50 protein-coding genes (1 of these 50 running past the window's edge) are annotated in these 56,795 nt (G+C 65.2%); 20 read left to right on the top strand and 30 right to left on the bottom strand.

What is annotated here, in order from left to right:
- The first annotated feature begins 1,490 nt into the window (after window positions 1–1,490).
- Window positions 1,491–2,876: an HlyD family type I secretion periplasmic adaptor subunit gene (locus QTI66_RS25445; RefSeq protein ID WP_353506220.1), complete on the top strand. Its 1,386-nt coding sequence runs from the start codon at window positions 1,491–1,493 to the stop codon at window positions 2,874–2,876.
- A gap of 2 nt (window positions 2,877–2,878) precedes the next feature.
- Window positions 2,879–5,482 carry a TolC family protein gene (locus tag QTI66_RS25440; RefSeq protein WP_286562854.1) on the top strand — a complete coding sequence of 868 codons (2,604 nt, stop codon included), beginning with the start codon at window positions 2,879–2,881 and terminating at the stop codon, window positions 5,480–5,482.
- Window positions 5,483–5,548: 66 nt separating this feature from the next.
- Here QTI66_RS25440 and fur read toward each other — a convergent pair whose 3' ends face one another.
- Entirely contained in the window at window positions 5,549–5,968 is a 420-nt protein-coding gene (gene fur, locus QTI66_RS25435) for a ferric iron uptake transcriptional regulator (protein WP_286562852.1), read from the bottom strand.
- Between the two features lie 79 nt (window positions 5,969–6,047).
- Between fur and QTI66_RS25430 the strand changes: the two genes are divergently transcribed.
- Genes QTI66_RS25430 through QTI66_RS25415 form a run of 4 tightly spaced genes read left to right on the top strand, consistent with a single transcriptional unit; the run spans window position 6,048 to window position 8,647 of the window.
- Window positions 6,048–6,599, top strand: coding sequence for an outer membrane protein assembly factor BamE (locus QTI66_RS25430; RefSeq protein WP_286562851.1), 552 nt, complete (start codon window positions 6,048–6,050; stop codon window positions 6,597–6,599).
- Between the two features lie 49 nt (window positions 6,600–6,648).
- Complete coding sequence (gene dapB, locus QTI66_RS25425) at window positions 6,649–7,482, top strand: 4-hydroxy-tetrahydrodipicolinate reductase (protein WP_286562849.1); 834 nt, start codon at window positions 6,649–6,651, stop codon at window positions 7,480–7,482.
- A 5-nt stretch (window positions 7,483–7,487) separates the two neighbouring features.
- Window positions 7,488–8,180 carry a MotA/TolQ/ExbB proton channel family protein gene (locus QTI66_RS25420; RefSeq protein WP_286562848.1) on the top strand — a complete coding sequence of 231 codons (693 nt, stop codon included), beginning with the start codon at window positions 7,488–7,490 and terminating at the stop codon, window positions 8,178–8,180.
- A gap of 11 nt (window positions 8,181–8,191) precedes the next feature.
- Complete coding sequence (locus tag QTI66_RS25415) at window positions 8,192–8,647, top strand: ExbD/TolR family protein (protein ID WP_286562847.1); 456 nt, start codon at window positions 8,192–8,194, stop codon at window positions 8,645–8,647.
- A 131-nt stretch (window positions 8,648–8,778) separates the two neighbouring features.
- Here the strand turns inward: QTI66_RS25415 and QTI66_RS25410 are convergent, their stop codons facing one another.
- From QTI66_RS25410 to QTI66_RS25385, 6 genes are all read right to left on the bottom strand, one after another.
- Entirely contained in the window at window positions 8,779–9,744 is a 966-nt protein-coding gene (locus QTI66_RS25410; protein ID WP_286562846.1) for an OmpA family protein, read from the bottom strand.
- 115 nt (window positions 9,745–9,859) lie between these two features.
- Window positions 9,860–12,427, bottom strand: coding sequence for an Ig-like domain-containing protein (locus QTI66_RS25405; protein ID WP_286562845.1), 2,568 nt, complete (start codon window positions 12,425–12,427; stop codon window positions 9,860–9,862).
- Between the two features lie 919 nt (window positions 12,428–13,346).
- On the bottom strand, window positions 13,347–14,306 hold the full coding sequence (gene hprK, locus QTI66_RS25400; protein WP_286562844.1) for an HPr(Ser) kinase/phosphatase: 960 nt from the start codon (window positions 14,304–14,306) through the stop codon (window positions 13,347–13,349).
- Window positions 14,307–14,408: 102 nt separating this feature from the next.
- Window positions 14,409–14,876, bottom strand: coding sequence for a PTS sugar transporter subunit IIA (locus tag QTI66_RS25395; protein ID WP_286562843.1), 468 nt, complete (start codon window positions 14,874–14,876; stop codon window positions 14,409–14,411).
- A 103-nt stretch (window positions 14,877–14,979) separates the two neighbouring features.
- Window positions 14,980–15,309, bottom strand: coding sequence for a ribosome hibernation-promoting factor, HPF/YfiA family (gene hpf, locus QTI66_RS25390; RefSeq protein ID WP_286562842.1), 330 nt, complete (start codon window positions 15,307–15,309; stop codon window positions 14,980–14,982).
- 369 nt (window positions 15,310–15,678) lie between these two features.
- Window positions 15,679–17,766 carry an ATP-dependent helicase gene (locus QTI66_RS25385; RefSeq protein WP_286562841.1) on the bottom strand — a complete coding sequence of 696 codons (2,088 nt, stop codon included), beginning with the start codon at window positions 17,764–17,766 and terminating at the stop codon, window positions 15,679–15,681.
- A 256-nt stretch (window positions 17,767–18,022) separates the two neighbouring features.
- Here QTI66_RS25385 and corA point away from each other — a divergent pair, with 256 nt between their 5' ends.
- Window positions 18,023–19,015, top strand: a complete 993-nt coding sequence (corA, locus tag QTI66_RS25380; RefSeq protein ID WP_286562840.1) for a magnesium/cobalt transporter CorA — start codon at window positions 18,023–18,025, stop codon at window positions 19,013–19,015.
- Here corA and QTI66_RS25375 read toward each other — a convergent pair whose 3' ends face one another.
- The 13 genes from QTI66_RS25375 to QTI66_RS25315 form a co-directional block, all read right to left on the bottom strand.
- Window positions 19,016–21,355, bottom strand: coding sequence for a xanthine dehydrogenase family protein molybdopterin-binding subunit (locus QTI66_RS25375; RefSeq protein WP_286562839.1), 2,340 nt, complete (start codon window positions 21,353–21,355; stop codon window positions 19,016–19,018).
- A 41-nt stretch (window positions 21,356–21,396) separates the two neighbouring features.
- The gene (locus tag QTI66_RS25370) at window positions 21,397–22,794 is read right to left on the bottom strand and encodes a DUF1254 domain-containing protein (RefSeq protein WP_286562838.1); all 1,398 of its coding nucleotides are present in this window, start codon (window positions 22,792–22,794) and stop codon (window positions 21,397–21,399) included.
- Between the two features lie 113 nt (window positions 22,795–22,907).
- Window positions 22,908–23,429, bottom strand: a complete 522-nt coding sequence (locus tag QTI66_RS25365) for an MOSC domain-containing protein (protein WP_286562837.1) — start codon at window positions 23,427–23,429, stop codon at window positions 22,908–22,910.
- On the bottom strand, window positions 23,426–24,181 hold the full coding sequence (locus QTI66_RS25360) for a 5'-methylthioadenosine/adenosylhomocysteine nucleosidase (protein ID WP_286562836.1): 756 nt from the start codon (window positions 24,179–24,181) through the stop codon (window positions 23,426–23,428). Before QTI66_RS25360 ends, QTI66_RS25365 begins: the two co-directional genes overlap by 4 nt.
- A gap of 129 nt (window positions 24,182–24,310) precedes the next feature.
- Window positions 24,311–25,933: an ABC transporter substrate-binding protein gene (locus QTI66_RS25355; protein ID WP_286562835.1), complete on the bottom strand. Its 1,623-nt coding sequence runs from the start codon at window positions 25,931–25,933 to the stop codon at window positions 24,311–24,313.
- 60 nt (window positions 25,934–25,993) lie between these two features.
- On the bottom strand, window positions 25,994–27,013 hold the full coding sequence (locus tag QTI66_RS25350) for a peptide ABC transporter ATP-binding protein (protein WP_286562834.1): 1,020 nt from the start codon (window positions 27,011–27,013) through the stop codon (window positions 25,994–25,996).
- Entirely contained in the window at window positions 27,010–28,038 is a 1,029-nt protein-coding gene (locus QTI66_RS25345; RefSeq protein WP_286562833.1) for an ABC transporter ATP-binding protein, read from the bottom strand. The genes QTI66_RS25350 and QTI66_RS25345 overlap by 4 nt, the downstream gene beginning before the upstream one ends.
- A 1-nt stretch (window position 28,039) precedes the next feature.
- Window positions 28,040–28,948, bottom strand: coding sequence for an ABC transporter permease subunit (locus tag QTI66_RS25340; RefSeq protein WP_286562832.1), 909 nt, complete (start codon window positions 28,946–28,948; stop codon window positions 28,040–28,042).
- Window positions 28,945–29,949: an ABC transporter permease subunit gene (locus QTI66_RS25335; protein WP_286562831.1), complete on the bottom strand. Its 1,005-nt coding sequence runs from the start codon at window positions 29,947–29,949 to the stop codon at window positions 28,945–28,947. Before QTI66_RS25335 ends, QTI66_RS25340 begins: the two co-directional genes overlap by 4 nt.
- Window positions 29,950–30,048: 99 nt before the next feature.
- Complete coding sequence (locus tag QTI66_RS25330; RefSeq protein ID WP_286562830.1) at window positions 30,049–31,725, bottom strand: long-chain-fatty-acid--CoA ligase; 1,677 nt, start codon at window positions 31,723–31,725, stop codon at window positions 30,049–30,051.
- A 57-nt stretch (window positions 31,726–31,782) separates the two neighbouring features.
- A complete protein-coding gene (locus tag QTI66_RS25325) occupies window positions 31,783–33,270 on the bottom strand; it encodes an NAD(P)(+) transhydrogenase (Re/Si-specific) subunit beta (RefSeq protein ID WP_286562829.1) in 1,488 nt (495 codons plus the stop codon).
- A complete protein-coding gene (locus QTI66_RS25320) occupies window positions 33,267–33,590 on the bottom strand; it encodes an NAD(P) transhydrogenase subunit alpha part 2 (RefSeq protein WP_286562828.1) in 324 nt (107 codons plus the stop codon). The genes QTI66_RS25325 and QTI66_RS25320 overlap by 4 nt, the downstream gene beginning before the upstream one ends.
- A 22-nt stretch (window positions 33,591–33,612) precedes the next feature.
- Window positions 33,613–34,743, bottom strand: a complete 1,131-nt coding sequence (locus QTI66_RS25315) for a Re/Si-specific NAD(P)(+) transhydrogenase subunit alpha (protein WP_286562826.1) — start codon at window positions 34,741–34,743, stop codon at window positions 33,613–33,615.
- 274 nt (window positions 34,744–35,017) lie between these two features.
- Here QTI66_RS25315 and QTI66_RS25310 point away from each other — a divergent pair, with 274 nt between their 5' ends.
- The 5 genes from QTI66_RS25310 to mnmA all read left to right on the top strand — a co-directional run bounded on the left by QTI66_RS25310 (window position 35,018) and on the right by mnmA (window position 40,182).
- On the top strand, window positions 35,018–35,749 hold the full coding sequence (locus tag QTI66_RS25310; protein ID WP_286562825.1) for a response regulator transcription factor: 732 nt from the start codon (window positions 35,018–35,020) through the stop codon (window positions 35,747–35,749).
- Window positions 35,746–36,054: a hypothetical protein gene (locus QTI66_RS25305; RefSeq protein WP_286562824.1), complete on the top strand. Its 309-nt coding sequence runs from the start codon at window positions 35,746–35,748 to the stop codon at window positions 36,052–36,054. The genes QTI66_RS25310 and QTI66_RS25305 overlap by 4 nt, the downstream gene beginning before the upstream one ends.
- A gap of 68 nt (window positions 36,055–36,122) precedes the next feature.
- Entirely contained in the window at window positions 36,123–38,528 is a 2,406-nt protein-coding gene (locus QTI66_RS25300) for a CHASE2 domain-containing protein (protein ID WP_286562822.1), read from the top strand.
- A gap of 5 nt (window positions 38,529–38,533) precedes the next feature.
- Window positions 38,534–39,028, top strand: coding sequence for an NUDIX hydrolase (locus QTI66_RS25295; protein WP_286562820.1), 495 nt, complete (start codon window positions 38,534–38,536; stop codon window positions 39,026–39,028).
- 44 nt (window positions 39,029–39,072) lie between these two features.
- A complete protein-coding gene (gene mnmA, locus QTI66_RS25290; protein WP_286562819.1) occupies window positions 39,073–40,182 on the top strand; it encodes a tRNA 2-thiouridine(34) synthase MnmA in 1,110 nt (369 codons plus the stop codon).
- A 3-nt stretch (window positions 40,183–40,185) separates the two neighbouring features.
- On the opposite strand, the gene QTI66_RS25285 is transcribed toward mnmA, so the two are convergent.
- Window positions 40,186–41,184, bottom strand: a complete 999-nt coding sequence (locus QTI66_RS25285; protein ID WP_286562817.1) for an LLM class flavin-dependent oxidoreductase — start codon at window positions 41,182–41,184, stop codon at window positions 40,186–40,188.
- Between QTI66_RS25285 and QTI66_RS25280 the strand changes: the two genes are divergently transcribed.
- Complete coding sequence (locus QTI66_RS25280; RefSeq protein ID WP_286562816.1) at window positions 41,183–41,305, top strand: hypothetical protein; 123 nt, start codon at window positions 41,183–41,185, stop codon at window positions 41,303–41,305. The genes QTI66_RS25285 and QTI66_RS25280 overlap by 2 nt on opposite strands.
- 7 nt (window positions 41,306–41,312) lie before the next feature.
- Window positions 41,313–42,698 carry an L-serine ammonia-lyase gene (locus QTI66_RS25275; protein WP_286562814.1) on the top strand — a complete coding sequence of 462 codons (1,386 nt, stop codon included), beginning with the start codon at window positions 41,313–41,315 and terminating at the stop codon, window positions 42,696–42,698.
- A 6-nt stretch (window positions 42,699–42,704) separates the two neighbouring features.
- Here QTI66_RS25275 and QTI66_RS25270 read toward each other — a convergent pair whose 3' ends face one another.
- The 8 genes from QTI66_RS25270 to QTI66_RS25235 all read right to left on the bottom strand — a co-directional run bounded on the left by QTI66_RS25270 (window position 42,705) and on the right by QTI66_RS25235 (window position 50,981).
- Window positions 42,705–43,679 carry a 2-hydroxyacid dehydrogenase gene (locus tag QTI66_RS25270; RefSeq protein ID WP_286562813.1) on the bottom strand — a complete coding sequence of 325 codons (975 nt, stop codon included), beginning with the start codon at window positions 43,677–43,679 and terminating at the stop codon, window positions 42,705–42,707.
- Window positions 43,676–44,644, bottom strand: a complete 969-nt coding sequence (locus tag QTI66_RS25265) for a tripartite tricarboxylate transporter substrate binding protein (RefSeq protein WP_353506219.1) — start codon at window positions 44,642–44,644, stop codon at window positions 43,676–43,678. The genes QTI66_RS25270 and QTI66_RS25265 overlap by 4 nt, the downstream gene beginning before the upstream one ends.
- Before the next feature lie 5 nt (window positions 44,645–44,649).
- Window positions 44,650–45,378, bottom strand: a complete 729-nt coding sequence (locus QTI66_RS25260; RefSeq protein ID WP_286562810.1) for a ribonuclease activity regulator RraA — start codon at window positions 45,376–45,378, stop codon at window positions 44,650–44,652.
- A gap of 141 nt (window positions 45,379–45,519) precedes the next feature.
- Complete coding sequence (locus QTI66_RS25255; RefSeq protein ID WP_444815045.1) at window positions 45,520–46,521, bottom strand: Bug family tripartite tricarboxylate transporter substrate binding protein; 1,002 nt, start codon at window positions 46,519–46,521, stop codon at window positions 45,520–45,522.
- Window positions 46,522–46,529: 8 nt separating this feature from the next.
- On the bottom strand, window positions 46,530–47,537 hold the full coding sequence (locus QTI66_RS25250) for a Bug family tripartite tricarboxylate transporter substrate binding protein (protein WP_286562808.1): 1,008 nt from the start codon (window positions 47,535–47,537) through the stop codon (window positions 46,530–46,532).
- A 27-nt stretch (window positions 47,538–47,564) separates the two neighbouring features.
- Window positions 47,565–49,304, bottom strand: a complete 1,740-nt coding sequence (araD, locus tag QTI66_RS25245) for an L-arabinonate dehydratase (protein ID WP_286562806.1) — start codon at window positions 49,302–49,304, stop codon at window positions 47,565–47,567.
- A gap of 130 nt (window positions 49,305–49,434) precedes the next feature.
- A complete protein-coding gene (locus QTI66_RS25240; protein WP_286562804.1) occupies window positions 49,435–50,466 on the bottom strand; it encodes a LacI family DNA-binding transcriptional regulator in 1,032 nt (343 codons plus the stop codon).
- A 47-nt stretch (window positions 50,467–50,513) separates the two neighbouring features.
- Entirely contained in the window at window positions 50,514–50,981 is a 468-nt protein-coding gene (locus tag QTI66_RS25235) for a MarR family winged helix-turn-helix transcriptional regulator (protein ID WP_286562803.1), read from the bottom strand.
- Window positions 50,982–51,018: 37 nt separating this feature from the next.
- Here QTI66_RS25235 and QTI66_RS25230 point away from each other — a divergent pair, with 37 nt between their 5' ends.
- The gene (locus tag QTI66_RS25230; RefSeq protein WP_286562801.1) at window positions 51,019–51,759 is read left to right on the top strand and encodes a siderophore-interacting protein; all 741 of its coding nucleotides are present in this window, start codon (window positions 51,019–51,021) and stop codon (window positions 51,757–51,759) included.
- 5 nt (window positions 51,760–51,764) lie between these two features.
- On the opposite strand, the gene QTI66_RS25225 is transcribed toward QTI66_RS25230, so the two are convergent.
- Window positions 51,765–53,045, bottom strand: coding sequence for a LysR family transcriptional regulator (locus QTI66_RS25225; protein WP_286562799.1), 1,281 nt, complete (start codon window positions 53,043–53,045; stop codon window positions 51,765–51,767).
- A gap of 92 nt (window positions 53,046–53,137) precedes the next feature.
- Here QTI66_RS25225 and QTI66_RS25220 point away from each other — a divergent pair, with 92 nt between their 5' ends.
- The 5 genes in view from QTI66_RS25220 to QTI66_RS25200 are tightly spaced (at most 58 nt apart) and all read left to right on the top strand, a layout consistent with a single transcriptional unit that may run on beyond the window.
- Window positions 53,138–53,665 (top strand): 2,4'-dihydroxyacetophenone dioxygenase family protein, encoded by a 528-nt coding sequence (locus QTI66_RS25220; protein WP_286562798.1) that lies wholly within the window; start codon window positions 53,138–53,140, stop codon window positions 53,663–53,665.
- Window positions 53,662–54,399 carry an SDR family NAD(P)-dependent oxidoreductase gene (locus QTI66_RS25215; protein WP_286562797.1) on the top strand — a complete coding sequence of 246 codons (738 nt, stop codon included), beginning with the start codon at window positions 53,662–53,664 and terminating at the stop codon, window positions 54,397–54,399. Before QTI66_RS25220 ends, QTI66_RS25215 begins: the two co-directional genes overlap by 4 nt.
- Window positions 54,400–54,457: 58 nt before the next feature.
- Window positions 54,458–55,441, top strand: coding sequence for a tripartite tricarboxylate transporter substrate binding protein (locus QTI66_RS25210; RefSeq protein ID WP_286562796.1), 984 nt, complete (start codon window positions 54,458–54,460; stop codon window positions 55,439–55,441).
- Between the two features lie 11 nt (window positions 55,442–55,452).
- Window positions 55,453–56,172: an SDR family NAD(P)-dependent oxidoreductase gene (locus QTI66_RS25205; protein WP_286562794.1), complete on the top strand. Its 720-nt coding sequence runs from the start codon at window positions 55,453–55,455 to the stop codon at window positions 56,170–56,172.
- A 56-nt stretch (window positions 56,173–56,228) separates the two neighbouring features.
- Window positions 56,229–56,795, top strand: the 5' portion of a protein-coding gene (locus QTI66_RS25200) for an IclR family transcriptional regulator (RefSeq protein ID WP_286562793.1). Its footprint extends 273 nt past the window's final position; 567 of the gene's 840 nt are visible here — the first part of the coding sequence; it begins with the start codon at window positions 56,229–56,231; its stop codon lies off the right edge, out of view.

Here is a 56,795-nt window from a genome sequence, read left to right as displayed (position 1 = left end):
CCGGTTAAGTCACCGACGTGGCCCTCTTTGCGGATCCGCCGCCTCGCCCGAGTTTCCATTCAATCGGAAGCGCTCGCCCACTGCGTGAATGCCAACTGGGCACCACTGAGCCGCGCTCGTGGCGCTTGGGCACCTTGAAGAACAGGCCTGCTTTCTCTGCTGAACACAGGTCGCCGAATTCGTCGATGACTACCCGCTTCGGCCCGCGCACTGCCGACGAGGTACTCACTCCGATCACGACCGCCCTGGCGCGGTCGAAGAACACAAGCCCGGGGATGCGGCCAAATCAATCGAAGGCCTCGCGAAGACCGGAGCGGCGTTGCGTCTTCGTCGGAGCGTCGGAGACGCTCGACAAAGCTCTCGCCGCCACAGCCCATCGTCGCCACCAGCGCCAACGCAAGCGGAGGATCGCGGCGCCCGCCAGACAAGGGTGAAGTGGGCCCGCATCCGCTGCCACGACGCGTCTCGAATCGCTCCAACGGCTGGCACTCCTCAGCCGGCCACGCACGCACCGGCCGGAACGAGCCGCCACTGCTGCTTTCTCGAATCTCGCGAAAGAGCAAGGCGCTGGAATTTATCAGGCGGCGTACTCAATGCTTCATGCAAATAACTTTTCCCTTTTATGGAATCGACAAAGCCGCACCTTCACTTGTAAGTCGCAGAACGCAAATTGAAAAATCATCAATTAATCGACTCGTCCAATTCGCCAAATTCCGGAATGCGCCCAAAAATTTGCGCGTCATGTCAAAAGAGGAAATAGCAAAATCGCACAGATGACGATAAAACATGCAACACCAATGGCGAATATTTTCACGATTCGAGGCGATCAGTGTTCCTGTCGTCTGATTTGAAAGCGACAAAATTCATGAGTCGATTTGAGCGACGCTGGGTGCATCCTGGCGACTGAAAAAGACAGATTCAAGGCTTTTGCCCCTCACAACTTCGCTGCTGGCCATGGATCAATCCTCACCAAGCACGCCCTATTGCCTGCGGCAAGCGCCCCCCAAATCGACAAAAGCCGAGCGTGGTGCCCCGCATCGAATCCGGGCACGGGCCGACCCGCGAACCGCGCAATATTTCACGCCCATTTCCCACCACCCGCCAACTCGGACCGGAATGCACCCCAACTCAGAAATTTCCGAGCCCCGCGCAGTACTCCGCCTGCATTCGGATGTCGCCTGAAAGTTTCCAATTGACATTCTGGAAATGAATGTTGCTGCTGCTGGGGAGCGCACAACCTTTGTTTCGCACATCGGATGGTTCGCGCAAGCGTCAACAGGAGTTTTTATGGCGGCAGAAATGGTTAAAGGTCGGGGCGTGCAGTCAATGCATGCGCCCGTAGCGCATGACAGGCAGGACACCTTGATGGGGGCAGTTCGCCGGTTGTGTGCTCGTCATGGCGTGCTCGGCGCAGCCGGGTGCCATGGCGTGAATGCCGCGCAAGTTTCGCTTGTTGCCTGGGGCGCGAGCGAAGCCAACGGGGTATCCGCATGAGCCGCAAGTCAAAGAACGACGTCAACGCCACCACGGCGCCCTCCGCGAACTCGCAGACGGAGTCGTCCCTCGGTGAAGACCACACCAACAACAGCGCGGCAAACGAGCCGAAGCTTGAAGCGGGCACCGCGCCTTTCAGCAAGAAAGAACTGAGCCGCAGGGGAGCGTCCAATGGCCAGGCACGCACGGAAGATCTCGCCTTCATGCAGGACCTTCGCGAAGCCATGCTGGTTCAAAAGACGCCCGGCAGCATGCTGGTGCTGTACCTGATTGCGGGCATCGTGACGGTGGGGCTGGGATGGGCGCATTTCGCCAAGGTGGAAGAAATCACCCAAGGCGAAGCCCGCATCATTCCGGCGAGCCGCGAGCAAGTCATCCAGAGCCTGGAGGGCGGCATCCTGGCGTCGATGAACGTCCGCGAGGGCGACATCGTCGAGCGGGGGCAAGTGCTGCTCGAGATCGACCCGACGCGCGCCGGTGCGTCTTATCGCGAAGGCTTGTCCAAGGTGCTGGGGCTCAAGGCCTCGGTGGTCCGCCTGCGCGCAGAGGCCTATCAACAGCCGCTGACCTTCCCGCCGGAAGTCCTGGCGGTGCCTTCGATCGTGCGTGACGAGACGCAGGCTTTCAACGCACGTCGCCAGACGCTGCAAGAGAGCGTGCAGGCGCTGCAACGCAGCCTGCAACTGGCCGAGCGCGAGATCTCGCTGTCGGAGCCCCTGTCGCAGCGCGGCCTGATGTCGGAAGTGGAAATCCTGCGCATGAAGCGACAGGCCAACGAGTTCCGCCTGCAAATCGCGGAGCGCCAGAACAAGTTCCGTGCAGACGCCAACGCCGAGCTGACCCGCCTTGAAAGCGAACTGGCCCAGTCCAAGGAAAACGTCGGCGCGCGCGAAGACATCATGAAGCGCACGACCATCAAGGCGCCTGTCAGGGGCACCGTGAAGAACATCCGCGTGACCACGATTGGCGGCGTGATCCAGCAAGGCGCCGACATCATGGAAATCGTGCCGCTCGAAGGCCAGCTCCTGGTCGAGGCAAAGATCCGCCCGTCGGACGTTGCCTTCGTTCGGCCGCAATTGCCTGCGACCGTCAAGATCTCGGCGTACGACTACTCCATCTATGGCGGCCTGCATGGCACGGTGGAGCATCTGAGCCCGGACACGCTGAAGGACGAGGACAAGTCGCGCCAAGGCAAGGGCGACAGCTCCTACTACCGCCTGTTGGTGCGCACCGACAAGGCATCGCTGAGCGCCGGCGGCAAGGAGTTCCCCATCATGCCCGGCATGACCGCGACGGTCGAAGTGCGCACGGGCGAAAAAACGGTCCTGAGCTACCTGCTCAAGCCCGTGATGAAGGCGCGCGAAGCGTTCCGGGAGAGATAAGAATGAAACAAGATCAGACGATCAAACGACGATCGAGCGCCATGCGCCGATTCGTCGTCGGGGCCAGCATGGCGCTCATGGCTTTCACGAGCGTTGGCGCCTTGGCGCAGCAAGCCCCCAAGCGCAACGCATCGCAGGATGCGTTCGGCATGGCCGCCGATTTGATTCCCATGGATGACAACGGCAAGCGGGTATTGGGAATCCTCGGCGTACTGCATGGACGTGCGGTAGCCGACGGCGTGCCCATGCTCGAAGCAGAGTTGACGACCGCAGAAGCGGCCAACGCAGCCACCCAGGCGTTTGAAGCCGAATTCGCCGGCGCGGACGAAGACGAGACCGCACCGGCAGCCCCCAGGACCGTTCAGGCCCTCGAACGCCAGTCCGCAGCCATTGATGCAGCCAAGATCGCGCAAGTAGCCCCCAGCACGGCCCAAGCGATCGAAACCAGCGTCAACTACATGGACGAAGGCGAGAAGGCGTGGTCGGCCCCCAGCACGACCCAGGCCATCAAAGCCAAGCCCACCCCCATCGACGCAGGCAAGATCGCCCAAGCAGCCCCCAGCACGGCCCAGGCGATTGAAACCAGGCAGCGCAATGACATGGACGAAGCCGAAAAAACCTGGTCGGCGCCCAGCACGACTCAGGCCGTCAAAGCCAAGCCCATCACCATCGACGCAGGCAAATTCGCCCAGGCAGGCCCCAGCACGGCCCAGGCGATTGAAACCAGGCGCAATGACATGGACGAAGCCGAGAAAGCTTGGTCGGCCCCCAGCCCGACCCAAGCCGTAAAAGCCAAGCCCATCGCCATTGATGCAAGCAAGATCGCCCCGGCAGCCCCCAGCACAGCCCAAGCGATCGAAGCCAGGCGCAATGACATGGACGAAGCCGAGAAAACCTGGTCAGCCCCCAGCACGACCCAGGCCGCCAAAGCCAAGCCCACCGCCATTGATGCAAGCAAGATCGCCCAGGCAGCCCCCAGCACGGCCCAGGCGATTGAAACCTGGCGCAATGACAAGGACGAAGGCGAGAAAGCTTGGTCGGCCCCCAGCACGACCCAGGCCATCAAAGCCAAGCCCACCACCATCGACGCAGGCAAGATCGCCCAGGCAGCCCCCAGCACGGCCCAGGCGATTGAAACCCGGCTCACAAGTGTGGCGTCAGGCAAAGACGCCCGGACGGCCCCCAGCACCGTCCAGACCGCGGACGCTCAGCAGCGCACCAGCGTGAGTGCACGCGAAAGCGCTTGGGCGGCCCCGGGCGTCGACGCGGAAGCGCCTTCGCCTGGTGATACGACTGTTGCTGCAGCCAGGGAAGGCCCGGAAGGCGGCTCCACGCCGTCGGACGGCTCCGAAAGCTCGCGCTTCGTCGAGGAGTTGGTGCAGAAGGCACTGGCCACAAGCCCTGCGATCCGTGAAGCCCGCGCCAACTGGCAGGCTTCGGCGGAAGACATCAACCAGACCAAAGGGCAGCGTTGGCCGCAGGTCCAGGTGGGCGTGGCGTCGCCGACGGCGAATTTCGGAAGTGGATCCGCCAATTCACCCACCAGCGCCGGCGCCAACATCAGCGTGACGACGCCAGTGTTCGACTGGGGCCGGCTGTCGAGCACCATCGCCAGCCAAACGGAGAAATCCAAAGCCGTGCGGGAGGGCCTGGAGCAAGTGCGCCAGGGTGTTGCCTACGAAACCACCGCCGCATTGATCGAGCTGCGGCGCTATCGAAAGGAACTGGAACTGAGCCAGGCCTACGTGAAGCGCATGGACCAATTGGTCACGATGCTGAGCCAGATCACCGAGAGCGACCGCGGCCGCGCGAGCGAGTTGACGCAGGCCCGTGCACGGCGCCTGCAGGCGATTGCAAGTCGCGACCAGATCGCTGCAAAAATGCGGGAAACGCAGGTCACCCTGGCCAAGCTCGTCGGCGAAGAGGTGCAACTGCCCGCCAACATGAAGTGGGGCACGGGCGTCACCGATTTGCAGATGGCTCTTTCTTCGGCTACGGAGCACCCCGCCGTGCGGCAAGCACGCGCCGAAGCGAAATCCGCCGGCCTGTATGCGGACGCCGTGAAGGCCTCGCGCTTGCCGCAGGTGAACTGGGTTGTCTCCAAGACAACGCAGACCGATGGCTACGGAAACCGCCAGCCATGGTCGACCAACCTGGCGCTGCAATGGAATGTGTTCCAGGGCGGCTCGAGCGTGGCGGCACAGCGGGCGGCCTACGAGCGCGCCAACGCCGGTGAAGAGAAGGCGAATGCTGCGTCACGCGACCTGGAGTACCGCTTGCGCACTGCGGCCGAACAGCGCGATGCAGCAGCGAGCCGGGCGTCGGAGTACACGTCGCTGATCAAGGAGACGGATCGTGTGCGAGGCATCTTCTTCGAGCAGTGGTACCACCTTGGCAAGCGCACTTTGCTGGACGTGCTCATTGCCGAGAATGACCACTACAACAACCAGATTGCCCAGGTGAACAACCGCTTTGACGCACAGGCGGCCGACCTTCGCATCCGCGCCGACTCGGCCATGCTGCTGCCCTCGCTACCGGCGGAGCCCGCACCCGGGAAGGCTTTTGACCTCAGGGCGATGGCCTCCGGAATCCTGGGTCCCAAGTAAACGGCCAAGTACAGCCAAAGCCGCGGCGCAACCAATGCGCCGCGGCTTTTTTTGGTTTGGAGCCTGTTAGCGCTTCTTGACGCAATCGCCGCAAAGACCGTACAGCGACATGGCGTGGTCCTGGAGAGTCCACCCCTTGTCCTTGGCGATCATTTGCTGGCGGCGCTCGATCTCGGCGTCGTAGAACTCCTCGACCTTGCCGCAGGAGGTGCACACCAGGTGATCGTGGTGCGTGCCTTCGTTCAGTTCGTAGACGGCCTTGCCGCTTTCGAAGTGGCTGCGCTCGAGGATGCCCGCCTGCTCGAATTGCGTGAGCACGCGGTACACGGTGGCCAGGCCGATGTCGGAATGGTCATTGAGCAGAACCCGAAAGACGTCTTCTGCCGTCATGTGGCGTTTTCCGCCAGTCTGGAAGATTTCCAGAATCTTCAGCCGGGGCAGAGTTGCCTTCAGCCCGGTGCTCTTGAGTTCGTCGATCTTGTCCATGGAGGTTCCTGCGCCTGCAGGCGGCCGGCAAGTGGCCAGCCGCTACAATGGTCCGATCATATCGCTACCACTTTCTCCGATGGCTGCCCTTCACTTTCGCCGCATCTGGCCACTCCTTCTGGCAGTGGTCGGCAGCGCCTGCCTCAGTGCTTGCAGCAGCGTTGGCGACAGCACGCGAAATGCGCTCTATGCCATCACGCCCTACAAGGTCGAGATCGTGCAAGGCAACTTCGTCTCCAAGCAGCAAGTCGAGGCGCTCAAGACGGGCATGACGCGCCAGCAGTGCCGCGAAGTGCTCGGCACGCCACTGCTCAATGACGTCTTCCATTCCAACCGCTGGGACTACGTTTTCACGATCCGGCGCCAGGGCGTCGAGCCACAGCAGCGTCGCCTGACGCTCTTCTTCAACGGCGAGGTGCTCGACCGTTTCGAGGGCGATCCAATGCCGAGCGAAGAAGAGTTCGTCGCCACACTGGACACGCGCAGCCGCAAGGGAAGTGTTCCGAAGCTCGAGGCGTCAGAGGACGAACTCAAGAAGTACGACCCGTCCAAGGATGCCAAGGCGCAAGAGCCGGCGCAGCCTCTTCCCCCAATCCCGCCTGTTTATCCGCCTCTCGAATCCGGGCGCTGAGCGCCGATCGGCGGAGTTGCGGCGCCCTTCTTCTTCAAGGCCGAATCGCTTGACCGACTCCAACTCTTCCTCTTCACCCGCACACCGTCGGGTCGCCATTGCCGGCGCGTCCGGCCGCATGGGCCGCATGCTGGTCGAGGCGGTGCAGGCCACCGATGACTGCCGCCTCGTCGGCGCCCTCGACGTCGCCGGCAGCAGCGCGCTTGGCAGCGACGCCGCGGCCGCCCTGGGCGTTGCCAGCGGCGTGCCCATCGTTTCCGACCTGCGCGAAGGGCTGAAGAACGCGCAAGTGCTGATCGATTTCACGCGCCCGGAAGGCACGCTGGCCCACCTGGCCGTTTGCCGCGAGTTGGGCGTTCAGGCCGTGATCGGAACCACCGGTTTCAGCGATGCCGAAAAGGCGCAGATCGCCGGGTTCGCCAAAGACATTGCCATTGTCATGGCGCCCAACATGAGCGTGGGCGTGAACGTCACGCTCAAGCTGCTGGAAATGGCCGCCAAGGCGCTTTCGACCGGCTACGACATCGAGATCATCGAGTCGCACCACCGCCACAAGATCGACGCGCCCTCTGGCACGGCGCTGAAGATGGGCGAGGTCATCGCCGACGCGCTGGGCCGCAACCTCAAGGACTGCGCCGTCTATGCACGCGAAGGCGTCACCGGCGAGCGCGACCCTTCGTCGATCGGTTTTGCCACCATTCGCGGCGGCGACATCGTGGGCGACCACACGGTGCTCTTTGCCGGCACGGGAGAGCGCATCGAGATCACGCACAAGTCCGCCAGCCGGGTGACCTATGCCCAAGGCAGCCTGCGTGCCGTGCGCTTCCTGGCCAGCCAGAAGACCGGCTTGTTCGACATGTTCGACGTCCTCGGGCTGCGCTGAGCTCAATGGGCGCGCTGGCGTTGCTCACCCAGGGGGACGGCGTGAGCCGCTCGGTGGCGGCGCTGCTCCTTGCCATGTCCATCGCAAGCTGGGTCACGATCCTGTGGAAGGGGTGGCTCTTGCGCGGCGGCACGCGCGCCGTGCTTCGCAGCATTGCAGCGTTCTGGCAGGCGCCATCGGTCGACGAGGCAGAGCAGCGGCTCGCATCCTTCGACCGCGCTGCGCTGGTTCTCCCCGCGATCCGGGCCTTGCGCGAACACGACGCACAAACCCACGCCCCACCCCGAACACTTGCTGCCGGCGGTGACGCGATTCAACGCCTCACGCGCGCGCTGCGCGACGCCCTGCATGCGGCCTTGCGACGGCTGCAAGGCGGACAGATCCTGTTGGCCACCGTGGGCGCCACCGCGCCCTTTGTGGGCCTTCTGGGAACTGTATGGGGCATCCACCACGCATTGGCGAGCATTGCAGTGCAAACGGGCGGCTTCACCATCGAGAAGGTTGCAGGCCCGGTGGGCGAGGCGCTGGTGATGACGGCCTTCGGCCTCGTCGTCGCCATTCCCGCCGTGCTCGCCTACAACGTTTTCGGCCGGATGATCGGCCGCATCGAGGCGGAGCTGGAAGGCTTTGCGCACGACTTGCTGACACGCTTTGCATCACCCGCAGCGTTGCCGCCTGCGCGGCCCGCAGCGAACTGAGAGGCTCGACGATGGCTTTCGGTCGCACCGCGCCGGGCACCACCTCCTCCGGCGGGCGGGCGCTCGGGGGCGGGGGCCAACGCCCCCTGTCGGACATCAACGTCACGCCGCTGGTCGATGTGATGCTGGTGCTGCTGGTGATCTTCATCATCACTGCGCCGCTCATGGCGAGCTCGATACGCCTCGATCTGCCGAAAACGGACGCCGGCCAGCCCAACGACACGTCGAAGTTCGTCAGCGTCGTCGTCGATGCCAAGGGCGCCGTTTTTCTCAACGATCAACCCGTGACGGCGGAGGAACTTGCCGCCGGCTTGTCAAAGGCGGCTGCCGCGAGTCGTGACACGGAAGTGCAGTTGAGGGCAGACGCCACGGTGCCTTACGGCAAGGTGGTCGAACTCATGGGCATTGCGAACAAGGCTGGGCTCAGTCGAATCGGCTTTGTGACCCAGGCTGAAGCGCGTAAGTGATGCACTGAGGCGCTGAGACAGGGACGCCTGCAGGTCCACAACAAAAAAAGGGCCGCGAAGCGCTGAACGGCACATGCCGCCCAGTCGCATCGCGACCCTGATCAAGCCCGCTTGCGCGGGCGTTGTTTTTCTTACTTCTTCATCCCCTCCACCGTCACCTCGACACGTCGGTTCGGCGCATTGCAGGCGATCTTCTCGGCCTTGGCGCCCTTGGGGCAGTTGACCACCGGCATGGTGCTGCCGACGCCGTCTGCATGGATGCGATCGCTTGCAATGCCTTGCTCCTTCAGCACGCGGGCAATCGACTGCGCGCGTTGCTCGGACAGCTTCTGGTTGTGCGCAGCGCCACCCATCGGATCGGCGTGACCGCGCACACCCACACGGGTGGCCGCGCCAGCAGACTGCTCGTTGATGAAGCCCACGACCTTCTGCAGTTCGGTGCGCCCGGCCGACGTGATGGAGCCGTAGTCGCCGCGGTCGAATTCAAACAGCACGTCGCCATTCAGCGTGAACTTGGCGGGTTGCGCCGGCGCGGCCACTTCGTTGCACGCCACGCGCTCAGGCACGCGGCTGATGACGTGGTGCGGCTCGCGCGCGCTTGCCAGCAGGCGTTCCGCGTCAGCGCGGTCGACCAGCACGGCTTCGCCCTTGCCATCTTCGGACACGGCGGCGAAGTAGGTCTTGCCGCCTTCCAGGCTCACCAGACGCTTGGGATCCGGGTTGGCCTTGCTCGCATACACGGGCGCATCGCCGATGGGGGCCTGGATCGTGTAGATGCCCTGGTTCAGGCAAAAGCGCGTGTAGCCGTTGGGCAGCAGCGCGGTATGGAAGTGGCTGTTGATGTAGACGTGCGCCGGCTCTGCTGCTGCAGCGGCCGGCATCGTCGCGGCTGCCGCTTTTCTGAAGATGATGATTTGCGCCTGGCTGGAAGCGATCCCGGGAACCGGGCTGTAGACCGGTCCTTCGCGAAGGACTTGCCCTGGCGTTGCCGCGAATGCAGCGGGAGCCGTCAGGCACAGTGCCGTCAGGATGGAAGCAATGATGCCGTGGCGCTTTGACGCGCGCTGGCCATTGGAAACAAGACTTGTCGATTTCATGGTGAAGCTCCGGATGCCCAAGGGGCATCGCTTGAATATTGGGGATGTGGTGGGTGTTGGAAAGCAGATCCAGGCGCGTGGCAACCCTGCGGTTGCCACGCCCCGGACGGTTCGCTTACAGGATCGTGGTGTGCACCTTGTCGTCGACCAGCAACTGGCTCGTGCTGCTCACGGTGGTGTGGGCCTCATACGTCGGGCAATCCACTGCCACCGGCGCAACCGGTTCCTGCTGCCCGGCTTGCGCCGGCTTTGCGGTCGCCGAGTGATCCTGCAGGAAGAACACGTCTTCGCTCATGATCAACATGCCATCGTCGCGAGTAGCGGTCGATTGCAGATGCTGCTTGCCATGCTCGTCTTCGACGAGGTGTGCGTTCGTGCCGATGGCCGCGACGCCGTGTTGTGCCAGTGTCTGGATTTCGCCTGCCTGGACCACCGCATCGCCGTTGTCGACCCACAGTTCGATGCCGTCCAGTTCGCTGCCGGCCAGTTGGCCGTCGCCGTTGACGTCAAGCAGGCTCAGCTTGGCATAGCCGTCGCTGTAGTTGCCGCCCTGGTCACCGAACAGGCGTGAACCGTCCATGTGCTCCGCTGCGTGGCCGTCGCGGTTGTCGATCAGGATGCCGTCGCCGGAACCGTCGAACCACTCGATGGTGTCCTTCTGGCCGTCGGCGTCGATGTCGAACTGTACCGTGTGGCCCATCGCTGCACCGGCATCCTTCTGGGAGGACGACGTGGCACCCGTGACGCCGATTTGGCCATCGTCGTTGAGGTCCAGCCCGATGGGGGTGGCTGGCCTGTCTTCGATCGTGACCACCTGAGTGTCATGATCGCCGGTCACACCGGGGCGCACATTCGCAACCCGCACCTCATAGACGTGCTCGCCCACTTCCAGCGATCGCGTGTCCACATAGCTCCAAGTGGTCGCACCGGCCGGTACGTCGACCACCGTCCATGTATTGCTGCCTTCGAGGGAGATTTGCACCCGCTCGTCGTCAGCAAGCGGAGCACTGATCGTTCCACTGATCGTGATCGACTTGTCAGCGGTCACGAAATCACCCGGCGTACCGGTGTCATTGGTGATCGCGTCGATGGTGATGGTGGTCGTCGGCGGCGTCGTGTCAATGATGACTTCCTGGCTGGTCGCCGGGCCAACGACGGTACCTGCCGTGTCAACGACACGCGCCTGGTACTCGTAGCTGCCGTCGGTGAGCGTGCGTGGATCCACATAGGACCACTCGGTCGCACCTGCTGCAGCGTTGACATTGCTCCAGGTCTTGCCGCCGTCGATCGAGATCTGCACCTTCTGATCGGCATTCAGGGCCTTGGTCAGGTCGCCATTGATGGTCAGCGACGTGTCATGGGTGTTGAAGTCCCCCTTCACGCCATAGTCAGTGCTGATGCTCTTGATGGTGGCAACTTCCTTGGTGTCCACCGTCAGCGTGTACGGCGCCGAGGCCGGGCTGTCGTGGCCCACCGAGTCCGTGGCCGTGACCGTGAAGTCGTGCTCGCCCTGCTTGAGCGGCGTGGTGGGCGTATAGCTCCACTGGCCGTCAGGACCGGCGGTCACAGTGCCCAGCGGCTTGCCGTCGTCATAGATGGTGACCGTGCTACCCGGCTCGGCTGTGCCGACGAGCGCTGGCGTCGTGTCGTCTGTCGTCGCGCCATTGGCCAGGTTGCCCGTGACGAATCCTTCGTTGTCGATGCCCTTGGTGATGGCGGGCGCCACGGGTGCAGCCGTGTCCACAGTCACATTCAGCGGCGCGGTCGCCGGGCTGGTGTTGCCAGCCGGATCCGTCGCCGTTGCCGTGAAGGCGTGCGGGCCATCGGCCAGCGGCGTGGTCGGCGTGAGCGTCCAGTTGCCATTGGCGTCCACCGGTGCAGTGCCCAGCTTGGTGCCGTTGTCGTACACCGTGACGGTCGAACCCGGTTCGGCCTTGCCCGAGAGGGCGGGCTTGTTGTCGTCGGTCACGTCGCCATTGGCGAGCTGGCCGGTCTTGGCGCCCACGTCGTCGGTTGCCACCAGGGTGGTGGGTGCGGCGGGTGCCGCAGTGTCGATCACGACGTTCAGCGGCGCGCTCACCGGGCTGGTGTTGCCAGCCGGGTCCTTCGTCGTCGTCGTGAAGGCGTGCGGGCCATCGGCCAGCGGCGTGGTCGGCGTGAGGCTCCAGTTGCCCTTCAAGTCCACCGGTGCATCGCCCAGCTTGACGCCGTTGTCGTACACGGTGACGGTCGAACCAGGCTCGCCCTTGCCCGAGAAGGTGGGCTTGTTGTCATCCGTCGTGTCGCCGTCGGCCACCGGACCGGTCTTGGCGCCGACGTCGTCGGTTGCCACCAGGGAGGTAGGTGCTTCAGGTGCGGTCGTGTCCACGACGATGTCCAGCGGCGGGCTCACCGGGCCGGGGTTGCCAGCGGGATCCTTCTCCTGCGTGGTGATGGCGTGCGGGCCCTCGGGCAGCGGCGTCGTGGGGGTGAAGGTCCAATCGCCGTTGTCGTCGACGGGCGCTTCGCCAATGCCTTCCAGCGTCAACTGCAAGTCATCGCCCACGCGGGTGATCGTCACATTTTCCGGAGCGACGTCGCCCTCGGAATTGAGGATGTATTTGAAACCCGGCGACGCCTTGAGCTTGACAACGGAATTTCCGTCCAACTCAACGGCCTTGGCGGCCTTGCCGTTATTGATCACAACCGACGTTTTTTTCGAGACCACAGAAATTCCAGTACTTAGTTTAAACAAATAAAACTCAAATATTTCTTCTGCGAGGATTTTGGAAATCAGAACATCCGATTCAAAACACCGCTACGCAATTCAGCTGCGCAAGAAACAATGACCAACCCCCGCTGCCTTGTGTGCGAAGGCCTCTTGGACCCACGCAGACACCAAAACTTTGAGGAGATGAAGAACTGTAAAACGCAGGACACGAAAGGAAAATTCGAAAACACCATTGATCCACTGGGAAATTTCCGAAAGTGATTCTCTGTCACTCAATTGAATTGAGACGTTTTTTGCATTTATGGAATTTCCGCGCTTCAATGCGACGAAATTCGACGATCACGCGGAAAAGTTCACACTCGATTTAGAGTCGATGCCCGCTCGTCAAGCCTGAAGTTCGCGCACGAGTGGTCATCGCGCTGGCGGGCTCATGAAGCAGCCGCGGTTTGGGTGGACGCGGTGAGAGCGCCGAGGCAAGGGGGACTTGCTCAGCGAAGAGATAGCGTCTTGGGAGCAACCTGGACAGCGCGGAAGTGCAAGATCAAGCCTGAATGCACTTGTTCGAATGAGGTTCGCTGGGATCGCGAGCATCGTCACGAGCGAACGCCCTGCCAGTGATCAAGGCGCACGCGGCGCGCACGTCACTTGCGCTTCAGCAGAGGGGAAGAGAGGGTCAATGGATGGCGCAGGCTGCATCAGCGCCGCCAGCCTTGAAAACTCGCTTGCTGGCGCCGGTCTGCTGCAGATGCTGCAGAGTCAGAGACAAGACTGAAACGTGCGATCTGGATTCCGGGGCGCGATCGCCCCTGCAAGTGCGCAGAAGACATGCGCCTCCGCCGCTCAAGCCTTGCGAGCGCGCCGTCGTCGAAGGGATCCCCTTGCAACCCCCAACCTAGTCTTGGTCGCGCGCGCTTTCCATCGCCTTGTGGTGCCGCGCCACGAAATCGGCATAGGTGTCGATGCCGCGCAGCTGCAGGATCGAATTGCGCACCGCCGCCTCCACCAGCACGGCGATGTTGCGGCCGGCGACGACCTGGATGATCACCTTGCGAACCGGAATGCCCAGCACATCCTGCGTGAGCGGTGCGGACGGCATCCGCTCGTAGTCGCGCTCGAAGCTGTCACGCCGCACCAAGTGCACGATCAGCTTGAGGCGCATCTTTCGGCGCACCGCCGTCTCGCCAAAGATCGCGCGGATGTCCAGCAGGCCGATGCCGCGCACCTCCAGCAGGTTTTGCAGCAGGTCGGGGCAGCGCCCTTCGATGGTGGTCTGGTTGATGCGGTAGAGGTCAACCGCATCGTCGGCGACCAAGCCATTGCCACGCGAAATCAACTCGAGGCCCAATTCGCTTTTGCCCAGTCCCGATTCCCCGGTAATCATCACGCCCAAGCCCAGGATGTCCATGAAAACGCCGTGCATCGAAGTGCGTTCGGCGAAATGCTTGGACAAATAGGCGCGCAGGACATCGATCACGAAGGCGGAGGATTCCCGGGTCGCAAACAGCGGCAATTGCGCGCGCTCGCAAATCGAGAGCAGGGCGTCCGGTGCGGTCTGGCCGTCCGCCAGCACGAGCATCGGCGGCTCCAGCGTGACGATGCGGGCGATACGCCGCGCACAGTCTTCGGGCGTCCCCATCGTCAAGTACGCGACTTCACGCGCGCCCAGGATCTGCACGCGATAAGGATGGATGTAATTCAGATAGCCGACCAGATCGGCGGCGGACTGGGCGCGGCTGATCACTTCAGCGTCGAACTGGCGTTCGGAGGCGCCCAGGCCTGCCAGCCACTCCCAGCGCAGGGAGCCGCGAAACTCCTCGAACATCGCGTCCGCGCTGACAACGGTGGGCTTCATGCGTTCAAGTGGCGGCGCTCAGCGCCCAAGAAGTTTGGAGCAGTCCAGAATACCGCGAAACAACCCCGCATCGTCGGCCACACCCGACGTATGGGCCCAAGGTCAAGCGATTTGCGCCGACTGCCATCCCGCGATCAGCGAGTGCAGCGCCGCGGCATCCGTGCTCGACTTGATCCGCTCGCGCAAGCCGGCATCGCTCAGCAATTCGGCAATCTCGGAGAGGATTTCCAGGTGTTTTTGGGTGGCGGCTTCCGGCACCAGCAGAAAGATCAGCAGGACAACCGGCTGCTCGTCCGGCGCATCGAAGCCGATGGGGTTCGCGAGCTGGAACACGGCGGCCATCGGCGACTTCAGGCCCTTGATGCGGCCGTGCGGGATGGCGACGCCGTGACCGAGGCCGGTGGAGCCGAGCCGTTCGCGGGCGAACAGGCTGTCCGTGATCAGGGCGCGGCCCAGACCATGGAGATTTTCAAACAGGAGGCCGGCCTCTTCGAAGGCGCGCTTCTTGCTGGTTGCATCAACGCTCACAAGGACTTGAGCGGGCGGCAGGATGGACGCGAGGCGATTCATGGTGGAGGGACGGGGGCGATTATGCACCTTCACCGCCAAAAGCAAAAAGCCGCCCGAAGGCGGCACGCAAGAGTATTTGCCCGGAGGCGATAACTACATCACGTTACATGACCCGCTTGGGGGCTTCGTGGTGGTGGTCTTGCAGTCGGTCCTTGTGGCGCACGACCTGGCGATCCAGCTTGTCGACCAGTTCATCGACGGCTGCGTAGAGATCAGCATGGCTCGACTCGGCGAACATGTCATTGCCCTTGACGTGAATGTTGCATTCGGCTCGTTGGCGCTTTTCCTTTTCCTTCTGCTTTTCCACGGTGAGGATGACCTTCACATCGACCACCTGGTCGAAGTGCCGTGTGATCCGGTCTAGCTTGCCAGTGACATAGCTGCGCAGGGCGGGAGTGACGTCGAGGTGATGACCGCTGATCGTCAAATTCATGAATGACCTCCTGGGATTGACGGTGGGGAAATGACCTCGCCCAAGGGATCGGGCGGGGCCGACGGGAAAAAAGGGGGGTGAGGAAGGAAGGAAGAAAAGCGGGAGAAGGAAGAGAGAGTCGATTCACTATGCCCGCCGGGGCGTGGAATTGCAATCCCCGGGAACTCCGGGTGGAAACCGAATCTTTCAGCGGAAAATCCGCTTCTATTTTGATAGCAAGCATTGCAAGCGCTGCCTTGCGTTACGGCGTTTTTCCTTCAGACATGTAGGTTGCCAGACCGTTACCCAACCCTCCAGCAAGAAGGGAGTTCGGCGCCATTCCCCGACTTGGACCGCGGGGTCAGAAACGGCTGCGCCCTGCCCGCACGGCTACCGCCAGGCCGCTCGCAACCGGTTGCGAAGGTCGATCGTGGCAGCCGGCGGCGGGACGGCGGCCGGACGTTCTGGCGGCGGAGGCCAAACCACTTCTTCAAAGGCCTTGGCATCGGCCTGCGTGATGAAGCGCGTGCGCCCGGCGTACAGGTGGCGGTCACCTCGCGCGGCCTGTTGCGTGACGTAGAAGCGCTGCGGCACCAGCAGGTGCAGATGGTCACGCGCCCGCGTCATCGCCACGTAGAGAAGCCTGCGTTCTTCTTCGATGTCTTCCGGGTCGCCGGTCGCCATGTCGGACGGGATGCAGCCGTCGACCACGTTGAGGACATGCACCGAAGTCCATTCCTGGCCTTTGGCCGAATGGATGGTGGAAAGGATCAGGTAGTCCTCGTCGAGCAAGGGCGGGCCGGCGCGATCGCTCGTCGCCTCAGGTGGATCGAGGGTGAGTTCGGTGAGGAAGCTTTCGCGCGAGCCGTAGCCTGCGGCAAGGCGCACCAACTGCTCGATGTCGGCGCGGCGGACGGACGCGTCTTCATGAAGACGCTCCAGATGCGGAAGGTACCAGCGCATCGCCAGCTCTACGTCCGCGGGCCACGCGCCTGCACCGCCTCGAAGCTCGGCGTAGACAGCGGCGAACTCGGCCCATTGCACCTTCGCAGCGCCAGGAACCGCAAAGCCTTGCAAGGCGGCGCCGGGGTCAGCGGCTTCGTCCATGGCATCCAGCAGCCGCGCAGCGGTCACCGGGCCGATGCCCGGAATGAGTTGCGTGACCCGGAACCCTGCCATGCGGCCTTTCGGGTTCTGGGCGAATCGCAGGACGGCGAGCAGGTCCTTCACATGCGACGCCTCGAGAAACTTGAGGCCGCCGAATTTCACGAAGGGAATGTTGCGGCGTGCGAGTTCCAGCTCCAGCCCCGCGCTGTGGGACGAAGCGCGGAACAGCACGGCTTGTGACTTGAGGGCGAGTCCGCCTTCGCGGTGCGCCAGCACGCGGTCGGCGACCCACCGCGCCTGCTGGGCTTCGTCTGGCACCAGCACCAGTTGGGCCTTGCCCGCAGAAGGCTTGTCGGTCCACAGCCTCTTCGCGTGGCGTTCGCTGGCGGCGGCAATGACGGCATTGGAGACGTCCAGAATGGGCTGCGTCGAACGGTAGTTGCGCTCCAGCGTGACGATGCGCGCCGGCGCGCCGAACTGCGCAGGGAAATCCAGGATGTTGCGCACCGTCGCGCCACGGAATGAATAGATGGACTGCGCGTCGTCGCCCACCGCCGTGATGCCGCGTCCGTCGGGCTTGAGCCTTTGCAGGATTTCGGCCTGCAGGCGATTCGTGTCCTGGTATTCGTCGACCAGCACATGGTCGAAGCGTCCGCCCACCTGCACGGCCAGTGAAGGCTCGCCCATCATTTCCGACCAGCACAGGAGCAGGTCGTCGTAGTCGAGCACGTTCTGCTCTTGCTTGGCTTCCACGTAGGCGCCGAACAGGCGCTTGAGTTCGCCTTCCCATTCGGCGCACCAGGGAAAGGCCTTGGCGAGCACGTCGTGCAGGCCGTCGCGCGTGTTGACGACGCGCGAGTAGACCGACAGGCAGGTTCCCTTCTGTGGAAATCGCCGCTCCGTCGATGAGAAGCCGAGGTCGTGGCGCACCATGCCCATCAGGTCTTCCGCGTCGCCCCGGTCGTGGATCGTGAAGTTCTCGGCCAGGCCGATTTGTGCGGCGTATTCGCGCAACAGGCGCGCGCCCACGCTGTGAAAGGTGCCGGCCCAGGGGAGCGAGGGTGGCGTCTGCGAACCCAGCCCCAACACCTTCGTCAGGACTTGGCCGGCGCGACGGTCCATTTCCATCGCGGCGCGCCGCGAAAAGGTCAAGAGCAGCACGCGTTGCGGATCGACGCCCTTGGCGATCAGGCAGGCCACACGATGCGCGAGCGTACTGGTCTTGCCCGAGCCCGCACCAGCCACGACCAGCAGCGGACGTTGATCGTCACCTGCGCCATCCATGCCGTGGAGAACGGCTTCGCGCTGCGCTTCGTTGAGCGTGGCGAGCGCGCTTTGCAGGCGGTCCGTGGGTCGTTCGATCGTGAGCATGGCGAGGCCATCACTGTACATCCATCCAGATCACTGCAGCGAGCTTCGCCATCCGAAACCGGTTTGCGCACAGCGAATTGCCGGGCGCCGATGACATAATCGCGCCCGTTGAACCGACAGGAGCAATCGCCTTGGAAATCTGCCCGACTCGGCAGCTTTCAACTCCCTGCTGACGCCCATCGCCGGATGGCGTGCCCAGGGGTTTGAAAGCGCCCCCTACTTCGCCCCCCATCCGTCGTTTCTCCGGGAGTGAGCCATGCTCAATATCTTCACGCTCGCCAACGGCCGCCTCGTCCAGGAAGAGATCGAGGCGCTCGAAGAGCTTTCCAAATTCCAGCCGATCTGGGTTGACCTCGAATCGCCCACGGTCGATGAAAAGCGCTGGATCAAGCAGTACTACGGCCTGTCCATTCCCGAAGACGCGATGGACGAGGACATCGAGGAATCCGCGCGTTTCTACGAAGAAGACAACGGCGAGCTGCATATTCGCAGCGACTTCCTGATCGATGACGACGAAGACCCGCGCTCGGTGCGCGTCGCGTTCATCCTCAACCAGCACAACGCCGAGTTGCGCAGCCGCGGCGTGCTGTTCTCCATTCACGACGAAGACGTGCCGGTGTTTCGCCTGCTGCGCATGCGCGCGCGCCGGGCACCGGGGCTGATCGAGGACGCCAAGGAAGTGCTGCTCAAGCTCTTTGACGCCGACGCGGAATACTCGGCCGATTCGCTCGAGAACATCTATGTCGAGCTTGAGCAAATGAGCAAGAAGGTGCTCAAAGGCAATGTGAGCGACGAGCTCGCCGGTGAAGTGCTGGGCGCCATTGCCCGCCAGGAAGACTTGAACGGGCGCATTCGCCGCAACGTGATGGACACCCGCCGCGCCGTGAGCTTCATGATGCGCAGCCGCATGCTCAATGCCGACCAGTTCGAGGAGGCGCGGCAAATCCTGCGCGACATCGAATCGCTGGACAACCACACAGCCTTTCTCTTCGACAAGATCAACTTCCTGATGGATGCGACGGTCGGTTTCATCAACATCAACCAGAACAAGATCATCAAGATCTTCTCGGTGGCCAGCGTCGCGCTGCTGCCGCCAACGCTGGTGGCGAGCATCTACGGCATGAACATGAAGTTCCCCGAGCTGGAGTGGCTCGGGCCGCTGCTGAGTTATCCGTACGTCGTGGTGCTGATGATTGCCACCGCCGTGGTGCCGATGTGGTACTTCGGCCGCAAGGGTTGGCTGTCCTGATCAAGCCTGGAGCACAGACCACAGGCGCGTGGGCGTCAGCGGCATCTGCAGCTTCGTCGTCTTGTCCTTGTGACCCGCGCGCGTCAGCGCATCGGCCACGGCGTTGACGACCGACGGCGTCGCGCCGATGGTGCCCAGTTCGCCCACTCCCTTCACACCCAGCGGATTGGTCAGGCAGGGCGTGGACTGGTCCATGTCGGTCTTGAAGTCCGGTGAGCCGAAGGCGATGGGCATCGCGTAGTCCATGAAGCTGCCGGTCACGAGCTGGCCGGTCTCCTGGTCGTAGACGATTTCCTCGAGCAAGGCCTGGCCGATGCCCTGCACGGCCCCGCCGTCGAGCTGGCCGCGCACGATCATCGGGTTCACCACACGGCCCACGTCGTTCATCGACGCATAGGCGACCACTTCGACGTCGCCGGTCTGCATGTCGACCTCGACCTCGCTGACGTGGCAGCCGTTGGGCCAGCTCGGCGCGGACACGGAACTCACCGACTCCAGGAAGATCCGGCGATCGGGCTGGCGGCCGGCAAGGTCGAACAAGCCGATGGAAAGGTCGGTGCCGGCCACGGTGAACTGGCCGGTCGCGTAGGTCACGTCCTCAGCGGCCACCTCCAGCTCTTTGGCAGCAAGACCGCGGGCGTGCTCGATGGCGCGATCCGATCCGACGCGAACCGCCGAGCCGCCAACGAACAGCGAGCGCGAGCCCGCGCTGCCGAAGCCATCGCCGCGATCGGTGTCGCCGAGGATTACACGCACCTTGTCGAAGGGCACGCCAAAGGCGTCGACGATCAACTGCGTGAGCGAAGTCTGGATGCCTTGGCCCATCGCGTTGACGGCCGAGAAGACTTCGATCATGCCGTCCGCCAGCACAGTGACGGTGACGCGCTCTTCCAGCACCATGGCGCCGGTCCATTCGAGGAAGGTCGCGATGCCGAGGCCCCGCTGCTTGCCGCGGCTGGCGGATTCGGCGGCACGCGCGTCGAAGCCCGACCAGTCCGCCAGCGCAAGCGCACCGTCCATCACCTTCTCGAACTGGCCGCTGTCGTAGACCTGGCCCATCGGGTTCGTGTACGGCATCTGCTGCGGCTTGACGAAATTGCGGCGACGCAGTTCGATGCGGTCGATGCCCGTCTGGCGCGCCGCCTCGTCCATGAGGCGTTCCATGTTGAAGATGGCTTCCGGCCGGCCCGCGCCCCGGTACGCACCGGTGGGCGTCGTGTTCGTCATCACGGCCTTGAAATGGAAGTCGATGGTCTGGATGTCATAGATGCTGGTCTGCACCCACGGGCCGATCAGGATCTGGATGGCCACGCCCGCGCCGGTCGGGTACGCGCCGACGTTGGCGTGCGACAGCAGGCGCAGCGCGAGGATCTTGCCGTTGGCATCCAGCGCCAGCTCGGCCTGCACGAGCACGTCGCGGCCATGCGTGGCGGAGACGAACTCCTCGCTGCGATCGGCAATCCATTTCACCGAGCGCTTCAGCGAGCGGGCGCTGATGGCCACCAGCGCTTCTTCCGGATAGACGCCGGTCTTCATGCCGAAGCCGCCGCCCACGTCGCCCACGACGACGCGGAAGTCCTCTTTTGCGACACCGAGCATGTCGCTGGAGATGTTGTCGCGCACGCCCGAGGGGCACTGCGTGCTCATGCGGATCGTGGTGCGGCCGGTGTCCTTGTCGAAGTCGGCGCGCGCGGAACGCGGCTCGATGGTGACGGCCGCCAGGCGCTGGTTGTTGATCTCGAGCTTGACCACATGCGCGGCCCTTGCAAAGGCGTCGGCCGTGGCCTGCGCGTTGCCGTGGCGCATCTCGGCCGAGACGTTGTCCGGCGCCTCGTCGCAAATCACGGGTGCGCCGGGTTCGATCGCCTTCATGGGGTCGACGACCATCGGCAACTCTTCGTACTCGACGAACACCGCCTCGGCCGCATCGCGCGCCTGCTGCACGGTGTCGGCCAGCACAGCCACCACGGTTTCCCCGACGAAACGCACACGCTCGTGCGCCAGCGCCCGCCGCGGCGGGCCGGCGGCAGGCGTGCCATCCGCGCGCACGAATCCCGCCACACCCGGGATCGCCTTGACGCCATCGGCCACGAGATCGGCGCCGGTGATGACCTTCGCCACGCCCGGCATCGATGCCGCCGTCGATGTGTCCACCGACACGATGCGCGCATGCGGATAGGGCGAGCGCACAAAGGCCACGTGCAGGGTGCCCTCGACGCGCACGTCGTCGGTGTACCGGCCCTTGCCGGCGAGCAGCGCTTCGTCTTCGAGACGACGCACGGATTGGCCGCTGCCGAAGCGGCCCGCTTCGGTCGGCGGGGTCAGGGTTGCAGTGTTCACGGGATTCGCCTGTTCGTGGGTGGTCGAAATGGTTGTTGGTCTTACTTCGTCGGGCTGTCCATGGGCGTCAGTGGCGGCAGTTTCCAGGTTCCGTCCATCGCCGCCTTGCTCGGTCCGTAGACACGGGCGACGGCGCTGTAAGGGCCCGGCGGCGCCGGCAGCCAGTTCGATTCCTTGTCCGGCCCCGGCGACGCATTGCCAATGTATAGCGTCAGGCCGCCGTCTGCATCGCGCTTCAGTCCGCGCGTGCGGTCGCCAACGGAATAGCGCTTGATGGGGTTCGCGTAAAGAAAGCGGTCAGGCAGGGTGTAGAGCGTCATCGACCAGAAGAACTTCGCCGGGGGCAGTTGCCCCTTGGCAAAGTGAACGGTCGACAGCTTGTTGCCATCGCCCGCGTAGCCGCCGTACCACGCCTCTTCCAGCGAGTTGCCGTACAGACCCTTTTCAGCGGCGATGGCCCGCGTCATGTAGTTGTTCTTTAGCGCCTCGCGGGTCCCGAACAGGCCGTTGGACGACAGCGTGGTCCGGGCCACCTGCGCCTGCTCGGCCTTCGCGTCGGCAACGCCCGCGTCGATGGCGGCCAAAGTCGCAGGCGGCAGCCTGGCCGCGTCGAAGGGCACGCCGGGGCCGATGCCGATCATGGCGAAGCGCTTCATCAGGTCGACCTCGCTGGGATGCGGCGGCTGCGTGAACTGCAGCAGGAAATTCAGGTAGCCGATGAAGTCGTGCGAGCGCGCCTTCGCCGCGTCGTAGGGTGGGAACACGATGGCCGGCGCGGGCCGTGGCGCAGTCATCTTGTCGTACTGGCTGAGCGAGCGCAGTTGCATGCCGGACTGCACCGCCTTGACGTTGGGCACGTCGGCCGGGCCATCGAGCGCCACCCGCGTCAGCGTCATGACGATGTCGGTTTCCGAGCGAAACACCTGGTTGATGCCCGCCGGCATCGCGCCCTTCCAGTTCGGCCCGACGATCAGGAAGTTGCCCAGCCCGTTGCCGGTGGTGCGCGAGCCGACGTAGGCAAAGTTGTAGGTGAAGAGGTCGACCCACTGCTGCACGTAGTAGCGGTCACCCGGCACCGCGGGCACGCTCACCACCCAGGGTTCGGCACGCAAGTCGAGCCACGCCCAGGAGTACGGTGTGTCGTTGTTCGGCGTCACGACGTCGTGGTTTTCCGGCGTGTAGGCCTCCGAGTAGTGCCTGAACTTTCCGAAGCCGCCGGTGTACTCCTTGCCGGCCGGGTTGGCCAACTGCTTGTACATGGTGTTGTAGTTTTCCAGCATCGGGAAGGCGTAGATGTAGGCCTCCTTCGCGATGGCGCGCAATTGCGAATCGGCGCCTCCGGATGGCGGGGCGCTCGCCGGTGTGCTGCTGCAGGCGTTCAGCACGATGGCGCCGAACGCCATCGCGGCGCGCCCCAGAAGCTTTCGTGTCAGGACCACAGGCAGCCTTTCGCTTTGGAAAAACAAGGGGCCGGTACTGGCCGGCCCTTCCACTTTCATTGTGTTGGCCTGACCGGCCCACGTCAATCAACCGCCGCTGCGGCGCCAAAAGCTCAGGGAAGCCGCACCGACACCACGTCACCGCATTGCAGGCGCCCACCGGCCAGCACGCGTGCCGTGACGCCGCCATGGCCGCGCATGGCGTTGTACCCGCCGGCGCCAAGCGCCTCTTCCATGCGCGAGCAGGGCTCGCACGGGCCGGTGATGTCAAGGACAACCTCCGCGCCGATGCACAGGTGCATCGGCTGGTCCCGGAACAGGCTGCGCGCCGCAAGCAGGTTCAAGCCGGAGATGACGAGGTTGCGCCGCAGAAGCTCCGCCCCGACGGCCGCGTGGCGCGACAGCGCGGCGATCACCGGCAAGTGCTCGGCCTGGATCAAGGTGACTTGCCGCTTGCCGCCGCCCACTGCCGTTGAGGCGCGCAAGACGGCCCGATCGCCCTCAAGCCCGCGTCCAGCCAGCGCGAGGGCCTCGGTCACGCAGCGCACAGGCGCTCGGCGTGCTGGCCGCAGCACGATGGCGTCGAGCCGGCCCGCGTGCGGGAAGCTGGACGTCAGTTCGCGCAGGTCGTTCACGTCGGCAGCGTGGGCAGCAATGCAGCAATCAACGCCCGCGCCTGTCGTCCTGCGACTTGCGCGAGGTAGGCCGGAAAGTCGACATGCGCCTGATCGTCGGCGCGGTCGGAGATGTTGCGCACCGCGGCAAAGGGAACGCCGTGGTCGTGGCACACCTGCGCCACGGCCGCGGCCTCCATCTCCACGGCCAGCGCCTGCGGCAACGCCTGACGCAGCGCGTGTGCTTCCTCGGCGCGAGAGACGAAGCGGTCGCCGCTGATCAGTAGCCCCTGGTGCACGCGCGGAGATTCGAGTCCAAAGCGCGCCCGCGTTTCGTCATCAAAGAGTCTGTCGGCACTCGCAGCATCCGAGCGCGCCGCAGCCAGCAGCAAGCCGACAAGCTCCCCATCGGCCGGAAATCGGGAGCGCCCATAAAGCGGCACCTCGTGCCTGGGAAACAGCGGCGACGCATCCATGTCGTGCTGCAGGAATTCGGTGCCGATGACCGTATCCCCCACCCGCACATCCGGATGCAATCCGCCAGCCACGCCCGTGAACATGATGCGCGTGGCACCAAAGCGCTCGATCAGTGCCGCAGCCGTCGTCGCCGCCGCCACCTTGCCGATGCGCGACAAGGCGAACACGACGCTGCGCCCGTGCCACAGCCCCAAATGAAAATCCCGCCCCGCGTATCGCACGAGGCGCACCCCATCCAGCTGCGCCGCCAGCCCCTCCTGCTCCTCAGGCAACGCACTCAGAATCGCTGTGGTCATAGCCGATTGTGCAACCCAAGCTCATGCGGGAAACACCGCGGAACCGGCTTCGCCGGGCCGCTAATGTTGCCCCCGGCAGGGGGTTGGAGGAGCGACACGAAGTGCGCGGAGCCTGGGGCGAGCAACAAGCTACTTGATATCCACGCCGTAGAAGGTATGGCGCGCAAACGGGCTCAGCTTGAAGTCGATCACTTCCTTGCGTACGGGCTTGAGCTGCACCGCGTGCGCAATCGTGAACCACGGCGCCTGTTCCTTGAAGACCACCTGCGCCTTCTTGTACAGCGCATCGCGATCGGCCTGCTTGGGCACGTTCTTGGCCTTCACGACCAGATCTTCATACGGCTGGTAGCAGAACTTGGCCACGTTCGAACCATTGGACTGCGCCGATGCGCAGCCCAGCAGCGTGTACATGAAATTGTCCGGATCGCCGTTGTCGCCGGTCCAGCCGAGCATGCCCATCTGGTGTTCGCCAGCCTGCATGCGCTTGCGGTATTCGCCCCATTCGAAGGTCTTGATCTCGGCCTTGACGCCGACCTTGGCCAAGTCGGCCTGCATCAGTTCGGCGATGCGCTTGGCGTTCGGGTTGTAGGGCCGCTGCACCGGCATGGCCCACAGGTCGGTGGTGAAGCCGTTGGGGAAACCGGCCTCGGCCAGCAACTTCTTGGCGGCTTCGGGGTTGTAGGCGTCGTCCTTGACCGCATCGTTGTACGACCACATCGTCGGCGGAATCGGGTTCTTGGCGGCAATGCCGGAAGACTGGTAAACGCCGTCGATGATCGCCTTCTTGTCGATCGCCATGTTGATGGCCTTGCGCACGCGCACGTCATCAAACGGCTTCTTCTGGGTGTTGTAGGCGAGGTAGCCGACGTTCAGGCCGGGTTGCTCCATCAGCGTCACGTTCGGGTCCTTGCGGATCGCGTCGAGGTCGGCCGGATTGGGGTACGGCATCACGTGGCACTCGCCCTTTTGCAGCTTGGCCCAGCGCACCGACGCATCGGGCGTGATGGCGAAGATCAGGTCGTCGATCTTGGCCTTGCCGCCCCAGTATTGCGGGAAGGCCTTGAAGCGGATGATCGCGTCCTTCTGGTACTGCACGAGGTAGAAGGGGCCGGTGCCGATCGGGTCCTGGTCCACCTTCTCGGGCGTGCCGGCCTTGAGCATGGCAATGGCGTATTCCTTCGACTGGATGCCGGCGTATTGCATCGCCAGGTTCGACAGGAACGGCGCCTCGGCCTTGTTCAGCACGATCTTGACCGTGTAGTCGTCAACACGGTCGACCGACTTCAACAGCTTGGGCATGCCCATGTCGTTGAAGTAGGAATGGTTGGGGCTGGTGACCTTGAAGAAGGGGTCGTTTTCCTTCCACTGGCGCTCGATCATGAAGATGAAGTCGTCGGCGTTGAAGTCGCGCGTGGGCTTGAAGCTCTTGCTCGTGGTGTGCCACTTCACGCCCTTGCGCAGGTGGAAGGTGTACTCGGTGCCGTCGGCCGAGATGTCCCACTTTTCAGCCAGGCCCGGCACGACCTTGGTGCCGCCGCGCTCGAACTCGACGATGGTGTTGTAGACCTGCGTGGTCACGTCGAAGGAGGTGCCGGTGGTGTTCACGCCGGGGTAGAAATTCTCGGGGCTGCCCTCGGAGCAATAAACGAGCGTCTTGGCCGCCGCGGCGCCACAGGCCAGCGCAAAGGCAACGGGAACGATCAGGGTTGCGGCGGCACGAACGCGACGCGCGACAGGGGACTTGCTTGTCATTGCGAAAACTCCTTCAGACAGGGAGACACAGGGGAGAGGGAAAGGGTTGCGCGCCCGCCTTCAGGCCGGCGCAAGCTGCGGATTATGGGGAGCCACACCGGCTGCACCATCAATAAACTTCTCGGCGTGATGGCATGCCACCATCCTTTCGTCGAGTGCGCGCAACACAGGCCGTTCAGCGCGGCAGCGGTCGGTCGCATGCGCGCAGCGCGTGTTGAACACGCAGCCGGTGGGCGGGTTCAGCGGCGAGGGCAATTCGCCCTGCAGCACGATGCGCTGACCCGCCGCCAAGCCCGGCGTCGACGCGAGCAAAGCCTGCGTGTACGGGTGCAATGGCCGCGCGAAGATCCGCGCCTTCGGGCCCTGCTCTACCGCGTGACCGAGGTACATCACGAGCACGTCGTGCGCGATGTGGCGCACCACGCCGAGGTCGTGCGAGATGAAGAGATAGGCCAGCCCCAGTTCGTTCTGCAGGTCGGCCAGCAGGTTGAGCACCTGCGCCTGGATCGACACGTCGAGCGCAGACACCGGTTCATCGGCCACCAGCAGGCGTGGCTGCAGCATCAGCGCACGCGCGATGGCGATGCGTTGGCGCTGCCCGCCGGAGAACATGTGCGGGTAGCGATTGGCGTACTCCGGCCGCAGGCCGACGCGCGACAGCATCTCGCGCGCCTTGGCCGCGCGCTCTGTCTTGCCCAGCGTGGTGTTGATGGCCAGCGGATCTTCCAGAACGGCCGAGATCTTCTTGCGCGGGTTCAGCGAGCCATAGGGGTTCTGGAACACCAGCTGCACCGCCTGCCGCAGCTCGCGCTTGCGCCCGGACGGCGGATTCACAGCGTCCATGCCTACCAGCGAGAGCGTGCCGGCGGTGGGCTTCTCGATGAGCGTGACCATGCGCGCCAGCGTGGACTTGCCGCAGCCGGACTCACCGACCACGGCCAGGGTGCGGCCACGCGCCAGGGTGAAGGAGACGCCGCCCACGGCCTGCAGGTGCGCAGGCGCGCGGAACATGCCGCGGCGGATGTCGTATACCTTTTGCAGGTCCCTGGCTTCGGCGACGATTTCGTCGCGCGTCGTCATGGCAGGGCCTCCACGGGTTGCGGGCCATCGCGCTCGATGAGCGCGGCGCGGTTGGGATCGCCCAGTGCGTAGTGGCATCGCACCAGGCCGCCCTCGCTGCCGGGAATGGCACGCAGTTCGGGCCGCACCGCACGCGAATGCGCGGTGGCGTAGTTGCAGCGCGGCGCAAACAGGCAGCCCGCGGGCCGGTCATGCACGCCGGGCACCACGCCGGGAATCGTGGCGAGCCGGCCTTCGGGCGCGGCGCGTTCGGGCAATGCGGCGAGCAGCGCCTCGGTGTAGGGGTGCTGCGGCGCGGCGAACAGGCGATCGACGCGCTGCTGCTCCACCACCTGCCCCGCGTACATCACGGCCACGCGCTGCGCCATGTCGGCGACCACGCCCATGTTGTGCGTGATGAGCACCAGCGCCATGCCGCGCTCTTTCTGCAGGCTGCGCAGCAGGTCGAGGATCTGCGCCTGGATGGTCACGTCCAGGGCCGTCGTAGGCTCGTCGGCGATCAGCAGGCGCGGATTGCAGGCGATGGCCATCGCGATCATCACGCGCTGGTTCATGCCGCCGGAAAGCTGGTGCGGATAGGCGCCGATGCGCGAAGCCGGGGCCGGAATGCCGACCTGCTCCAGCAGTTCGATGGCGCGCTTGTGGGCTGCGCGCTTGTCGAGCTTGAGGTGCAGCCGCAGCGTCTCCACGAGCTGGAAGCCGATCGTGAAGCAGGGGTTCAGGCTGGTCGTGGGTTCCTGGAAGATCATCGCCACGTCCTTGCCGACAAGTGCGCGGCGCTCGCGGTCGGACAGGCCCAGCAGGTTCTTGCCGGCAAAGCGCAGGTGTGTCGCGCTCACTTTGCCCGGCGAGGCGATGAGGCCCATCAGCGCCATCATCGTGACGCTCTTGCCCGAGCCCGACTCGCCCACGATGCCGAGCACTTCGCCCTCGTCGACCTGCAGGCTCACGCCTTCGACTGCATGCATGATGCCGCCTTGCGTGGGGAACTCGACGTGGAGGTCCTGAATTTCGAGAAGTGCCATGTCAGCGTTTCAGTTTCGGGTCGAGCGCGTCGCGCAAGCCGTCACCCAGTAAATTGAACCCCAGCACCGCGGCCAGGATGGCCAGGCCCGGAAAGGTCACGACCCACCAGGCGCGCAGCACGAATTCACGCGCGTCGGCGAGCATGGTGCCCCACTCCGGCGACGGCGGTTGTGCGCCCAGGCCGAGGAAGCCCAGCGCCGCCGCATCGAGGATGGCGGTGGACACGCCCAAGGAGGCCTGCACGATCAGTGGCGCGGCACAGTTGGGCAGCACTTCAAGGAACATCAGCCGCAAGAGCCCCGCACCACTCAGGCGCGCGGCCGTCACGTAGTCGCGCGAGACCTCGGTAATGACCGCTGCGCGGGTGATGCGCACATAGTGCGGCAACACCACCACCGCCACGGCCAGCATCGCGTTGATGAGCCCCGGCCCGAGGATCGCCACGATGACGATGGCCAGCAGCAGGCTCGGCAGCGTCAGGATGATGTCCATGAGCCGCATGATCGCGATCTCGACGATGCCGCGCGCGAAGCCCGCGATCAGCCCGAGCGCGATGCCCACTGCGATTGACAGCGCGACCACCGCGATGCCGATCGACAGCGACAGGCGCGCGCCGAACATCAGGCGCGAGAGGATGTCGCGGCCGATGGCGTCGGTGCCCAGCAGGTATTGCATCGAGCCTCCCTCTTGCCAAGCCGGTGGCCGCAGGAAGGCGGCGCTGTCGGTCTGGTTGGGTGCATGCGGCGCGATCCACGGCGCCAGCAATGCGACCGTCAGCAGCAGCGCGATCACGGCGAGGCCCGCCACGGCGCCCTTGTTCGCCGAGAACGCGCCCCAGAACTCGCGCCACGGTCCGGGCGGCGCCGAAGGCCCGTTCACCACCACGGGCAAGGATGCAGGCGCCGTCATTTCCGGATCCTCGGGTTGATGACGCCGTACGCCACGTCGACCAGCAGGTTGACCACCATCACGATCACGCCCAGCAGCAACATGCCTCCCTGCAGCACGGGGTAGTCGCGCCGGCCGATCGCCTCGATGAGCCACTTGCCCACGCCGGGCCAGGAGAAGATCGTCTCGGTGAGGATGGCCCCGGTGAACAACACGCCCACCTGCAGGCCGATCACGGTGACCACCGGGATCAGCGCGTTGCGCAGCGCATGCAGCGCCACCACGCGAAACTTCGACAAGCCCTTGGCACGCGCGGTGCGGATGTAGTCCTCGCCCAGCACCTCGAGCATGGCCGAGCGCGTCATGCGCGCGATCACCGCCAGCGGATTGGTGCCGAGCACGATGGCCGGCAGGATGAGGTGCTTGAGCGCCGACCAGAAGGCACCGGGCTCGTCGGACTTGAGCGAGTCGATCAGCAAGAAGCCCGTGCTCGGCTCGACGAAATACTGCACCGCGATGCGGCCCGACACCGGCGTCCAGCCGAGCTGCACCGAAAAGAACAGGATCAGCAGCAGCCCCCACCAGAAAATGGGCATCGAATAGCCGGTGAGCGACACCGCCATCACGCCGTGGTCGAACACGGAGTTGCGCCGCACCGCCGCGATGATGCCGGCGGGAATGCCCAGCAGCAAAGCGAACACCATGGCACAAAGCGCCAGCTCGACCGTCGCGGGGAACAGCGAAAGGAACTCGGTCATGACCGGTTCCTGCGTGATCATCGACTTGCCGAGGTCGCCCTGCAGCACGCGCAGCACGTAGATGCAGTACTGCGTGATGAGCGGCTGGTCCAGGCCATAGGCCTTGAGCAGTTCGGCATGGCGCGCGGCGTCGATGCCGCGTTCACCGGCCAGTGTCTCGATGGGATCGCCCGGCACCAGCCGGATCAAAAAGAAGGCGAGCAGCGTCATGCCGATGAAGGTCGGCACGAGAAGACTCACGCGTGTCAGAAGGAATCGGAGCATTGCGCACGAATATGCAAGAGCGATGCCGGCCCGTGAAGGCGGCAGAACCCCTATTGCGGCTGGAACTTCAGCCGGCGGTCAGGACAAATCGCGTCAGCGTCAGCTCTTGTCGCGCAATTCGCGTCGCAGGATCTTGCCGACATTCGTCTTCGGCAACTCCGTGCGGAACTCGATCTTGCGCGGCTGCTTGTATCCAGTGAGGTTGGCGCGGCAGAAATCGCGCACCTCTTGCTCCGTCAAGCTTTCATTCTTCCTGACGATCACGAGCTTGATGCCCTCGCCCGTCTTCTCATCCGGGAAGCCGACGACGGCGCATTCGAGCACGCCCGGAATCTGCGAGACCACGTCCTCGACTTCATTCGGATACACATTGAAGCCGCTGACGATGATCATGTCCTTCTTGCGGTCCACGATCTTGAAGTAGCCACGCGCATCGACGATGCCGACGTCGCCGGTCTTGAAGTAGCCGTCCGCGGTCATGACCTTGGCGGTTTCGTCGGGGCGTTGCCAGTAGCCCGCCATCACCTGCGGGCCCTTGACGGCGATCTCGCCGGGCTCGCCGTGCGGCACTTCGTTGCCCTCGTCGTCCAGCAGCTTGATGTATGTGCTGGGCAGCGGCAGGCCGATGGTGCCGGTGAATTCCTGGCTGGTCGTCGGGTTGCAGCTCACCGAAGGCGAGGTTTCCGACAGGCCATAGCCCTCGCAGATCGGGCAACCGGTTTTTTCGAGCCACAGCTTGGCGACGCCGCTCTGCACCGCCATGCCACCGCCGACGGACACCTTGAGGTTCTTCCAGTTGACGGTGTTGAAGTCGGGATGATTGGCCAGGCCGTTGAACAGCGTGTTGACGGCCGGGAAGCTGTGGAAGGTGTGCTGCGACAACTCCTTGAGCACACCCGGAATGTCGCGCGGATTCGGAATGAGGATGGTCTTTCCGCCGGTGCGCATGCTCAGCATCATGTTCACCGTGAAGGCGAAGATGTGATAGAGCGGCAGCGCGCAAACGCTGGTGGGCTGCTCGCCTGCCGGCACGCGCTTCATCACCGGGTCGTTCCAGGCTTCGGACTGCAGCACGTTGGCGATCACGTTGCGATGCAACAGCACCGCGCCCTTCGAAACGCCCGTCGTGCCGCCGGTGTATTGCAGCAGGGCCACGTCGTCAGGACGGATGTCGACCTTCTGCAAGGTGCGCGAGCCGCCCTTCGACAGCGCATCGTTGAAGCGAACCGCACCGGGAAGCTGGAAGGCCGGCACCATCTTCTTGACGCTGCGCACCACGAAGTTCACCAGCGCACCCTTCAGTGCACCGAGCTGGTCGCCCATGCCCGTGAGCACCACCTGCTTGATCGGCGTTGCGGCAATGCACTGCTGCAAGGTTGCCGCGAAGTTCTCCATGATGACAATGGCCTTGGCGCCCGAGTCCTTGAGCTGGTGCTCCAGTTCGCGCGCCGTGTACAGCGGATTGACGTTGACCACCACCATGCCGGCACGCATCACGCCCGCCACCGAAATCGGGTACTGCGGCGTGTTGGGCATCATCAGCGCAACCCGATCCCCCTTGACCAGGCCCAGGCCCTGCAGGTAAGCGCCCATCTTGCGGCTGGCCTCGTCGACCTCGCCGTAGGTGATGTCCTTGCCCATGTAGCTGTAAGCCACGCGGTCGGCGAAGCGGCTGAAGCTCTCTTCCATCAACGCAACCAGCGATGCGTATTGCGAAGCGTCGATATCGGCGGGCACGCCGGCGGAATATCCGCTCAGCCAGGGGCGATCTGTCATTGAAATGTCTCTTGTCTCACTAACTGGCGCGGCTTTGTTGCGCCGCGCTCCGGGGAATTACTCGATGGCCTTGCCCATGTCCTCGACCACCTTCTTGGCATCGCCGAAGACCATCATGGTTTTGTCCATGTAGAAAAGCTCGTTGTCCAGGCCAGCATAGCCTGCTGCCATCGAGCGCTTGTTCACGATCACTGTCTTGGCCTTGTACGCCTCCAGGATCGGCATGCCGTAGATCGGCGTGCCCTTTTGCAACGCGGCAGGGTTCACCACGTCGTTGGCGCCCAGGATGATGGCCACGTCAGCCTGCCCGAACTCGCCGTTGATGTCTTCCATTTCGAACACCTGGTCGTAGGGCACTTCGGCCTCCGCGAGCAGCACGTTCATGTGGCCCGGCATGCGGCCTGCCACGGGATGGATGGCGTACTTCACCGTCACGCCGTGCTCGGTGAGCTTCGCTGCCAGTTCCTTCACGGCGTGCTGCGCGCGCGCCACGGCCAGGCCGTAGCCCGGCACGATGATCACGGTTTCGGCGTTGCTCAGCACGAAGGCCGCGTCGTCTGCGCTGCCGCTCTTGACCGGGCGCTGCTCCTTGGCCGCGCCACCGGCCGTGGCCGCCTCGCCGCCGAAGCCGCCCAGGATCACGTTGAAGAACGAGCGGTTCATCGCCTTGCACATGATGTAGCTCAGGATCGCACCCGAAGAGCCCACCAAGGAGCCGGCCACGATCAGCATCGCGTTGTTCAGGCTGAAGCCGATGCCCGCGGCCGCCCAACCCGAGTAGCTGTTGAGCATCGACACCACCACCGGCATGTCCGCGCCGCCGATCGGGATGATGATGAGCACGCCCATCACGAAGCTCAGCACCACCATCAGCAGGAATGCGTACCAGCTTTCGGTGAACACGAACACCAGGCCCAGGCCGATCGTGACCAGCCCCAGGATCAGGTTCAGCATGTGCTGTCCCTTGAACTGCACCGGTGCGCCTTGGAACAGGCGGAACTTGTATTTGCCCGAGAGCTTGCCAAAGGCGATGACCGAGCCGCTGAAGGTGATGGCACCGATGGCGGCGCCCAGGAACAGCTCCAGCCGGTTGCCTGCCGGGATGCCGTAGCGCAGGAATCCATCGACGATGAAGGCGCCTTCGGGCGTGTTGACGCCGACGGCAGCAGCGACTGGCGCCTGCGTGATGCCGAAAGCCCACGGCTCGACGACAGCAGCCACCGCGATGAACACGGCCGCCAGGCCGATCATGCTGTGGAAGAAGGCCACCAGTTCGGGCATCTGCGTCATCTCGACGGTCTTGGCGCGATAGGCGCCGTAGCCGCCACCGACCACGAGGCCCAGCAGCACCCAGGCCATGCCGATGGCCTTGCCACCCGAGAGCTGAACGATGAGCGCCGCGGTCGTCAGGATGGCGATGGCCATGCCGACCATGCCGAAGATGTTGCCGCGGATGGACGTCGTGGGATGCGACAGGCCCTTCAGGGCCTGGATGAAGCAGATGCTGGCAACGAGGTACAGCAGCGTGACGACATTCATGCTCATGCTGCGTTCCCCTTTTCAGCGGGCGCCTTCTTGTCCTTTTTCTTGAACATTTCCAGCATTCGCCGCGTGACCAAAAAGCCGCCGAACACGTTCACGGCCGCCAGCGCCACCGCGAGCACACCCATGGTCTTGCCCAGGGTCGTTTCGGTGAGCGCGGCCGCCAGCATGGCGCCCACGATCACGATGGCCGAAATGGCGTTCGTCACCGCCATCAGCGGCGTGTGCAACGCCGGCGTGACGGTCCACACCACGTGGTAGCCCACGTAGATGGCGAGCACGAAGATGATCAGGTTGATGACTGTGTGGCTGACGGGATCCATGGTCTTCTCCTCGCGAAAATGCTTATTTCTTCGTGACTTGACCGTCGCGCGACATCAGGCACGCGGCCACGATGTCGTCTTCGAGATCGATCTTCAGGCCGCCTTCCTTGGGCAGCACGAGCTTGAGGAAGTCCAGCACGTTGCGCGCGTACAGCGCCGAGGCGTCGGCCGCCACCAATGCCGGCAGGTTGGTCTCGCCCACGATGGTCACGCCATGCTTGACGACCGTCCGGTCCGCTTCCGACAGCGGGCAGTTGCCGCCCACGCCGTCCGGGCCCTTGCCCGCCGCGATGTCCACGATGACCGAGCCAGCCTTCATCGACTTGACCATGTCCTCGGTGATGAGGGTCGGGGCAGCGCGGCCGGGGATGAGGGCGGTGCTGATCACCACGTCGGCCAGCGCCACGCGCTTGGCGACTTCGACCTGCTGACGCGCCAGCCAGCTCGGCGGCATCGGGCGGGCATAGCCGCCCACGCCTTCGGCCGCGTCCTTTTCTTCCTGGGTGTCGTACGACACCTCGATGAACTTGCCGCCCAGCGACTCGATCTGCTCCTTGACGCTCGGTCGAACGTCGGATGCCTCGATCACCGCGCCCAGACGCTTGGCCGTGGCGATCGCCTGCAGGCCGGCCACGCCGACGCCCAGGATGACCACGCGGGCGGCCTTCACCGTGCCGGCGGCTGTCATCAGCATCGGGAAAAAACGCTGGTATTTGTCGGCCGCCATCATCACGGCCTTGTAGCCTGCAATGTTGGCTTGAGACGACAGTACGTCCATACTTTGGGCGCGGGTCGTACGGGGCGCCGCTTCCAGCGCAAAGCTGGTGAGGCCCGCCGTCGCCAGGCGCTGCAGCCCGGCTCCGTCAAAGGGATTGAGCATGCCGACGAGAACGGCACCCGGCTTCATGAGGGGCGTCTCGTTGTCGAAGGGCGATCGCACCTTCAGTACGATTTCGGCGCCAAAAGCGCCTGCCGCGTCAACGATTTCCGCGCCGGCCGCCTGGTAGGCCGCGTCAGTGACGCTGGCCGCGACGCCAGCGCCGGATTGCACCCGGACGGTGTGCCCCGAAGCAACGAGCTTTTTGGCCGTCTCGGGTGTGACGGCCACTCGGGTTTCACCGGCCGTGGTCTCGGCAGGCACGCCAATCAGCATAGAAGATCTCCTCAGGGCAGCGGGACAGCGAAAAACCCGCCGAGCTTACCCGAAGACGTTTCGGTGCCCAGTTTTGGGCAACATTTGTTCAGATTTCAGCCTCCTACAGCATGTTCTGATTTTTGTGGCGGAAGTTTCCCACATTCGATCAACAACGGTGCGGTTGACCGTGACATTTCGCGCGAGAGTTGACAGTCGCAACTATTGCTGTTTGACTCTAACTCCGCGATCAGTAATAGACTGAAGGCACACAAGATACAGGGATGAAACAACTATGCGAATCGCAGCACTTGACGACGAGCTGTCTCAGCTCGAATTAATCCGTCACACCATGAACGGCATCGAACACGAATGCCATGTCTATACGGAGGGGAAAGCGCTACTGCGCGATCTGCGCTTGCAGTCCTTCGACCTGCTCATCCTTGACTGGACGCTGCCCGATATTTCGGGGCCGGCGGTCGTCAAGTGGGTGCGCGAAGAACTTGCCAGCCGGATTCCCATCCTGTTCGTGACCAACCGCCGCGAAGAGGCGGACATGGTTGCGGGACTGGCGGCCGGAGCCGATGACTTCATGGTCAAGCCGATCCGCGTGCCCGAACTCGAGGCGCGCGTGCGTGCCTTGCTGCGGCGCGCGTATCCGAGCCAGCATGAGGTCGAGCTCCATTTCGGCCCCTACCACTTCTTCCCGCAGTCGCGCACGCTGCAGGTGGACGGCCAGACGGTCGACCTGAAGCACCGCGAATACGAACTCGCCCTGTTCCTCTTCCAGAATCTTGGCCGCCTCCTGTCACGCGAACACCTTCGCGAAGCGGTGTGGGGTCGTGGACCGGAAGAGCCCTCGCGTTCGCTCGACACGCACATCTCGCGCCTTCGCACCAAGCTGTCGCTGCGTCCGGCCAACGGCTTCCTGCTGTCCGCGGTGTATGGCCTGGGCTATCGACTGGAAACGGTTGAAGTGGCGTCCCTGTCCGCGTTTGGGTCGGCCGACGAAGGCGCTGCAGCATGAATCGCATCGCCCTGTCCCGAGCCATCGCACTGCTGGCGCTCTGGACGGGCGCTGCGTCTGCGCAACTTGCCGTGGGGGCTGACACCACGGCGTGTACTGAAGACGAACCCTGCCTGATGCTTCGGCTCGCCGACGACTCGGTCGTCCGGGTCCCGTCCGAATCCGTCGAAAAACGCTCTTCGCCTTTGGACAACGCCGGACACAACGGCCCCATGGGTGATGGGTCGAAGCGAATGGCACCACGCCCGCGCGGCCGTCTCTTCGACCTGAACTCGCCTGGCGCCATCGCCAGCGTTCGCGGCTAGCAGGCCGCGCTGCGCCCCCCGAATAGAATGCGCCGCCCTCAGGGGCAGCCTTCGACACGCGTTCCAAAATGCCGTTCACTCCTTCAGAAACCGCATCGCCGAAGCCTCCGAGCCGCGCGCGCCGCGTGCTTGCGCTGGTGCGCCGACGCGCGTCCTGGCTGTTTCTGGGAGCGGGCCTGATCACGCTCGTGTCGTACGTGACGGTCACGCAAGGACTGCCGCGCTTTGACCGGATGCTGCAGGAAAACACGCTGAACGCGTTCAGGCCGGAGGCGTCGCGCGACATCGTGATCGTCGCGATCGACGACAAGAGCATGGAAGCCATCGGGCGCTGGCCCTGGCGCCGGGCCCTGCACGCCGAAGTCCTGCGCCAGATCGCTCCAGGACAACCCCGCTGCATCGGACTGGACCTGCTGCTCACCGACGAAGACAAGGCCCATCCGGGCGACGACGCCTTGCTGGCCCGTCGCATGAAGGAGAGCGGCTGCGTGGTGCTCCCCATGGCCTTGCAGGCACCGGGCAGGGAGTCAAGCTTCCAGTCCGAAGTGCTCCCGATCCCGCTGCTGGCCGGAGCGGCGACGGCGCTGGGACATGCCCACCTTTCCATCGACGACGACGGCGTGGCACGTGGTGTCTATTTGCAGGAAGGTTTTCCGGGCCGGGACTGGCCCCATTTTGCACTGGCGATCCAGCAGGCTGCCGCCGGAAAACCGGCACCCCAGCCGTCGGCAAGCAACGGCCCCATGACCTCGCCGCCAGCGGGCCTGTGGAAGCGACGCGACCACGAACTGCTTTACTTTGCCTCGCACGCGTCGTCCTTCCAGACGGTTTCCTACATCGACGTGCTGCGCGGCCAGGTGCCACCCACCCTCTTCAAGGACAAGTACGTCCTGATCGGCGCCACTGCCGGTGCGCTGGGCGATGTGTTCGCGAGTTCGGCCCCCACGCAGTTCGGGCTGGTGCCCGGCGTCGAGATCTTTGCGACCGTGTTGCAAGGCCTGATCAGCGACCGCCACATCGTGCCGGCGTCGACGTGGGAGAACCTGGTGTTCAACCTGGTGCCGTTGGTGATCGTGCTCGTGGGCTTGCTGCGGCTGGGCCCACTGGGTGTGTTCGTGCTGATCCTGACCGTGCTGGCCGCGCGCACCGGCCTGCAAATGGCCCAGCCCCTGCTCGGCATCCGCTTTGCCCCGGCGGCGGGCCTGGGCGGCCTGCTGCTCGTGTATCCGCTGTGGAGCCTCATGCGCCTCACGGCCGCCTACCGGTTCCTGCGCCGCGGCACCCGCGAGCTCAACACGGTGCTCGACGGCATGTCCATGCCCAACAACGCCCAGCTGGACGGCGACTTCCTCGATCGCGAGATCGACGCCACCGCTGCCGCCGTGCAACGGGTGCGCGACTTGCACCGCTTCGTGCGCGACGGCGTCGATCACCTGCCGGATGCGACCCTTGTGCTCAACCGCCTGGGCGTGGTGTTCACCGCCAATCGCTCGGCCGCCAGGCACTGGCAGAGCGAGGCATGGGCACTCGTGGGCAAGGACGCCCACACGCTGCTGGCGGACATCCGTTCGCGCAACACGGGCGAGCCGATGATCCATCCCGGCGCGCTGAGTTCGGACAACCCGCAGCCGATTGCCGGCGAAGCTGAAGACGCCTCGGGCCGCATCCTCCTGCTGCGCTGCGTGCCCTTCTTCGATGCCGGCAACACCTACGCCGGCTGGATGATCGCGCTGGTGGACATCACCAAGATGCGACGCGCCCAAAGCCAGCGCGACGAGGCCCTGCGCTTTATTTCGCACGACATCCGCGAGCCCAGTGCGTCGATCCTCACGGTGGTCGAACTGGCCCGCGCGCAGCCCTCGATGCTGCCGCGCGACCTGCTCCTGCAGCGCATCGAGCGCCACGCACGCACGGGCTTGGAACTGGCGGATGGCTTCGTCAACCTGGCGCGAGCCGAGGCGCAGCCCTTCAAGGCCGAACTGGTGGACCTGGTCGAGCTGACCACGCTGGCCATCGACAACGCCTGGGCCGAAGCCCGCACGCGCGACGTCCTCGTGCGGCTGGACACCACGCTCGAAGAGGCGCCCTGCATCGGCGACCGCAGCCTGCTGCCGCGCGCCCTCACCAATGTCCTGGGCAATGCGCTCAAGTATTCCCCGCCGGGCAGCGAGTTGCTGTGCACCATCACCGAGCGCCGGGCGCATTGGGCGATCGGCATCCGCGACCAGGGGCCGGGCATCCCGGCCGAGCTTCAACCGCAGTTGTTCCAGCCCTTTCACCGCCTTCACCGCGAGTCGCACCCGGACGTGCATGGCGTGGGCTTGGGCCTTCTGCTGGTGCGCACCGCGATGCAGCGCCACGGCGGCAGCGTGGAGATCGACAGCGCGGAAAATGCAGGTTGCACCGTCACGCTGGTGCTTCCCAAGCCAACCCCGAGTACGCTCGGCAATATTTCCAAAGCCGCCTACGAATAGCCATCATGGTCGCCACTCGCTGGAAGCCCAATGTCACGGTCGCAGCCGTGATCGAGCGCGACGGGCGATTCCTGCTGGTCGAGGAAGAAACGGCTGAGGGCTTGAAGCTCAATTCGCCCGCCGGCCACCTCGACCTCGGCGAAACGCCTGCCGACGGGTGCGCGCGCGAGACCCTTGAAGAGACGGCGCACCACTTCACGCCGACCGCGCTCGTCGGCATCTACATGGCCCGGTCGCGCCGCGATGGCGACGCCGACAACGACGCGAGCGACGTCACCTACCTGCGCTTTGCCTTCACGGGCGAACTCGGCGCGCAGGAGCCCGGGCGCGCGCTGGACCACGGCATCGTGCGCACGCTGTGGATGACGCCAGCCGAGATCCGCGCCAGCGTGGACCGCCATCGCAGCCCCTTGCTGCTGCAATGCGTGGAAGACTACCTGGCAGGGCAACGCCATCCCTTGTCGCTCATTCACGTCGATCCCTCGGTCCACGACGAATAGTCCGCACGCGCGCAGCGGCTTGCGCGGGCTGGGAAAATGGCGCCATGACGAAAAAACGTGTGGTGGTGGGTTTGTCCGGCGGCGTGGATTCCGCGGTGACGGCGCACCTGCTCAAGCAACAGGGCCACGAAGTCATCGGCATCTTCATGAAAAACTGGGAAGACGATGACGACAGCGAGTACTGCTCTTCCAACATCGACTTCGTGGATGCGGCCAGCGTCGCGGACGTGCTGGGCATCGAGATCGAGCACGTGAACTTCGCGGCCGACTACAAGGACCGCGTGTTCGCCGAATTCCTGCGCGAGTACCAGGCGGGGCGCACGCCCAACCCCGACGTGCTGTGCAACGCGGAGATCAAGTTCAAGGCCTTCCTGGACCATGCGATGCGCCTGGGCGCAGAGAAGATCGCCACCGGCCACTACGCCCGCGTACGCTTCAACGAGGCCACGCAGCGCCATGAGTTGCTCAAGGGGCTCGACCCCGGCAAGGACCAGAGTTACTTCCTGCACCGGCTCAACCAGCAGCAGTTGTCCAGGACGATGTTCCCGGTGGGCGAACTGCACAAGACCGAGGTGCGCCGCATTGCCGACGAGATCGGCCTGCCAAATGCGAAGAAGAAGGACTCGACCGGCATCTGCTTCATTGGGGAGCGGCCGTTTCGCGAGTTCCTCAACCGCTACATCAGCAAGGAGCCGGGGCCGATCCGCGATGAGCGGGGCAGGGTGCTGGGCCAGCACCAGGGCCTGTCCTTCTACACGCTGGGGCAGCGCCAGGGACTGGGCATCGGCGGCGTGAAGGACAAGAAGGCGCCGCGCGGCAGCGGCGACCACGCGCCATGGTTCGTCGCGCGCAAGGACATGAAGGCCAACACGCTGTGGATCGTGCAAGGGCATGAGCACCCGTGGCTGCTGTCCAACGCACTGGAAGCCGATGACGCAAGCTGGGTGGCCGGCGAGGCGCCGCAAACCGGCGGCTACGCGGCCAAATCGCGCTACCGGCAGGCGGACTCAGGCTGCGACCTGTCCGACGGCGCCAACGGCGCGTTTCGGCTGGACTTTGCGCAGGCCCAATGGGCCGTGACGCCCGGCCAGTCCGCTGTGCTGTACGACGGCGACGTGTGCCTGGGCGGCGGGGTGATCGCGCAGGTCGGCTGACCGTCAGCCCGCGCTGGGCGCGCGTTGGCGCAGCTGCGCGACAAGCTCGTAGGACTTGAGGCGCGCCGCATGGTCGAAGACCTGCGAGGTGATCATGAGTTCGTCCGCACCGGTTTTCGCCACGAAGGCTTCGACGCTGTCGCGCACGGTGGGCAGCGAGCCCACTGCTGAGCACGACAACACCGAGTCGAGCAAGGCCTTTTCCGCCGGCCCGACGCGATCGCGATAACCCTCCACCGGCGGCGGAAGCTGCCCCGGCCGGCCGCTGCGCAGGTTGACGAAAGCCTGTTGCCACGAGCTGGCACGAAACTGCGCCTCTTCGTCCGTGTCGGCCGCAAAGACGTTGAAGCCCAGCATCACATAGGGCTTGGACAACTGCGCCGAGGGCTTGAAGGTCTCGCGGTAGATCTCGATGGCCTGCATCATCTGCTGCGGCGCGAAGTGCGATGCGAAGGCGTAGGGAAGGCCCAGGTGCGCCGCGAGTTGCGCGCCAAAGGTGCTGGAGCCCAGGATCCAGATCGGCACTTCGAGCCCGCGTCCCGGCACGGCGAGCACGCTCTGGCGCGGCTCGCGCGACATGAAGTCCATCAGCTCGATCACGTCCTGCGGAAACTGGTCGGAGTTGGTGTCCAGGTCGCGGCGCAGGGCACGCGCGGTGCGCTGGTCGGAACCCGGTGCGCGGCCCAGTCCCAGATCGACGCGGCCCGGATAAAGCGATTCGAGCGTGCCGAACTGCTCCGCAATCACGAGCGGCGAATGGTTGGGCAGCATGACGCCACCGGCGCCGATGCGGATCGTCGAGGTGCCCGCACCGACGAATGCCAACAGCACGGCCGTTGCCGCACTGGCAATGCCGGGCATTCCGTGGTGCTCCGCCAGCCAATAGCGGGTGAAGCCCAGCTTTTCGCCGTGCTGCGCCAATGCAAGCGAGTTGCGAAAGGACTGCGCGGCGTTGCCGCCCTCGCAGATGGGGGAGAGATCGAGGATGGAGAACGGAACCATGGGCGCGATGATGGCCCGAAGCGGCGAATCGTGCCTGCTGGTGCCCGAATTCCCGGTCACCCAGCGATGCCAAGCGCCGGCGGCAAACGCGCTGGTCAAAGCCCAACGGCACGATGCATGATGTGCCGATGCTGTCCGCATTCGATATTTTCAAGATAGGGATCGGCCCGTCGAGCTCGCACACCGTGGGGCCGATGCGCGCGGCCTTGATGTTCGCCAAGTCGATGGAAGCGCGCGGCCTGCTCGACGCCGTCGCGCGGCTGCACGTCGACCTGTTCGGCTCGCTCGGCGCCACCGGCCACGGCCACGCCACCGATCAGGGCGTGATTCTCGGGCTGCTCGGCGATGCGCCCGACACCATACGGCCCGAGACCGTGCAGCCGCGCCTGGACGCCCTGCGCCGCAGCGGCGAGCTGAGCCTGCTGGAGCGCAAGCCCATCCCCTTCGACCGTGTGCGCGACATCGCCTTTCGCGGCGAGGAGTCCTTGCCCGAGCATCCCAACGCGATGCGCTTCGAGGCCTTCTCGGCCGATGGCACGACGCTGGCGCAAGGCATCTACTTTTCCGTCGGCGGCGGCTTCGTGGTGGAGCGCGGCGCCGCCGATGCGCAGGCAGTGCTGCAGCCCGCGCAAGCCATGCCCCACCCCTTCAGCACGGGCGACGAACTGATGGCGCAATGCCACGACCACGGCCTGTCCGTTGCAGCGCTGATGCTGCGCAACGAATGCGTGTGGCGGTCTGAAGCGGAAGTGCGTGACGGGCTGCTGCGCATCTGGCACGTCATGCAGGAATGCGTGCAGCGGGGCTTTGGCGTCGACAACCCGCTGGCCGCCAAGGCGCTGCCCGGGCCGCTCCGCATGCGCCGTCGCGCTCCCGAGCTGTGCCGCGAACTGAATGCGCAGGCAGGCGCGGCCGATCCGCTGGCGGCGATGGATTGGGTCAATGCATTTGCCATGGCGGTGAACGAAGAAAACGCGGCCGGTGGTCGCGTCGTCACGGCGCCCACCAACGGCGCCGCCGGCGTGGTGCCGGCCGTCATGCACTACTACCAGCGCTTCGTGCCGCAGGCGAGCGACGACGGCATCGTGGACTTCCTGTTGACGGCCGCTGCCATCGGCATGCTCTACAAGACCAACGCGTCGATCTCGGGCGCCGAGGTCGGTTGCCAGGGCGAAGTCGGCGTGGCCTGCTCGATGGCTGCCGGCGCGCTGGCGGCCGTGATGGGCGCCACGCCCGCGCAGGTCGAGAACGCGGCCGAGATCGGCATGGAACACAACCTCGGCCTGACCTGCGACCCGGTCGGCGGCATGGTGCAGATCCCCTGCGTCGAGCGCAATGCGATGGGCGCGGTGAAGGCCATCAACGCGGCGCGCCTGGCGCTGCGCGGCGACGGCAGCCACTACGTGTCGCTCGACGCCGTGATTCGCACGATGAAGCAGACGGGGGAAGACATGAAGGCGACTTACAAGGAAACCTCGCTCGGCGGGCTCGCCGTCAACGTCGTCGAATGCTGAGGACCTTCAGGCCGCGCTCATCATCGGGTGCCCCGCGAGGAAGGCCGCCAGGTTCTCTTCCACGCGCTGTGCCATGGCCGCCCGCGTTTCTTGCGTGTTGCTCGCCAGGTGCGGCAGCAGCACGACGTTGTCGAGTTCGAACAGCGCTTCCGGCACGTTGGGTTCGTCCTCGAACACGTCGAGGCCCGCACCGGCAATGCGATGGTGCTGCAGCGCTTCGAGCAATGCCTGCTCATCGACCACGGTGCCGCGCGAGATGTTGATGAGGTAGCCCTGCGGACCCAGCGCATCGAGGATGTCGCGCGACACGAGGCCGCGCGTTTCCGCACCGCCGGCGCTGGCGATCACCAGGAAGTCGGCCCACTCGGCCAGCGACTTCAACGTGGGCTCGTAGCCATAGTCCACGTCGCTCAGCGGGCGCCGGTTGTGATAGCGCACCTCCATGTCGAAGCCCCATGCGCGGCGCGCAATCACCCGCCCGATGCGGCCCATGCCGAGGATGCCGAGCTTCTTGCCCGACACCTTGGTCGCGAGCGGGAACTGGCCCTTGCGCCAGTCGCCGCGCCGCACGAAGCGGTCCGACGCGCTGATGCGCCGCGCCACGTCCATCACCAGCGCGAAGGCGGTGTCGGCCACGCAATCGTTGAGCACGTCGGGCGTGTAGCCGACCGCGATGCCGCGTGCGCGGGCCGCTTCGAGATCGAGCGCATCGAGGCCCACGCCGAAGCTGGAGATGACCTTGAGCTTCGGCATCGCCGCGATCAGCGCCGCGTCGGCACCGAAACGCGCCGAGGTCACGAGTGCGGTGAACTCGCCGCCGTGCGCGGCCAGGTAGGCCTGCGGGTCGGACTCGCTCCAGAGCGGATGAAGGTCATATGTCTCGGCGAGTCGGGCTTCGAGCGCCGGCAGCAGCCGGCCGTGTTGCAGCACGCGTGTCTTGGGCATGGGGTTCGTCGTGGTGTTGCGGGAGGGGATGTTCATACGGGCTGGAGGCCGGCGTCCCTGGCGACCTTGGCCCACTTGACCATCTCGGTGCCGATGAAGTCGCCAAACTGTTGGGGCGTTCCGCCGCCGGGTTCGATGCCGTTGTCCTGCAAAGTCTTGCGCACGTCCGGCAAGGCGAGGATGCGGTTGACCTCGGCGTTGAGCTTGGCGACCGTGGCCTTCGGCGTGCCGGCCGGCGCGAGCAAACCGCCCCAGGTGCTGGTCTCGTAGCCGGCGACGCCGGCCTCCTGCATCGTGGGCACTTCGGGCAGAACGCTGGAGCGCTTCGCCGTCGTCACCGCCAGTGCGCGCAGGCGACCCGCCTTGACCTGCACATTGGCCGCGGCCACGGTGTCGAACATCAGCGAGGTGCGTCCGCTGATGAGGTCCGGATGCGCGAGCGTGCTGCCCTTGTAGGGGATGTGCGCCATGTCCAGCCCCGTCATCGACTTGAACAGTTCGCCCGAGAAATGCGGCGCGCCGCCGGTGCCGCTCGACGCGAACGAGAGCTTGCCGGGGTTGGCCTTGCCATAGGCGATGAGTTCCTTCACCGACTTCACCGGCAGTTCCGGCGAGACGATCAGCACCAGCGGCACCACGTGCGTGAGCACCACCGGCTCAAAGCTCTTGATGGTGTCGAAGGGCAGCTTCTTGACCATGCCCGGATTGATCGCGTGGCTGCTGGCCACCAGCGCCAGCATGTGGCCGTCCGGCGGGCTCTTGGCGACGAGGTCGGTGCCGATGATGCCGGTGGCACCCGCGCGGTTGTCGATGACCACCGGCTGGCCCCAGGCTTCCGTCAGTTTTTGCCCGATGAGGCGCGCCGCCAGGTCGATGGCGCCGCCCGGCGAGGCCGGCACGACGATGGTGATGGACTTGCCCGGGAAGCCTTGCGCCATCGCCGGCAGGGACGCGCCGAATGCCAGTGCGGCAGCGGCGTTGATGAGGGATCTGCGTTGCATGGTCATCAGATCCCCTTCGCCTTGCGCCAGACTTCGAAGGCTGCCTTGGTGTCCGCATTCGGCGGGTAGGTGCCTGCGAGCTTCGCGCCGCCTTCGACGCGTTCGAGCACGAAGGCTTCCATCTTTTCCTGCTCGGTCGCGTCGCGCGCCACCTCTTCGGCCAGGTGCTGCGGGATCACGACCACGCCTTCGTCGTCACCGACCACCACGTCGCCCGGATACACCGCCACGCCACCGCAGCCGATGGGCACGTTGAGGTCGATGGCGTGGTGATGGATGAGGTTCAGCGGTGCGCTGCCGCCTGCGCAGTACACCGGAAAATCCATCTGCGAGATCGGGCCGCTGTCGCGCACCGGGCCATCGGACACGAGCCCTGCGGCGCCGCGCACCTTGAGGCGCGTCGTGAGGATCTGGCCGCCCGAAGCCACGCGCTTTTCGCCGCGGCAGTCGATCACGAGGACATGGCCTTCCGGCACGCTTTCGATGCCCTTTCGCTGCGGGTGGTTCGGGTCGTCGAAGGCGCTGATCTGGTCGAGGTCTTCACGCGCCGGGATGTTGCGCATCGTGAAGGCCGGGCCGACCAGATTGCCGCCGCTCGGCCTTGTGAGCCGGCCGACGCCTTGCAGGTAGACGTTGCGAAAGCCGCGCTTGAAAAGTTGCGTGCAGAGCGTGGCAACGCTCACGTGCCGCAGCAGTTCGCGCGCTTCGCTGGAGAGTGGAGTGTCTTGGTTCATGTCGGTCCTGCAAGTTGATAGGGTCACAGATTTCTTTTCCAGGAATACCGCGGAACCGGCTTTGCCGGGCCGCTGGCATTGCCCTCAGCGAGGGGTTGGCGGAGCGACACGAAGTGCGCGCAGCCTGGGGGCGAGCAAAAGCTAGTCGGGCTTTGCGCCGGATTTCGTCACCAGCTCACCCCAGCGCGGAATTTCCTTCTGCATCAGCGCCGCGAGTTGCGCGGGCGAGCCGGCCACCACGTCCATGCCGAGCTGGTTGGTGAGCTTGTCCTTCACGTCCGGCATTTGCAGGATCTTCGTGATCTCGGCGGACAGTCGCTGGGCGATCGGCGCAGGCAGGCCCCTGGGTGCGTAGACCGCTTGCCACGACGCCATCTCGAAGCCCTTGACGCCCGCTTCCTGCATCGTGGGCAACTCAGGCTGCAGCGCCATGCGTTTGGCGGTGGTCACGGCCAGCAGCTTGAGCTTGCCGGCCTTCACCAGCGGCAGCGCGGCAGTGACCTGGTCGAACATGAAGGTGACCTGCCCCGATGACACGTCGAGCATCGCCGGCGGCGTGCCCTTGTACGGAATGTGCGTGAGCTTCACGCCGATGAGGTCGCCGAACATTTCGCCCGCAAGGTGGGTGGACGTGCCCGCACCCGAGGAGGCAAAGGTTCGCCTGGTCGGGTCTTTTTTCAGCAGCGTGATCAGGTCCGCCACCGAGTTCACGCCCAGGTTCGGATCGACGATCAGCACGTTGGGCAGGAAGGCCACGAGCGAGATCGGATCGAAGTCCTTCACCGGGTCGTAGGGCAGGTTCTTGTAGAGGCTCGCGTTGATGGCGTGTGTGCTGATGGTGCCGCCGAAGAGCGTGTAGCCGTCGGGCTTGGCTTTGGCAACGTACCCCGCGCCCACCGCACCGGCCGCGCCCGGCTTGTTGTCGACGATCACCGGCTGGCCCAGCGCCTCGCCGAGCTTCTGCGCGATGACGCGGCCGATCACGTCGGTGGAACCGCCGGGCGTGAAAGGCACGACGTAGGTGATGGCGCGCGTTGGCCAGTGGGCTTCGGCGGACTGCGAAGCGGCCAGAAGCGGGGTGCCCAGCACCATCGCGGCGCCGGCTTGCAGCACCGTGCGGCGTTGTGGATTGAAGTCGTTCATGAGGCGTCTTACTCCACGCGTACGCCGCGCGTCTTGATGACCTGTCCATAGCGCGCCTTGTCGGCGTCGATGGTCTTTTGCAGTTCAGCGGGCGTGGTGCCGCGCGGCGTGGCGCCTTGCGCGATGAGCGCTTGGCGCATGTCCTCGGACGCCACGATCTCTTTCACGTCGGCGGAGATCTTGTCGACCAGCGCTGGCGGCGAGCCGGCGGGCGCGAGCAAGGCCACCCAAGAACCGGACTCGGCATTGGGCACGCCCAGTTCGGCCAGCGTGGGCACGTCCGGCATCGCGGGCGAACGTTGGGCGCTGGTCACGGCGAGTGCTCGTAGCTTGCCGGTCTTCACGTAGCCGGAGGTTTCGAGGATCGACGCGAAGAGCATGTCGACGTGGCCCGCCATGAGGTCGCCCATCGCCGGTCCGCCGCCCTTGTACGGGACGTGCACGAGCTTGATGCCCGCAGCCTGCTGGAAGATCTCGGCCGTCAGGTGCGGCGAGCCACCGCTGCCTGAACTTGCGAAGGTGTACTTGTCCGGCGAGGCCTTGGCCAGCGCGATCAATTCCTTCGGCGTCTTGGCGGGCACGGACGGATTGACCACGAAGGCAAAGGGAAGGTCCGCGAACAAGGACACGGGCATGAACGCTTTGTCCGGGTCGTAGGCCATCTTGTAGAGCGACGGATTGATCGACTGCGTGCCCACGTTGCCGATGAGGAAGGTGTAGCCGTCAGGCTTGGCCTTGGCCACCGCGTCCATGCCGACGATGCCACCCGCGCCGGTGCGGTTGTCCACCACCACCGACTGGCCCCACTTCTTGCCGAGGCGAACCGCCAGCAGCCGCGCCGCGATGTCGGTGCCGCCGCCCGGAGCGAAGGGGACCACGAAGGTGACGGGGCGCGATGGCCAGTCGGCCGGCACCTGTGCGCCGGCGGCGAGCGGTGCCAGTGGCAAGGCTGCGAGTGCGGCATGCGCTGCGAGTCGGCCAAGGCGCCTGCGGGTCCAGAGAGGTTTCGTCTCCATGCGGTTCTTTCGTGAGTTGCTGGGGTGTCAGTGGATGTCCGGCTCGCTGCCGCTGGAAGCGTCGGCGTAGTCCGGTGCCAGAAAGTCGAAGTCGCAGCCGGTGTCGGCCTGCTGCACGTGCTTGAGGAACATGACGCCGTAGCCGCGGCCGAACTTGGGGATCGGCTTTTTCCATTCGGCGCGGCGTTGGGCGAGTTCGTCGTCGCTGACGTTCATGTCGATGCGTCGCGCATCGACGTCGAGCGTGACCAGGTCGCCGTCTCGCACCAGCGCCAGCGGACCGCCCACATGCGATTCGGGCGTGACGTGCAGCACGCAGGCGCCGTAGCTGGTGCCGCTCATGCGCGCATCGCTGATGCGGACCATGTCGCGCACGCCTTCCTTCAGGAGCTTCTGCGGAATCGGCAACTGGCCCCACTCGGGCATGCCCGGTGCGCCTTGCGGACCGGCGCTTTGCAGCACGATGACGCTGTCCTTGGTCACCGGCAGATCGGGCGAATCGATGCGCGCGGCGAGGTCTTCGTAGTTCTTGAAGACCACCGCCGGCCCCGTGTGGCGGCGCAGGTGCTGCTCCATCGCCGCAGGCTTGATGACGGCACCGTCGGGTGCGAGATTGCCGCGCAGCACGGCGAGGCCGCCGCTTTCGAGCAGGGCTTCCTTGCGCGGCCGGATCACGTCGGCGTTGTAGACCTGTGCGCCGGCGATGTTCTCGCCCAGCGTCCTGCCGTTGACCGTCTTCTGGCTGCCGTCGATGAGGCTCCCCATCTCGGCGAGGAAGGCACGCAGTCCGCCCGCGTAGAAGAAGTCTTCCATCAAGTACTTGCCGCCCGGGCGCAGGTTGGCGATGACCGGCGTGGCGCGCGCCAGTTCGTCGAAGCGTGCCAGGTCGAGCGGCACGCTGGCACGCCGCGCCATCGCGATCAAATGCACGATGGCGTTGGTCGAGCCACCGAGGCCGAGCACGGCCGTCACCGCGTTGTCGAATGATGCGGGCGTCAGGATGTCCAGCGGCTTGAGGTCTTCCCACACCATCTCGACGATGCGCTTGCCGGTGTGCGTGGCCATCATCGCGTGGCGCGAGTCCGGGGCAGGAATCGACGAGGCGCCAGGCAGCGTGAGCCCCAGCACTTCCGTCGCGCTGGTCATGGTGCTGGCCGTGCCCATCGTCATGCAGGTGCCGGGCGAACGGGCGATGCCGTCTTCCACGTCCTGCCAGTCCTGTTCGCTGATGTTGCCGGCGCGCAGTTCGGCCCAGTACTTCCACGTGTCGGAGCCGGAGCCGAGAAAGGTGCCCTTGTAGTCGCCGCGCAGCATCGGCCCGGCGGGCACGAAGATGGTCGGCAGGTTCATGGCCAGTGCGCCCATCACGAGGCCGGGCGTGGTCTTGTCGCAGCCGCCCATGAGCACGCAGCCGTCGGCCGGGTAGGAGCGCAGCAACTCTTCTGCCTCCATGGCGAGCATGTTGCGGTAGAGCATGGTGGTCGGCTTCTGGAAGGCCTCGCCCAGGCTCAGCGTGGGAATCTCCACCGGAAATCCGCCTGCCTGCCACACGCCGCGCTTGACCTCTTCCACGCGCTGCTTGAAGTGCGTGTGGCAGGAGTTCATGTCGCTCCACGTGTTGAGGATGGCGATGACCGGCTTGCCGATGTAGTCGTCGCGGCTCAGCCCCATCTGCGCGGTGCGCGAGCGGTGGCCGAAGCTGCGCAGATCCTTGACGCCGTACCAGCGGTGGGAGCGGAGGTCTTCGGGCTTCTTGCGTGAGGTCATGGTGTTTGTCTCGAATGGCGCTTCCGCATGGAATGAGGCGAATCTGCACATCGCATGGTAGCGCTGTCATTCGATCATAAGCAGCATGTTCGCGGCCCGTCAACCGGGTAATCAACCTGTTACGGAGGCGTTACGCGCTTGCGCGTTCGATCAGGGAGAAACCGAGATCGACCACCTTGGGGTCGACCTCCCGCCCCTGTGCGCGCTCGACGATGAATCGCGCGGCCTGCCGGCCGATGCCGGTGCCGTCGATGCGCACGGTGGTGATGGCCGGGTGGGCGTGCTGCGCAAATTCGAGGTCGCCGAAGCCGATCGCGCCAATGTCGTCCGGCACCTTCAGCCCGCGTGCCTGCGCCTCGGTGATGACGCCATGCGCCAGCGCGTCCGAGCTGCAGGCCACCACGTCGATGCCCGCGTCCGCCGCCAGCAGTTGCGAGAGCGCCGATCGTCCGCTGCCCAGCGTGGTGGGCGCCGGGACGCTTTGCACCTGCACATTGCCGCCGCCAAGCGCCTTCCACGCCTGCTCGAAGCCCGCGCGCCGCAGGTTGGCGCGGCGGTCGTCGCCCGTGACGATGGCGGGACGCCTGTAGCCCTTGCCATGCAGGTACTGCGCCGTGGCGGCGCCCACTTTCTCGTGGGAAAAGCCCACCAGCATGTCGATGGGCGTGGGCGTCAGGTCCCAGGTCTCGACCACGGGAATGCCAGAGGCCAGCAGGCGCCGCCGGCCCTCGGGCGAGCGCAGGATGCCGGTCAGCACGATGCCATCCGGCCGCCGGCCGATGATGGCGTCGATGAGCGCGTCCTCGCGCGAGTTCTCGTAGCCGCTTTGCCCCAGCATGAGCTGGTAGCCGTTCTCGGCCAGCGCTTCAGTGAGCGCCTGGATGGTTTCGAGGAAGACGGGCCCCGCAATCGTCGGCACCACCGCGGCCACCAGCCGGCTGCGGTTGGAAGCCAAGCCGCCCGCCAGCAGGTTGGGCACGTAGCCCGTGCGCTCGACCGCGAGCCGCACTTTCTCTCGCGTCTCGGGCGTCACCACCGCCGGCGTGTTGAGCGCGCGCGACGCCGTGATCGCCGACACCCCCGCGAGCTTGGCGACGTCGTTGAGCGTGATGCCTCCACTGCCGCGCCTTGCGCTGCGGCCGGGCGTGCTTTGCTGCGTCAAATAGATGGCTCCGATGTTAACGCTAACGTATGGCTTTCGATTATGGCTCAGCCGGCTCGCAGGTTGTCATTGACCTTCCCCAGCAGCGCGACCAGTTGGGCGCGCTCGGCGTCGCTGAGTCCGTCCACGGCCTGTGCGCTCAGCTTGCGGGCCTGTCGCTGCAAGGTGCGCTGGATCGCCGCGCCCTCGGGCGTGAGCGTCAGCCGCACGTTGCGACGATCGCCCTCGTCCACCGTGGCCTCGAGCAGCGCACGGTCGCGCAGCCCCTTGATGAGCCGCGCCAGTTGCGCCTTGTCGCGCCCGCTGTGCTGCGCCAGATCGCTTTGCGTCGCGCCCGGATGCCGGCCGAAAAAGCCCAGCACCTTGCTGTCCATGTGCGTGACGTCGTGCGGACCGTCGCGCAGCACGCGGTATTGCTGCGAGCGGTACTGGTGCATGACGGCGTGGATCAGGTCGAGCACCTCGTTCTCGGGGGCAACGTCCTTATGGTTGACATTGTCAATTGGTTTGCGCATGATAGGGGACATTATCAATCAATTGGAAGATTCCGGAATGAATGAAGAATCCCAAGCCAAGCGCCGCGTGGAGCGTGTGCGCCACGAAACGAAGCGGCGCGACCTGGAAGTCGTGCGCGTCGACGCGCTCACACCGAACTTCCGCAGCATCACGCTGGCAGGCGAGTCGCTGGCCGACTTCGTGAGTGCGTCCTTCGACGACCACGTCAAGTTGATCCTCGGCGCCGACGACACCGAACGCGTGATGCGCGACTACACCCCACGCAAATACGACCCGGTCGCCAACGAACTCACGCTGGAATTCGCGCTGCACGGCGACGGCCCCGCAGCCGAATGGGCCGCCGCGGCCGCGCCGGGTCATCGCGCGACCATCGGCGGTCCGCGCGGCTCCTTCATCGTGCCGCTGGACTACGACTGGCACCTGCTCGTCGGCGACGAAACGGCCATGCCCGCGGTCGCACGTCGCCTTGAAGAACTGCCGCCGGGTGCGCGCGCCATCGTGCTCCTGAACGTCGAGCCCTCAGACCGGCGCCAGTTCGCCACGCACGCAGACGCAGAAATTCAATGGGTGAACAGCGATGAAGCGCTGGTCGAAGCGGTGCGCGCCCTCGAACTGCCCGCCGGCGAAGGCTATGCCTGGTGCGCAGGCGAGGCCTCGACCATGGCGCTGCTGCGCCGCATCCTCGTCGAGGACAAGGGCCATGACCGCCACGCCATCCGTGCGGCCGCTTACTGGAAGCGCGGTGCGATTGCGCACCACGAGAACCTCGAAGGCTGAGAGGTTCACGCCCCGCCGCGAAAGTCCGGCGACTGCGCCAGCACCGTGCGAATTTCCTCCATCAACGCACGCGCGCCCGGCGACGGGAATGCACCCAGTCGCTGCGTGAGGCCGATGTCGCGGCGCGTCGCGTCGAGCGGAAAGTCCAGCACCACCAGGCTGCCGTCGCGGATCTCGTAGCGCAGTTGATGCGCCGAGATGGCGGTGAGCATGTCGCTTTCCATCAGCAGGCCGCGCAGCAAGGCCAAGTCGCCGGTTTCCACCGCCGGCACGGGCGGCGCCTGCTGCGCATCGGAGAAAAAGCGCTCCAGCAGTTCGCGCGAAGGCGCACCGTGCCGTGACAGCACCCAACGCGCCTTGCGCAAGGTGTCGAAGTCGATGCGCCGGGCGTGCGCCAGCGGATGGCCAGCACGCGCGATGACGGAGATGCGGTCTTCGAACAGCGCCTCTTGTTGCAGGTCCTTCGTCTCGGCGGCACTGCGCAGCGCGCCGAAGATGAAGTCGACGTCGCCACTGCGCAGCGATGCGGCGAGCGCGTCATATGGACTCTCCACCGTGGCCACGTGCACGAGCGGATGGCGTGCGAGCAGCGACGCAATGGCCAGCGGCAGGATCTGCGTACGCCCCAGGGGCAAGGCACCCACGTGCACGCTCCCCTGCACCGTGCCTTCGCTCGCCGCGATGTCCGGGCCAATGTGACGCAACTCGGCCAGCACCCGCTTGAAGTAGAAGGCCACGATGTCGCCCGCCGGCGTTGGCGCGAGCCCGCGCGCCGTGCGGTCGAACAAGGCCACGCCCAACCCCTCTTCCAGGTCTTTCACGGCCGCGCTGATGCCCGGCTGCGTGATGCCGAACTCATGCGCCACCGAGGGCATGTTGCGCTTCTCGGCCAGGCTCGCGACCACCGCCAGCCGCCGTCCGTTGAGGATCGACGCAAAGAGCGAATTCACATCGGCCGATGCGCGCATGCCGCCGCGCGCCACGAGTTGTGCCTGCGCTTGCGCGAACTCATGCTCGACACGCCGCGCACGCGCGAGCACCAGTTCGCCATAGGCGTTGAGGGCCATGCCGCGCGAGCGTCGATCAAAAAGCGGACGGCCCAGTGCACCCTCCAGTTCGGAGATCGATCGCGTGACCGCGGAAGGCACGCGATAGAGCCCTTCCGCCGCGCCCGAAATGCTGCCCGCCGCCGCCACCGCGGTGACGGCGCGCAGGTGACGCAGGTTGATCCCAAGCGCCGCTGCATAGGCGCTGTCGATCACCTTGTTGTGGGGTTTGGCCTTCACCGTCGGAACTCTAAGGGTTAACGCAGCCTTGCCGAATCCGGCCTCATATGTCCATAATATGGCCATTCATCCACATTATGGACGCGCACAACATGCCCACCGATGCCGCCGACCCGAATCCGAAGACCCCTTACCAATACCCGAACCCGCCGGATGCGCTGCCTGAAATCGTGGTGCAACACGCCATCCCCAAGGACGAACGCCTGTGGGTGCCGCAGGCCGAGAACGTCTGGTTTCGACCGCTGTGCCTGAACGCCAGCCAGGGTTACTGGATGAACCTGCTGAAGGTTCGCAAGTCGGGCGTGCTCAGCCGCCATCGCCACCCGCAGGCGGTGCATGGCTTCGTGCTGAAGGGCCGCTGGCGCTACCTGGAACACGACTGGGAAGCCACCGAAGGCAGCTACGTCTTCGAGCCGCCCGGTGAAACGCACACACTCTACGTGCCCGAAGACGTGGAAGAAATGATCACCTACTTCCAGGTGAACGGTGTCATGTACTACACCGACCCCTGGGGCAAGGGCATGGGCTACGAAGACGTGTTCACCAAGATCGACATGTGCAGGAAGCACTTCGAGGAAGTGGGCCTGGGCGCGGACTACGTCAAGCAGTTCATCCGATGAGCCTCCCCTACGGGCGCGCGAGATACGACTTTGCCGGCGCCGTGGCCATCGTCACCGGCGGCGCGAGCGGCATCGGCGCGGAAGTGGCAGCACTGCTGCGCAGTTTCGGTGCGCGCGTGGCCATCTGGGACATGGCGCCCGAGTCCCGAAGCGACGATGCCTGGCAACTGGACGTGACCGACTACGCCAGCGTCGAGCGCGCAGCGCAGGCAGTGCGGCAGCGATTCGGACGCATGGACTTCGTCATCAACAGCGCGGGATTCACGGGTCCGACCATGCCGCTGGATGCTTTCGATCCGGGCGTGTGGCGCAGCGTGGTCGATGTGAACCTTGTGGGCACCTTCAACGTGTGCCGCGCGGTGGTGCCGCATCTTCGTGCGGCGGGCGCGGGTCGCATCGTCAACATCGCCTCGCTGGCCGGCAAGGAGGGCACGCCCAACGCATCGGCGTACAGCGCGGCCAAGGCGGGTGTGCTCGCGCTCACCAAGTCGCTGGGCAAGGAGCTGGCCACCACCGGCATCCTCGTCAACGCGATTGCGCCGGCGGCCGTCAACACGCCCATCCTCGCGCAGATGTCGTTCTCGCATGTGCAGACCATGATCGACAAGAGCCCCATGCAGCGCCTTGGCGAAAGCAGCGAAGTGGCGCAGATGGTGGCCTGGCTGTGCTCGGGCTCCTGCACCTTCAACACCGGGTCGGTGTTCGACCTTTCAGGTGGGCGCGCAACGTACTAGATCTTTGGCCGATGCGCTTCGGCCCGCTCTCATCCATTCAACCCAACGGAGACAAACCATGAAAACACTCGTCCAAAACCTGCGCCGCCGTGCGGTGCTCGGCCTGCTGCCCGCTGCCGCCCTGCTGGCCGCTGGCCCCACGCTGGCGCAAGCACAGGCCTTCCCCAACAAGCCCATCGAACTCGTCGTGCCTTTCCAGGCGGGCGGAGGCACCGACGCCTTGGCGCGCGCCTTTGCCGAAGCCACGCACAAGCACATGCCGCAGAGCGTCATCATCGTGAACAAGCCGGGCGCCAGCGGTGCCATCGGCTGGCAGGACGTGGTCAACGCCAAGCCCGACGGCTATCGCCTGGCCGTGCTCACGGTCGAAGTGACGACGCTGCCGCACATGGGCCTGGCGAAGTTCACCTACGACGACTTCGCGCCCATCGCGCGCCTGAACGCCGACCAGGCCGCCATCACCGTGCGCGCCGACGCACCGTGGAACACGGTCGAGGAATTCCTGGCCGCCGCGAAGAAGGACAGCGGCAAGATCAGCATGGGCAACGCCGGCAACGGTTCCATCTGGCACCTGGCAGCCGCCGCGCTGGAAGACAAGACCAACGTGAAGTTCAATCACACGCCATTCCAGGGCGCCGCGCCCGCGGTGCTCGCGCTGATGGGTGGCCACATCGACGCGGTGGCAGTGAGCCCGGCCGAAGTCACGACCTACGTGCAGGCCGGCAAGCTCAAGACCCTGGCCGTCATGGCCAACCAGCGCGTGGCCGGCTTCGAGAAAGTGCCCACGCTGAAGGAACGCGGCATCGACCTGGTCATCGGCACCTGGCGCGGCATCGCGGCTCCGAAGAACACGCCGCCCGAAGTCATCGCCTACCTGAAAGACGTGACGAAGAAGGCCTCCGATGAACCGGCGTTCCGCGAAGTGCTGGCCAAGCAGAACCTGGGCTTTGCATATGCCGACGACGTCGCCTTCAAGGCGGAGATGGCCAAGGACAGCGCCTACTTCAAGACGCTGATCACCAAGCTCGACATCAAGAACTGACAGCAGGCACGATGACCTACGAGGCAGGACTTTTCAAGGGCAAGCGGGCGCTGGTGAGCGGCGCCACGCAAGGCATCGGCGCCGTCATCGCCAATCACCTGGCTGCGCTTGGCGCGCAGGTGACGGCCATCGGTCTCGGTGGCGGCGACGGCACGCTGAGCGATGCGGTCGAAGTCAAGCAAGCCGACGTCACCTCCGAGGCCAGCCTCGAGGCTGCATTGAGCGGCATCGACCGGCTCGACATCGTCTTCAACTGCGCGGGCATCATCCAGCGCGGCGCGGAGCACGACCTCGAGGTGTTCCAGAAAGTGCTGGCCGTCAACCTCACAGGCACCATGCGCGTGTGCTCGATGACGCGCGAGCGCCTGAAGGCGAGCAAGGGCTGCATCGTCAACACCGCTTCGATGCTGAGCTTCTTCGGTGGCGGGCTGGTGCCGGGCTATGCGGCGAGCAAGGGCGGCGTGGCGCAACTCACCAAGTCGCTGGCCATCAGCTATGCACCGGACGGCATCCGCGTGAACGCCGTCGCGCCGGGGTGGATCGCCACGCCCTTGACGAAGGCCTTGCAGGACGACCCGGCCCGCGCCGGTCCGATCCTGGCGCGCACACCGCTCGCGCGCTGGGGCACGCCGGACGACGTGGCGCGCGCGGCGATGTTCCTGTGCACGCCCGCGGCCTCGTTCATGACGGGGGTGATCCTGCCGGTGGATGGCGGGTACATGGTGTCCTGAGCGGCTTCGCTCGCAGGGGCCGGATAATCGCCCGGCCCCTCATTCCGCCGCCTTTCATGCCCGCATCACGGACCCCTGCTGCTCCCGCCACCCGCACACCTGCATCCGCCCAGGTCGCGGGCACGGCCGCGTTCTCCAAGTTCATGCACGTGCTGCAACTGGTGGCCGACGCCGAGGAGCCCATGAACGTCGGTGCGCTGATGCGCGCCAGCGGCTATCCGCGGCCCACGGTGCATCGCATCGCCGCGGCGCTGGTGGCAGAAGGGCTGCTGGTGGAACACCAGCGCAACGCCACGCTGGCGCTCGGCCCGCGCCTGATCCAGCTCGCCAGTCGAAGCTGGGGCCGGTCGGAGCTGCGCCTGACGGCCGTCGACGAACTCAAGCGCCTGCGCGACGTGACCAGCGAAACAGTGCACCTGGCCGTGCCCAACGGCACCAGCATGGTCTACATCGAGAAGCTCGAAAGCCCGAGCGCCGTGCGCATGGCCTCGCGCATCGGCACCAGCGTGTCGCTGCACTCGACGGCGGTCGGCAAGGCCTACCTGGCGGCGCTGGATGAGAAGGCTTGCGAAGCACTGGTCAAGGGCCTGCCCATGCCGCGCTACACCGAACACACCGTGGTG

The organism is Variovorax brevis (genome assembly GCF_030317105.1).
Lineage (GTDB): Bacteria > Pseudomonadota > Gammaproteobacteria > Burkholderiales > Burkholderiaceae_C > Variovorax > Variovorax brevis.
The sequence above is the reverse complement of the archived record's forward strand: the minus strand, read 5'-3'. Positions and strand labels throughout refer to the sequence as shown.

Excerpts from the sequence above, each read along its gene's own strand:
- QTI66_RS25395 (WP_286562843.1), bottom strand. The coding sequence starts at position 14,876 with ATGAATCGCCTCGCGTCCATCCTGCCGCCCGCTCAAGTCCTTGTGAGC.
- QTI66_RS25275 (WP_286562814.1), top strand. The coding sequence starts at position 41,313 with ATGCTGTCCGCATTCGATATTTTCAAGATAGGGATCGGCCCGTCGAGC.
- QTI66_RS25420 (WP_286562848.1), top strand. The coding sequence starts at position 7,488 with ATGGGCGCGCTGGCGTTGCTCACCCAGGGGGACGGCGTGAGCCGCTCG.
- QTI66_RS25360 (WP_286562836.1), bottom strand. The coding sequence starts at position 24,181 with ATGACCACAGCGATTCTGAGTGCGTTGCCTGAGGAGCAGGAGGGGCTG.
- QTI66_RS25410 (WP_286562846.1), bottom strand. The coding sequence starts at position 9,744 with ATGAAATCGACAAGTCTTGTTTCCAATGGCCAGCGCGCGTCAAAGCGC.
- QTI66_RS25215 (WP_286562797.1), top strand. The coding sequence starts at position 53,662 with ATGAGCCTCCCCTACGGGCGCGCGAGATACGACTTTGCCGGCGCCGTG.
- QTI66_RS25280 (WP_286562816.1), top strand. The coding sequence starts at position 41,183 with ATGGGCGCGATGATGGCCCGAAGCGGCGAATCGTGCCTGCTGGTGCCC.
- araD (WP_286562806.1), bottom strand. The coding sequence starts at position 49,304 with ATGACCTCACGCAAGAAGCCCGAAGACCTCCGCTCCCACCGCTGGTAC.
- QTI66_RS25300 (WP_286562822.1), top strand. The coding sequence starts at position 36,123 with ATGCCGTTCACTCCTTCAGAAACCGCATCGCCGAAGCCTCCGAGCCGC.
- QTI66_RS25330 (WP_286562830.1), bottom strand. The coding sequence starts at position 31,725 with ATGACAGATCGCCCCTGGCTGAGCGGATATTCCGCCGGCGTGCCCGCC.
- QTI66_RS25335 (WP_286562831.1), bottom strand. The coding sequence starts at position 29,949 with ATGCTCCGATTCCTTCTGACACGCGTGAGTCTTCTCGTGCCGACCTTC.
- QTI66_RS25440 (WP_286562854.1), top strand. The coding sequence starts at position 2,879 with ATGAAACAAGATCAGACGATCAAACGACGATCGAGCGCCATGCGCCGA.
- QTI66_RS25305 (WP_286562824.1), top strand. The coding sequence starts at position 35,746 with ATGAATCGCATCGCCCTGTCCCGAGCCATCGCACTGCTGGCGCTCTGG.
- QTI66_RS25255 (WP_444815045.1), bottom strand. The coding sequence starts at position 46,521 with ATGAACGACTTCAATCCACAACGCCGCACGGTGCTGCAAGCCGGCGCC.
- QTI66_RS25350 (WP_286562834.1), bottom strand. The coding sequence starts at position 27,013 with ATGACGACGCGCGACGAAATCGTCGCCGAAGCCAGGGACCTGCAAAAG.
- QTI66_RS25270 (WP_286562813.1), bottom strand. The coding sequence starts at position 43,679 with ATGAACATCCCCTCCCGCAACACCACGACGAACCCCATGCCCAAGACA.
- corA (WP_286562840.1), top strand. The coding sequence starts at position 18,023 with ATGCTCAATATCTTCACGCTCGCCAACGGCCGCCTCGTCCAGGAAGAG.
- QTI66_RS25345 (WP_286562833.1), bottom strand. The coding sequence starts at position 28,038 with ATGGCACTTCTCGAAATTCAGGACCTCCACGTCGAGTTCCCCACGCAA.
- QTI66_RS25285 (WP_286562817.1), bottom strand. The coding sequence starts at position 41,184 with ATGGTTCCGTTCTCCATCCTCGATCTCTCCCCCATCTGCGAGGGCGGC.
- QTI66_RS25295 (WP_286562820.1), top strand. The coding sequence starts at position 38,534 with ATGGTCGCCACTCGCTGGAAGCCCAATGTCACGGTCGCAGCCGTGATC.
- QTI66_RS25340 (WP_286562832.1), bottom strand. The coding sequence starts at position 28,948 with ATGACGGCGCCTGCATCCTTGCCCGTGGTGGTGAACGGGCCTTCGGCG.
- fur (WP_286562852.1), bottom strand. The coding sequence starts at position 5,968 with ATGGACAAGATCGACGAACTCAAGAGCACCGGGCTGAAGGCAACTCTG.
- QTI66_RS25430 (WP_286562851.1), top strand. The coding sequence starts at position 6,048 with ATGGCTGCCCTTCACTTTCGCCGCATCTGGCCACTCCTTCTGGCAGTG.
- QTI66_RS25260 (WP_286562810.1), bottom strand. The coding sequence starts at position 45,378 with ATGAACCAAGACACTCCACTCTCCAGCGAAGCGCGCGAACTGCTGCGG.
- QTI66_RS25310 (WP_286562825.1), top strand. The coding sequence starts at position 35,018 with ATGCGAATCGCAGCACTTGACGACGAGCTGTCTCAGCTCGAATTAATC.
- mnmA (WP_286562819.1), top strand. The coding sequence starts at position 39,073 with ATGACGAAAAAACGTGTGGTGGTGGGTTTGTCCGGCGGCGTGGATTCC.
- QTI66_RS25385 (WP_286562841.1), bottom strand. The coding sequence starts at position 17,766 with ATGCTCACGATCGAACGACCCACGGACCGCCTGCAAAGCGCGCTCGCC.
- QTI66_RS25250 (WP_286562808.1), bottom strand. The coding sequence starts at position 47,537 with ATGGAGACGAAACCTCTCTGGACCCGCAGGCGCCTTGGCCGACTCGCA.
- QTI66_RS25325 (WP_286562829.1), bottom strand. The coding sequence starts at position 33,270 with ATGAGCATGAATGTCGTCACGCTGCTGTACCTCGTTGCCAGCATCTGC.
- hprK (WP_286562844.1), bottom strand. The coding sequence starts at position 14,306 with ATGAAGCCCACCGTTGTCAGCGCGGACGCGATGTTCGAGGAGTTTCGC.
- QTI66_RS25355 (WP_286562835.1), bottom strand. The coding sequence starts at position 25,933 with ATGACAAGCAAGTCCCCTGTCGCGCGTCGCGTTCGTGCCGCCGCAACC.
- QTI66_RS25415 (WP_286562847.1), top strand. The coding sequence starts at position 8,192 with ATGGCTTTCGGTCGCACCGCGCCGGGCACCACCTCCTCCGGCGGGCGG.
- QTI66_RS25320 (WP_286562828.1), bottom strand. The coding sequence starts at position 33,590 with ATGGATCCCGTCAGCCACACAGTCATCAACCTGATCATCTTCGTGCTC.
- QTI66_RS25205 (WP_286562794.1), top strand. The coding sequence starts at position 55,453 with ATGACCTACGAGGCAGGACTTTTCAAGGGCAAGCGGGCGCTGGTGAGC.
- hpf (WP_286562842.1), bottom strand. The coding sequence starts at position 15,309 with ATGAATTTGACGATCAGCGGTCATCACCTCGACGTCACTCCCGCCCTG.
- QTI66_RS25445 (WP_353506220.1), top strand. The coding sequence starts at position 1,491 with ATGAGCCGCAAGTCAAAGAACGACGTCAACGCCACCACGGCGCCCTCC.
- QTI66_RS25235 (WP_286562803.1), bottom strand. The coding sequence starts at position 50,981 with ATGCGCAAACCAATTGACAATGTCAACCATAAGGACGTTGCCCCCGAG.
- QTI66_RS25230 (WP_286562801.1), top strand. The coding sequence starts at position 51,019 with ATGAATGAAGAATCCCAAGCCAAGCGCCGCGTGGAGCGTGTGCGCCAC.
- QTI66_RS25210 (WP_286562796.1), top strand. The coding sequence starts at position 54,458 with ATGAAAACACTCGTCCAAAACCTGCGCCGCCGTGCGGTGCTCGGCCTG.
- QTI66_RS25220 (WP_286562798.1), top strand. The coding sequence starts at position 53,138 with ATGCCCACCGATGCCGCCGACCCGAATCCGAAGACCCCTTACCAATAC.
- QTI66_RS25265 (WP_353506219.1), bottom strand. The coding sequence starts at position 44,644 with ATGCAACGCAGATCCCTCATCAACGCCGCTGCCGCACTGGCATTCGGC.
- QTI66_RS25315 (WP_286562826.1), bottom strand. The coding sequence starts at position 34,743 with ATGCTGATTGGCGTGCCTGCCGAGACCACGGCCGGTGAAACCCGAGTG.